55 protein-coding genes and 2 tRNA genes are annotated in these 53,550 nt (G+C 66.2%); 17 read left to right on the top strand and 40 right to left on the bottom strand.

Going from position 1 to position 53,550, the window contains the following annotated elements:
- The first annotated feature begins 128 nt into the window (after positions 1–128).
- The gene (locus NS355_RS06775) at positions 129–887 is read left to right on the top strand and encodes an NUDIX hydrolase (protein ID WP_058745012.1); all 759 of its coding nucleotides are present in this window, start codon (positions 129–131) and stop codon (positions 885–887) included.
- Positions 887–1,618: an extensin family protein gene (locus NS355_RS06770; RefSeq protein WP_058745011.1), complete on the top strand. Its 732-nt coding sequence runs from the start codon at positions 887–889 to the stop codon at positions 1,616–1,618. The genes NS355_RS06775 and NS355_RS06770 overlap by 1 nt, the downstream gene beginning before the upstream one ends.
- Positions 1,619–1,685: 67 nt before the next feature.
- Here the strand turns inward: NS355_RS06770 and NS355_RS06765 are convergent, their stop codons facing one another.
- From NS355_RS06765 to NS355_RS06750, 4 genes are all read right to left on the bottom strand, one after another.
- A complete protein-coding gene (locus tag NS355_RS06765; RefSeq protein WP_058745010.1) occupies positions 1,686–2,243 on the bottom strand; it encodes a hypothetical protein in 558 nt (185 codons plus the stop codon).
- Between the two features lie 272 nt (positions 2,244–2,515).
- Positions 2,516–2,791 (bottom strand): hypothetical protein, encoded by a 276-nt coding sequence (locus NS355_RS06760; protein WP_058745009.1) that lies wholly within the window; start codon positions 2,789–2,791, stop codon positions 2,516–2,518.
- 54 nt (positions 2,792–2,845) lie between these two features.
- Entirely contained in the window at positions 2,846–3,634 is a 789-nt protein-coding gene (locus NS355_RS06755; RefSeq protein WP_058745008.1) for a transglutaminase-like domain-containing protein, read from the bottom strand.
- Positions 3,635–3,710: 76 nt separating this feature from the next.
- Entirely contained in the window at positions 3,711–4,457 is a 747-nt protein-coding gene (locus tag NS355_RS06750) for a Bax inhibitor-1/YccA family protein (protein WP_058745007.1), read from the bottom strand.
- Between the two features lie 123 nt (positions 4,458–4,580).
- On the opposite strand from NS355_RS06750, the gene thpR reads away from it, so the two are divergent.
- Genes thpR through NS355_RS06735 form a run of 3 tightly spaced genes read left to right on the top strand, consistent with a single transcriptional unit; the run spans position 4,581 to position 6,380 of the window.
- Complete coding sequence (thpR, locus tag NS355_RS06745) at positions 4,581–5,132, top strand: RNA 2',3'-cyclic phosphodiesterase (RefSeq protein WP_058745006.1); 552 nt, start codon at positions 4,581–4,583, stop codon at positions 5,130–5,132.
- Positions 5,133–5,171: 39 nt separating this feature from the next.
- Complete coding sequence (locus NS355_RS06740; protein ID WP_058745005.1) at positions 5,172–5,708, top strand: superoxide dismutase family protein; 537 nt, start codon at positions 5,172–5,174, stop codon at positions 5,706–5,708.
- A gap of 9 nt (positions 5,709–5,717) precedes the next feature.
- Positions 5,718–6,380 carry an HAD-IA family hydrolase gene (locus NS355_RS06735; RefSeq protein WP_058745004.1) on the top strand — a complete coding sequence of 221 codons (663 nt, stop codon included), beginning with the start codon at positions 5,718–5,720 and terminating at the stop codon, positions 6,378–6,380.
- A 179-nt stretch (positions 6,381–6,559) separates the two neighbouring features.
- Here the strand turns inward: NS355_RS06735 and NS355_RS06730 are convergent, their stop codons facing one another.
- The 22 genes from NS355_RS06730 to NS355_RS06625 all read right to left on the bottom strand — a co-directional run bounded on the left by NS355_RS06730 (position 6,560) and on the right by NS355_RS06625 (position 26,229).
- Positions 6,560–6,913, bottom strand: coding sequence for a HesB/IscA family protein (locus tag NS355_RS06730; protein ID WP_058745003.1), 354 nt, complete (start codon positions 6,911–6,913; stop codon positions 6,560–6,562).
- 2 nt (positions 6,914–6,915) lie between these two features.
- Positions 6,916–7,374 (bottom strand): SUF system Fe-S cluster assembly protein, encoded by a 459-nt coding sequence (locus tag NS355_RS06725; protein WP_058745002.1) that lies wholly within the window; start codon positions 7,372–7,374, stop codon positions 6,916–6,918.
- Positions 7,371–8,576, bottom strand: coding sequence for an aminotransferase class V-fold PLP-dependent enzyme (locus tag NS355_RS06720; protein ID WP_058745001.1), 1,206 nt, complete (start codon positions 8,574–8,576; stop codon positions 7,371–7,373). Before NS355_RS06720 ends, NS355_RS06725 begins: the two co-directional genes overlap by 4 nt.
- Entirely contained in the window at positions 8,573–9,652 is a 1,080-nt protein-coding gene (locus NS355_RS06715; protein WP_058745000.1) for a SufB/SufD family protein, read from the bottom strand. The genes NS355_RS06720 and NS355_RS06715 overlap by 4 nt, the downstream gene beginning before the upstream one ends.
- Positions 9,649–10,401, bottom strand: a complete 753-nt coding sequence (sufC, locus tag NS355_RS06710) for a Fe-S cluster assembly ATPase SufC (RefSeq protein WP_058744999.1) — start codon at positions 10,399–10,401, stop codon at positions 9,649–9,651. Before sufC ends, NS355_RS06715 begins: the two co-directional genes overlap by 4 nt.
- Positions 10,388–10,888, bottom strand: coding sequence for an endonuclease domain-containing protein (locus NS355_RS06705; protein WP_345938799.1), 501 nt, complete (start codon positions 10,886–10,888; stop codon positions 10,388–10,390). Before NS355_RS06705 ends, sufC begins: the two co-directional genes overlap by 14 nt.
- Entirely contained in the window at positions 10,885–12,348 is a 1,464-nt protein-coding gene (gene sufB / locus NS355_RS06700; RefSeq protein WP_056430137.1) for a Fe-S cluster assembly protein SufB, read from the bottom strand. The genes NS355_RS06705 and sufB overlap by 4 nt, the downstream gene beginning before the upstream one ends.
- Positions 12,348–12,803, bottom strand: a complete 456-nt coding sequence (locus NS355_RS06695) for an SUF system Fe-S cluster assembly regulator (RefSeq protein ID WP_058718277.1) — start codon at positions 12,801–12,803, stop codon at positions 12,348–12,350. Before NS355_RS06695 ends, sufB begins: the two co-directional genes overlap by 1 nt.
- Positions 12,804–13,049: 246 nt before the next feature.
- A complete protein-coding gene (locus tag NS355_RS06690) occupies positions 13,050–14,096 on the bottom strand; it encodes a Glu/Leu/Phe/Val dehydrogenase family protein (RefSeq protein ID WP_058744997.1) in 1,047 nt (348 codons plus the stop codon).
- Between the two features lie 132 nt (positions 14,097–14,228).
- A tRNA-His gene (locus NS355_RS06685) sits at positions 14,229–14,305 on the bottom strand.
- A gap of 48 nt (positions 14,306–14,353) precedes the next feature.
- Entirely contained in the window at positions 14,354–15,064 is a 711-nt protein-coding gene (locus NS355_RS06680; RefSeq protein WP_244489579.1) for a type II secretion system protein N, read from the bottom strand.
- Between the two features lie 11 nt (positions 15,065–15,075).
- The gene (gene gspM / locus NS355_RS06675) at positions 15,076–15,549 is read right to left on the bottom strand and encodes a type II secretion system protein GspM (protein ID WP_058744996.1); all 474 of its coding nucleotides are present in this window, start codon (positions 15,547–15,549) and stop codon (positions 15,076–15,078) included.
- On the bottom strand, positions 15,546–16,628 hold the full coding sequence (gspL, locus tag NS355_RS06670; protein WP_058744995.1) for a type II secretion system protein GspL: 1,083 nt from the start codon (positions 16,626–16,628) through the stop codon (positions 15,546–15,548). Before gspL ends, gspM begins: the two co-directional genes overlap by 4 nt.
- Positions 16,628–17,617 (bottom strand): type II secretion system minor pseudopilin GspK, encoded by a 990-nt coding sequence (gspK, locus tag NS355_RS06665; protein WP_345938798.1) that lies wholly within the window; start codon positions 17,615–17,617, stop codon positions 16,628–16,630. The genes gspL and gspK overlap by 1 nt, the downstream gene beginning before the upstream one ends.
- Positions 17,610–18,257 carry a type II secretion system minor pseudopilin GspJ gene (gspJ, locus tag NS355_RS06660; RefSeq protein ID WP_275934712.1) on the bottom strand — a complete coding sequence of 216 codons (648 nt, stop codon included), beginning with the start codon at positions 18,255–18,257 and terminating at the stop codon, positions 17,610–17,612. The genes gspK and gspJ overlap by 8 nt, the downstream gene beginning before the upstream one ends.
- Before the next feature lie 113 nt (positions 18,258–18,370).
- Positions 18,371–18,823, bottom strand: coding sequence for a type II secretion system minor pseudopilin GspI (gene gspI / locus NS355_RS06655; protein ID WP_345938797.1), 453 nt, complete (start codon positions 18,821–18,823; stop codon positions 18,371–18,373).
- A gap of 61 nt (positions 18,824–18,884) precedes the next feature.
- Positions 18,885–19,460 (bottom strand): GspH/FimT family pseudopilin, encoded by a 576-nt coding sequence (locus tag NS355_RS06650; RefSeq protein ID WP_345938796.1) that lies wholly within the window; start codon positions 19,458–19,460, stop codon positions 18,885–18,887.
- Positions 19,457–19,912 (bottom strand): type II secretion system major pseudopilin GspG, encoded by a 456-nt coding sequence (gspG, locus tag NS355_RS06645; protein ID WP_084787620.1) that lies wholly within the window; start codon positions 19,910–19,912, stop codon positions 19,457–19,459. The genes NS355_RS06650 and gspG overlap by 4 nt, the downstream gene beginning before the upstream one ends.
- Positions 19,913–19,929: 17 nt before the next feature.
- The gene (gene gspF / locus NS355_RS06640; RefSeq protein ID WP_058744990.1) at positions 19,930–21,153 is read right to left on the bottom strand and encodes a type II secretion system inner membrane protein GspF; all 1,224 of its coding nucleotides are present in this window, start codon (positions 21,151–21,153) and stop codon (positions 19,930–19,932) included.
- A 411-nt stretch (positions 21,154–21,564) separates the two neighbouring features.
- On the bottom strand, positions 21,565–23,040 hold the full coding sequence (gene gspE / locus NS355_RS06635; protein ID WP_084787618.1) for a type II secretion system ATPase GspE: 1,476 nt from the start codon (positions 23,038–23,040) through the stop codon (positions 21,565–21,567).
- A 121-nt stretch (positions 23,041–23,161) separates the two neighbouring features.
- Positions 23,162–25,387, bottom strand: a complete 2,226-nt coding sequence (gspD, locus tag NS355_RS06630; protein ID WP_058744989.1) for a type II secretion system secretin GspD — start codon at positions 25,385–25,387, stop codon at positions 23,162–23,164.
- On the bottom strand, positions 25,384–26,229 hold the full coding sequence (locus NS355_RS06625; RefSeq protein ID WP_058744988.1) for a type II secretion system protein N: 846 nt from the start codon (positions 26,227–26,229) through the stop codon (positions 25,384–25,386). Before NS355_RS06625 ends, gspD begins: the two co-directional genes overlap by 4 nt.
- A gap of 131 nt (positions 26,230–26,360) precedes the next feature.
- Here NS355_RS06625 and NS355_RS06620 point away from each other — a divergent pair, with 131 nt between their 5' ends.
- Positions 26,361–27,032, top strand: coding sequence for a prolyl hydroxylase family protein (locus tag NS355_RS06620; RefSeq protein WP_058744987.1), 672 nt, complete (start codon positions 26,361–26,363; stop codon positions 27,030–27,032).
- 238 nt (positions 27,033–27,270) lie between these two features.
- Here the strand turns inward: NS355_RS06620 and NS355_RS06615 are convergent, their stop codons facing one another.
- The 4 genes from NS355_RS06615 to NS355_RS06605 all read right to left on the bottom strand — a co-directional run bounded on the left by NS355_RS06615 (position 27,271) and on the right by NS355_RS06605 (position 35,341).
- A complete protein-coding gene (locus NS355_RS06615; protein ID WP_058744986.1) occupies positions 27,271–30,111 on the bottom strand; it encodes a TonB-dependent receptor domain-containing protein in 2,841 nt (946 codons plus the stop codon).
- A gap of 108 nt (positions 30,112–30,219) precedes the next feature.
- Positions 30,220–31,866 (bottom strand): hypothetical protein, encoded by a 1,647-nt coding sequence (locus NS355_RS06610; protein ID WP_058744985.1) that lies wholly within the window; start codon positions 31,864–31,866, stop codon positions 30,220–30,222.
- 370 nt (positions 31,867–32,236) lie between these two features.
- On the bottom strand, positions 32,237–32,398 hold the full coding sequence (locus tag NS355_RS18950; RefSeq protein WP_167345417.1) for a hypothetical protein: 162 nt from the start codon (positions 32,396–32,398) through the stop codon (positions 32,237–32,239).
- Positions 32,399–32,935: 537 nt separating this feature from the next.
- Entirely contained in the window at positions 32,936–35,341 is a 2,406-nt protein-coding gene (locus tag NS355_RS06605; RefSeq protein WP_058744984.1) for a TonB-dependent receptor, read from the bottom strand.
- A gap of 187 nt (positions 35,342–35,528) precedes the next feature.
- Between NS355_RS06605 and NS355_RS06600 the strand changes: the two genes are divergently transcribed.
- Together NS355_RS06600 and NS355_RS06595 are read left to right on the top strand one after the other, a co-directional pair.
- Positions 35,529–37,301, top strand: coding sequence for an arylsulfatase (locus NS355_RS06600; RefSeq protein WP_058744983.1), 1,773 nt, complete (start codon positions 35,529–35,531; stop codon positions 37,299–37,301).
- On the top strand, positions 37,298–38,161 hold the full coding sequence (locus tag NS355_RS06595; protein WP_058744982.1) for an SUMF1/EgtB/PvdO family nonheme iron enzyme: 864 nt from the start codon (positions 37,298–37,300) through the stop codon (positions 38,159–38,161). The genes NS355_RS06600 and NS355_RS06595 overlap by 4 nt, the downstream gene beginning before the upstream one ends.
- Before the next feature lie 345 nt (positions 38,162–38,506).
- Here NS355_RS06595 and NS355_RS06590 read toward each other — a convergent pair whose 3' ends face one another.
- The 9 genes from NS355_RS06590 to NS355_RS18170 all read right to left on the bottom strand — a co-directional run bounded on the left by NS355_RS06590 (position 38,507) and on the right by NS355_RS18170 (position 44,975).
- On the bottom strand, positions 38,507–38,959 hold the full coding sequence (locus NS355_RS06590; protein WP_058744981.1) for a hypothetical protein: 453 nt from the start codon (positions 38,957–38,959) through the stop codon (positions 38,507–38,509).
- 109 nt (positions 38,960–39,068) lie between these two features.
- Complete coding sequence (locus NS355_RS06585) at positions 39,069–39,467, bottom strand: VOC family protein (RefSeq protein ID WP_058744980.1); 399 nt, start codon at positions 39,465–39,467, stop codon at positions 39,069–39,071.
- A gap of 108 nt (positions 39,468–39,575) precedes the next feature.
- A complete protein-coding gene (locus NS355_RS06580) occupies positions 39,576–40,127 on the bottom strand; it encodes a fasciclin domain-containing protein (protein WP_058744979.1) in 552 nt (183 codons plus the stop codon).
- 82 nt (positions 40,128–40,209) lie between these two features.
- The gene (locus NS355_RS06575; protein ID WP_058744978.1) at positions 40,210–40,881 is read right to left on the bottom strand and encodes an anti-sigma factor; all 672 of its coding nucleotides are present in this window, start codon (positions 40,879–40,881) and stop codon (positions 40,210–40,212) included.
- The gene (locus NS355_RS06570) at positions 40,871–41,527 is read right to left on the bottom strand and encodes a sigma-70 family RNA polymerase sigma factor (RefSeq protein ID WP_345938795.1); all 657 of its coding nucleotides are present in this window, start codon (positions 41,525–41,527) and stop codon (positions 40,871–40,873) included. The genes NS355_RS06575 and NS355_RS06570 overlap by 11 nt, the downstream gene beginning before the upstream one ends.
- 166 nt (positions 41,528–41,693) lie before the next feature.
- A complete protein-coding gene (locus NS355_RS06565; RefSeq protein WP_058744976.1) occupies positions 41,694–42,323 on the bottom strand; it encodes an SAM-dependent methyltransferase in 630 nt (209 codons plus the stop codon).
- The gene (locus NS355_RS06560; protein WP_058744975.1) at positions 42,320–42,973 is read right to left on the bottom strand and encodes a PIG-L deacetylase family protein; all 654 of its coding nucleotides are present in this window, start codon (positions 42,971–42,973) and stop codon (positions 42,320–42,322) included. The genes NS355_RS06565 and NS355_RS06560 overlap by 4 nt, the downstream gene beginning before the upstream one ends.
- On the bottom strand, positions 42,970–43,968 hold the full coding sequence (locus tag NS355_RS06555) for a hypothetical protein (protein WP_058744974.1): 999 nt from the start codon (positions 43,966–43,968) through the stop codon (positions 42,970–42,972). Before NS355_RS06555 ends, NS355_RS06560 begins: the two co-directional genes overlap by 4 nt.
- On the bottom strand, positions 43,965–44,975 hold the full coding sequence (locus NS355_RS18170; protein WP_167345416.1) for a glycosyltransferase: 1,011 nt from the start codon (positions 44,973–44,975) through the stop codon (positions 43,965–43,967). Before NS355_RS18170 ends, NS355_RS06555 begins: the two co-directional genes overlap by 4 nt.
- Before the next feature lie 188 nt (positions 44,976–45,163).
- On the opposite strand from NS355_RS18170, the gene NS355_RS06545 reads away from it, so the two are divergent.
- Entirely contained in the window at positions 45,164–47,344 is a 2,181-nt protein-coding gene (locus tag NS355_RS06545; protein ID WP_058744973.1) for a catalase, read from the top strand.
- Positions 47,345–47,627: 283 nt separating this feature from the next.
- Complete coding sequence (locus NS355_RS18945) at positions 47,628–47,792, top strand: hypothetical protein (protein ID WP_167345415.1); 165 nt, start codon at positions 47,628–47,630, stop codon at positions 47,790–47,792.
- Between the two features lie 169 nt (positions 47,793–47,961).
- Here NS355_RS18945 and NS355_RS06540 read toward each other — a convergent pair.
- A tRNA-Ser gene (locus tag NS355_RS06540) sits at positions 47,962–48,051 on the bottom strand.
- A 128-nt stretch (positions 48,052–48,179) separates the two neighbouring features.
- Here NS355_RS06540 and hspQ point away from each other — a divergent pair.
- From hspQ to obgE, 7 genes are all read left to right on the top strand, one after another.
- Positions 48,180–48,560: a heat shock protein HspQ gene (gene hspQ, locus NS355_RS06535; protein ID WP_058744972.1), complete on the top strand. Its 381-nt coding sequence runs from the start codon at positions 48,180–48,182 to the stop codon at positions 48,558–48,560.
- A 147-nt stretch (positions 48,561–48,707) separates the two neighbouring features.
- Positions 48,708–49,007 carry a 50S ribosomal protein L21 gene (gene rplU / locus NS355_RS06530; RefSeq protein WP_007405484.1) on the top strand — a complete coding sequence of 100 codons (300 nt, stop codon included), beginning with the start codon at positions 48,708–48,710 and terminating at the stop codon, positions 49,005–49,007.
- A 43-nt stretch (positions 49,008–49,050) separates the two neighbouring features.
- Entirely contained in the window at positions 49,051–49,317 is a 267-nt protein-coding gene (rpmA, locus tag NS355_RS06525) for a 50S ribosomal protein L27 (protein WP_042486007.1), read from the top strand.
- Positions 49,318–49,497: 180 nt separating this feature from the next.
- Entirely contained in the window at positions 49,498–50,046 is a 549-nt protein-coding gene (locus NS355_RS06520) for a GNAT family N-acetyltransferase (RefSeq protein WP_084787606.1), read from the top strand.
- A gap of 530 nt (positions 50,047–50,576) precedes the next feature.
- On the top strand, positions 50,577–51,029 hold the full coding sequence (locus NS355_RS06515) for a TadE/TadG family type IV pilus assembly protein (RefSeq protein ID WP_167345414.1): 453 nt from the start codon (positions 50,577–50,579) through the stop codon (positions 51,027–51,029).
- Entirely contained in the window at positions 51,029–52,630 is a 1,602-nt protein-coding gene (locus NS355_RS06510) for a pilus assembly protein TadG-related protein (RefSeq protein ID WP_058744969.1), read from the top strand. The genes NS355_RS06515 and NS355_RS06510 overlap by 1 nt, the downstream gene beginning before the upstream one ends.
- A 61-nt stretch (positions 52,631–52,691) precedes the next feature.
- On the top strand, positions 52,692–53,550 hold an 859-nt coding region (obgE, locus tag NS355_RS06505; RefSeq protein ID WP_058744968.1), incomplete at its 3' end, for a GTPase ObgE.

The following is a 53,550-nucleotide window of genomic DNA, read 5'->3' as shown; positions in this document are numbered from 1 at the left end:
TCGGAGATGTGTCTAAGATGCAGCAATCGCACTGCAGAGGTCAGGGGTTCGATTCCCCTCAGCTCCACCACCCCGCCTTCCCCTCCATCGCTGCCCCCCGCCGACGCCGTTGAAGCGTTGTCCGTGCGATGATGCCCGATCCCATTCCCGCCGCGACCCTGATCCTGATGCGCGAGGGGCCGCATGCCGATGCGCTTCCCGAAATCCTGATGGTCGAGCGGGGCGCGGCACTGGCCTTTCTCGGTGGCGCGATGGTGTTTCCGGGCGGGCGGGTCGATCCGGGAGATTACTCGCTCACCCCCGCCGATCACTCCGACCCGGAGGACGCCGCCGGACGCGTCGCCGCGATCCGCGAGACGATCGAGGAAGTGGGCCTGGGCGTGGGATTGTCGCCCTCCCCGGACGCCACGACGCTGGCCGGCTTGCGTATGACGATGGCGGCGGGAATGCCCTTTGCCGACGCGCTGGCCGCGCATGGCTTGGCGATCGATACACGCGCGCTGACGCCCTTTGCCCGCTGGTGTCCCGAACATGTGCCGGTCCGCCGGTTCGATGCGCGCTTCTATCTGGCATCGATCGCCCGCGAAGCGTCCAGTCCGGCGATCGACGGGGCGGAAACGGTCGGGGCGTGCTGGATGACCGCCCGTGACGCGCTGACCCAGGCGGACAGCGGTGCGATCCGCATCATTTTCCCCACGCGCCGCACCTTGGAACGATTGGCGCTCTATCGGGATTTTCGATCCGCCACCGCCGATGCGCGGGCTTGGCCGATTCGACGGATCATTCCCTTTCAGGTGGAGCGTGACGGCGTGCCATTTCTGTGCATCCCCGACGATCTGGGTTATCCGATCACGGCGGAACCCGTCGCCAGCGCGAAACGCGGCTGATGCGCGCGCTCCGGCGATGGACCACCATATTGGTCGTGGTCGCCGGACTGGTGATGCTCACCTTGCTGCTATGGGGCTGGGCACGGCGCAACCCGCAGGATGTGCTTTGGGCACCGCTCGATCTCGGCCAGCCGGTGGGCATGTTCACCGGACACAAGCTGACCGCGCTGACCCAGGACAGGGCACAGTGCCTGGGGCTGCTCGACAAGGCGGGTATCCGTTACACTGCGCTGCCCGCCCGGTCGGACCAAGCGCAATGCGGCTATGACGATGCGGTACGCTTCACGACGGGCGGAGCCAGGTCCATCGGCTATCGCCCCGCCACATTGGGCGTGTCGTGCCCGGTCGCAGCCTCGCTGGCCCTTTGGGAATGGGATGCGGTCCAGCCCGCCGCACGCGAACTGCTGGGCAGCGAGGTCGTCGCGATCGATCATCTGGGCAGCTATAATTGCCGTCGGATCAGCGGCCGCAGCACCAGCGACTGGAGCGAACATGCCCGCGCCAACGCGGTCGACATAGCAGGCTTTCGCCTGAAGGACGGGCGGCGGATCAGCGTGCTGCGGGATTGGATGGACCAAGGTGCGACCGGGCAGTTCCTGCGTCGCGTGCGGGACCGCGCCTGCGATCTGTTCGCGACGACGCTATCGCCCGATTACAATGCCGCGCACGCCGACCATTTCCACTTGGACCAGGCCTATCGCGGGCCGATGGGCTGGCGCGCGTGTCGTTGAGAATCCCTGCCTAGCGCCGGAGGAGTGGGCGCGATGGCGGAGCCCCCCGGCCCGCCACCGCACGCCATCAGTTGGCCAGCGACGTGCCGTTGGTGTCGACCTTCTCGACCCAGTGCGGGAAGAAGGCGGGCTGACGGCTCGACCAGCCCGCCGCCGTCGCCGCCGCTTCGCTGATCGACTGGAGAAGCTGGCGCCGCAATTCGGGGTGCAGATGCGGCAACGCCGCCGCCGCACAGAAGATCGAGGGTAGCCATGGGCGCACCTCGGCACCGATCAGCCGCTCATAGAGGAACCGGAAGGCCGAAAAGCTGGTCAGCCGCCCCTGCCCCAGATCGAAGGCCGCGATCGTGACGAACGGCGCCATGAACGGCTCCAGCGACTCCAGGCCGCTATCGACCGGGATCAGGTGTCGGATTTCCGGCAGGTTGCGATACAGCCGGGCCTGGGCGCGGATGCTCGCCGCCTCAACCACGTCGCGCGACCAGCGCGTCATCGCGTCCTCGCGGTCCAGCCCGATATCGAGCGACCGGCGGATATAACGCTGCGTCGCTGCGGCGAAACCTGCAAATTCCTTCATTTCCGCCAAGGTCATCGCGCCTTCGGCTGGTCTGCTCCTCGATCCCATACATCACCCCGCCCAATCGAAACTGACCCGATCATCATGCGCCCATTTGGTTAACGCAACGCTGAACGAGCTGGGACAGACGAACATGAAAAACGCCGCGCCGCAACATAGATTGCGACGAATGACTATCGTAGCAATCAATTTCCCGAATGACGCCCATCTCCGACACATTCGACAAGTTTGTTGCGATCGCGCAACGGCAGTCGAATTCCGTATGAAAGAAGTGGGGGCGAGAACCTTTTCGGCCCTCGCCCCCCGTCATGCAATGCGGATCAGCGATCCTCTTCGCTATAGCCCGACGATTCGGCCGGGCCGTCGCGGCCGGGCTGGGTGATCGAGGGTGGATCGCTGGCGTCCATCGATTCATCCAGGCTCTCGTCGAGCTGGGCGTCGACATCCTGCGGATTCTTCTGCAAATCCTGGGTGATGGCGGGATCCTGCCCGGCATCCTGTTCGGGGGGACGCGGGCGATTGCCCTGTTCGGCCTGCTCGCCGCCCGGCGCGACCGAGACGCTGTCCAGCGCGCGATCGTCGATGCTGTCGTTCATGTCACTTCCCCATCATAGTGGACAGGATCAACGAGCCAGATCGGACAAGCGTTCCTATGCCGATCCGTCCAACCGCCGCACCGTAACCCGTTGATCGCAAAGCTGCGCCTCGCCGAACACGGTCATGAAGGCGATGTCGGTCGCGTCGCGCCCGACGCACACCCGCGCGATTTCATCCGCCTGCGCCATGCCGGTCGCGTCGACCAGATGCCAGCCGCCCTCCAGCCACAGCTCGGCCACCGCGTGGAAATCGGGCGGGTCGACGCCGGGCGCATAGGCCGCGACGCAGCGCGCCGGAATTTCCGCCGCCCGCGCCAGCGCCACCAGCAAATGGGTATAGTCGCGACACACGCCACTGCGCGATCCGAAGGTATCCAGCGCGGTCGTGACGCCGCTCGATCCGCCCGATTGATAGATCATGCGAGTCGCCACCCAATCGGCCAGCGCCGCCGCCATCGCGCCGCCGGAAAGCCCCGCGAAACGCTGGCGGACAAAGCCCTCCAGCCGGTCCGATTCGCAGTAACGGCTGGGCAGCAGATAGGGAATGAGGTCGCCCGAGAGCCCCCTGGCCGGGGTCGCCGCCAGCCCCTCCAACCGGACGGCCGGGCGTTCGACCACGACGACCGCCTCATAACGCGCGAGCAGACCATGATCGGCACGTATCCAGCAGCGTTGCCCGATCCCGCCCTCGCCGCGCACGGCCGCCACCGGGTGATCGGACCAGATGGTCAGCGACTGATGCTCCAGCCGCTGGTCGGGCGTCGCCGCCGCCTCGATTTGGAGCAGGATATCGGCCGGTTGCTTCAGGACATAGTCGAGCGTCACGTCGATCGACAGGCGCATGGCCGCATCCCCTTCTCATGAAAAAAGGCCCGGCGGATATGCCGCCGGGCCCGTTGGATTGGCTCTGTCGATCCGATCAGTCGCGGCTGGAGCCGGTCAGACGCAGAAGGAACATGAACATGTTGATGAAGTCGAGATACAGGCTCAGCGCCGACATGATGACCACGCGGTCCTGCATGCTGGTGCCGCGCACCTCGTAGTAGAGCGACTTGGTGCGCTGCGTGTCATAGGCGGTCAGGCCTGCGAACAGCAGCACGCCGACGAAGCTGATCACCAGACCCATCGTCCCCGACTGGAGGAAGATGTTGATAATGCTGGCGACGATCAGGCCGACCAGACCGATGATCAGGAAGGTGCCGAACGCCGACAGGTCACGCTTGGTGGTGTAGCCGTAGAGGCTGAGCGCCGCGAAGCCCGCTGCGGTCGCGAAGAACGCCCCCGCGATCGAACCGCCGCTATAGACCAGGAAGATGGTCGACATCGACAGGCCCATGACGACCGCGAACGCCCAGAAGAGCAGCTGCATCGTCGAGGTCTTCATACGGTTCACGCCCATGCTCAGCGCGAACACGAAGCCCAGTGGCGCGAACATGATGACGTATTTCAGCGCGCCGCCGTTCAGGAAGACCTGCGCGGCCATGCTGTCGCGGCCACCCCATGCGAAGAGCAGCGCGACGATACCCGTCAGCAGCACGCCCGACGTCATGTAGTTGTAGACGGACAGCATGTACGAACGCAGACCCGCATCATAAGCGGTCGAGCCCGTGGTGGCTGTGGTACCGAACGGCGCGGCGCTCGGCCGTGGATCAGACCAGTTTGCCATGGTGAACTATTGCTCCTTTGCCCGGCCATATGCCGGTTAGGCGAAATATCGCTCTGTTGGGGACGCTTTTCAAGCGGGGGAGGTTCCCGTGGGCGCGACGGAATGCGATAGACATATTTTGTCATGGTCCGCCTGTTCGTCGCCCTCCGCCCGCCGCCCGCCATCCGCGACATGCTCGCCGATGCGATGGACGGCGTTCCCCAGGCTCGCTGGCAGGACGATGAGCAGCTGCACCTGACCCTGCGCTTCATCGGTGAGGTCGACCGCCCGGTGGCCGAGGACATCGCCGCCACGCTGGGCCAGGTTCACGCCCCCGCCCCCAGGTTGCGGATTTCGGGCGTCGGCACCTTCGATCGCAAGGGGCGGGTCGACACGCTCTGGGCGGGCGTCACGCCGCACGATGCGCTGGCCCATCTCCATCGCAAGGTCGATCAAGCCTGTGTCCGGGCGGGCCTCTCGCCCGAGTCGCGTGCGTATCTGCCGCACATCACGCTCGCCCGCCTGCCCGGCTCGGCAGGACGCGCGCCCGAGATTGAGGGGTGGCGCGCGGTCCATGCGGGCCTGTCGAGCGAGCCCTTCACTATGGCGCATCTGGTGCTCTACCAAAGCCATCTGGGGCATGGCGGCGCATCCTATGAACCCGTAATGCGTTGGCCGCTTGAAACCGGCGGGTAACACGCCGCAACAACGCATATCGAACAGGGAGCTTGCGTCATGAAATATCTCACGCTGTTGACCATCGGCACCGTCGCGCTGGGCCTGGGGGCCTGCGACCAGACGAAGATGGAGACGGGCTCCCCCACCCCGAACGGCGCCAGCGCGACCGCCAGCCTGCGGACCGGCACCGGCGCGGATGCGGGTCGCGCCACCGCGACCGAGGTCGCCGGGGGGCTGCGCATCACCCTCGACGCGATGAACGTGCCGGCGGGTATGCATGGCGTGCACGTCCACACGGTCGGCCGCTGCGACGCGCCGGACTTCACCACGGCGGGCGGCCATTGGAACCCGACGCAGCGTCAGCATGGCAGCATGAACCCGCAGGGGCCGCATGAGGGCGACATGCCCAACATGACCATCGGCAATGACGGACGCGGAACGCTGGGCGTCGTGTTGCCGGGCGCGACCATGGCGGGGCTGCTCGATGCGGACGGCTCGGCGATCGTCATCCATGCCGGGGCCGACGACCTGAAGACCGATCCCAGCGGCAATAGCGGCGGCCGCATCGCCTGCGGCGTGTTCCAGGCGAACTGACCTCAGCCGATGACCATAGCCCTGCCGACCCGTGCCTTTGGCGGCTTCCTGTTCGACATGGACGGGACGATCCTCAGCTCCATCGCGTCGGCCGAACGCGCCTGGACCGTTTGGGCCGAGCGGCAGGGGCTCGACGTCGCGGCGTTCCTGCCGACCATCCACGGGGTTCAGTCGGTAGAGACGATCCGGCGGCTGAACCTGCCGGGCGTCGATCCAGTCGCGGAGGCGCATGCGCTGACCGAGGCGGAGATGCTGGACGTGGGCGACGTGGTGCCGATCGGTGGCGCGGCCGCGTTCTTGGCCGCGCTGCCACCGGATCGCTGGGCCATCGTCACCTCTGCACCCAGGCGGCTGGCGGAGGTGCGGCTGAAGGCCGCGGGCTTGCCTTTACCGGGCGTGTTCGTGACGGCGGAGGATGCGGAGCGAAGCAAGCCCGCCCCCGATGGCTTCCTGCTCGGTGCCAGGCGGCTGGGCGTCGCGCCGGAGGATTGCCTGGCGTTCGAGGATGCGCCCGCCGGGATCGCGGCGGCCGAAGCAGCGGGGATGACGGTCGTGGTGATTACCGAAACCCACCGGGGCGCGATGGATACCGCCCATGCGACGGTGGCGGATTATCGCGATTTATCCGTGGAATGGGACGGAGCGAGTTTGAAGCTGGAACACCGGGTCTAATCCCACCCGTTCCCCGGCGAAGGCCGGGGCCCAGTTGCGGTGCACTCTCGACAGCGCGAGGCATTTGCCTCCCACGCGGCGATATCCCGCCATCTCAGCCTAATAGAAACTGGGCCCCGGCCTTCGCCGGGGAACGTCTATGGGAAAGAATGCTCGACCTGAGTGGCCGAACCCTCCCCTCAAACCGTAAAGCTCTCCCCGCACCCGCACGCACCCTTGGCGTTGGGATTCTGGAACACGAACCCGGCGGTGAAGTCGTCCTCGACCCAGTCCATGGTCGAGCCGATCAGGTACAGGATCGACCCGCCATCCACGAACAGCGTGCCGCCCGGCGTGTCGATCTTCTCGTCGAACGCCTTGGCCTCGGTGACATAATCGACCGAATAGGCCAGCCCCGAGCAGCCGCGACGCGGCGTCGACAGCTTCACCCCGATCGCGCCTTCCGGCGCGCGCGCCATCAGGTCGGCGATCCGCGCCTCGGCGGAGGGCGTCAGGTTCAACGCGGCGGGACGGGCACGCAAGGTGGTCGCCATGGTCAGAGCATCCCCAGTTCGAGCTTGGCGTCGTCCGACATCTTCTGCGGGTCCCATGGCGGGTCCCAGACGAGGTTGACGTCGGCGGTCGCGATCCCCGGCACCGCCGAGACGCGTAGTTCAACCTCGCCCGGCATCGACTCGGCGACCGGGCAATGCGGGGTGGTCAACGTCATAGTGACGACCGCATGGCCGCCCTCGGTCACTTCGACGCCGTAGATCAGCCCCAGGTCATAGATGTTGACCGGAATCTCGGGGTCGAAAATATCCTTCAACGCGTCGATGATCCCGTCATACAGCGCTCCGCCCGGCTGGGTCGGATCGTCGGCGGTCGGCTTTTGCGACAGGAAGCCCGACAGGTAATCGCGCTGACGCTCTGCGGGTGCCTCGACCACGTCCTGCACGCGCGCCTTGGGCGGCTGCGCCACGCTGTCGACCTCTTCGATCTTGTAATCGCTCATCCGAAAATCCTCGTGACCCGCCGGACGCCGTCCACCAGCGCCGCAACGTCATCGGGTCCGTTATATACGCCGAAGCTCGCCCGTGCGGTGGCGGGCAGGCCGAGCGCGTCCATCAGCGGCTGGGCGCAGTGGTGCCCTGCGCGGATCGCCACCCGGCTCTCGTCCAATATGGTGCCGATATCGTGGGGATGAACCCCCTCGATCGCGAAACTGACGATTCCCGCCGAGTCCTCAGGACCCAGCAGTCGCACCGAGTTGATCGCCGACAACCCTTCCCGCGCCTGCGCGACCAGCGCCGCCTCATGCCCATGGATCGCATCCAGCCCGATCGCCGAGACATAGTCGATCGCAGCATGGAGCCCCAGCGCGCCGACGATATGCGGCGTCCCCGCCTCGAACCGGCCGGGCGGCGGGGCGTAGGTGGTCTTCTCGAAGCTCACCCGGTCGATCATCGAGCCGCCACCCTGATAGGGCGGCATGGCGTCGAGCAGTTCGGGCCGCGCCCACAGCACGCCGATGCCGGTCGGGCCATAGAGCTTGTGGCCCGAAAAGACGTAGAAATCGCAGTCGAGCGCTTTCATATCGACCGCGATGCGCGGCACCGCCTGGCACCCGTCGAGCAGGATTTTCGCGCCGACGCCATGCGCCAGATCGGCCGCCTGCCGCGCGTCGAGCACCGAGCCCAGCACGTTCGACACATGGCCCAGCGACACCAGCTTGTGCGCGGGCGTCAGCATGTGTTCCATCGCGTCGAGGTCGATACGGTGGTCCACCGTCAGCGGCAGTACGTCGATCGCGACGCCCAGCCGCTCGGCGACCATCTGCCACGGCACGATGTTGGAGTGATGCTCCAGCATCGACAGCAAGATGCGATCACCCGCCTTGAGGTTGGTCGCGGCCCAACACTGCGCCACGAGGTTGATCCCCTCGGTCGCGCCGCGCGTAAAGACGATCTCGTTCGCCGACCCCGCGCCGATGAACCGTGCCGTCGCCTCGCGCGCCTTCTCATACGCCACCGTCATGTCGGCCGAGCGCTGATAGACGCCGCGATGCACGGTGGCATAGCTGGTGTCATAGGCCCGCGTAATCGCGTCGATCACGGCCTGCGGCTTCTGCGCGGTCGCGGCGGTATCGAGATAGGCCCAGCCGTCCGGGATCGCCGGAAAATCCGCCACCCGGTCGAGAGGCGTGGCGCTCGTCAAAGCGCCGCCTCCAGCCAGGCGTCGGCATCCGCCGCAAAGGCTTCGCGCACCACCTCGTTGCCGATCCGGTCGATCGCATCCGCCACGAAGGCGCGGGTCAGCAGCGCCTGCGCACGGGGCTTCGGGATGCCCCGGCTCTGCATGTAGAACAGCGCCTTGGCATCGAGTTCACCCACGGTCGCGCCGTGCGCGCACTTCACGTCGTCGGCGAAGATCTCCAGCTCAGGCTTCAGATTCACCGTTGCCGTCCGCTGGAGCAGCAGGCCGCGCAGCGACTGCTCGCCATCGGTCTTCTGCGCATCGCGCGCCACTTCGACCCGTGCGGCGAGGCTCGCCTGGCTGCGATCGGCGGCGACCGCGCGCCACAGCTGATGGCTCTGGCCGTTCAGCGCGGCATGGCGCAAGGCGACCGCGCATTCCTGCTTGAGTTCGCCCTTGGTCAGCAGCGCGCCGCCGAACTCGGCATAGGCGCCGTCGCCGATCTGGGTAATGCCGCCGTCGATCCGCGCGCCCATCGTTCCTGCCGCCAGGAAGGTCGCGGTCAGGCTCGCGCCCTCGCCCAGCTCGGCTTCCTCGCGCAGCGACACGAAGCCGTCATCCTGCAACAGCCGCACCGCCCGCATCAGCCGTGCCGACGCCGCCAGCTTCACCCGCGTCAGCCTATTGGTCCAGCCGCGCCCGACATAGGTCTCATAGACCTGCGCGGCCGCATCCTCGGCCAGTACGATCTCCGCGGGCAGGTGGTTGGCCGCGCCGCTGGCGACATGGACAATCTGCACCGGCTCGGCGACCGCATCGCGGTCCAGCCGCAGCGACCAGCCACGCCCCAGCGCCTGGCGCCCGAGCGGATGGTCGCTGGCGTCGATCTGGGTCAGTTGCACCGTCCCAAGGATGCTGGCGCTTTCATCCAGCACGCCGTCGACGAACAGCAGCCGCGCACCCGGCAAATCGAGGAAGCGGTCCGCCCCGGCGACCGGCACCGCCCGCTCGCTCTCCGCCGCGCGGCGAAGCGCGTCGATATCGGCCCAGCGCCAAGCCTCCTCGCGCGTGGAGGGAAGTTCCAGCGTGGTCGTCACGCCGCCGCTTCCTCGACGCCTGCATAGCCTTCACGCTCCAGCTCGAGCGCGAGTTCGGGGCCGCCCGAGCGCACGATGCGGCCGTCCGCCAGCACATGCACCCGGTCGGGCTGCACATAGTCGAGCAGGCGCTGATAGTGCGTGATCAGCAGCACCGCCTTGTCGGGGGCGCGCATGATCCGGTTGATGCCGTCGCCGACGATGCGCAGCGCGTCGATGTCGAGGCCGGAGTCCGTCTCGTCCAAGATCGCGAACTTGGGGTTCAGGATGCCCATCTGGACCATCTCGTTGCGCTTCTTCTCACCGCCCGAGAAGCCGACATTGACCGGACGCTTGAGCATGTCCTGGTTCAGCCCCAGCCCATCGGCCTGCGCACGGGCGAGCTTGAGGAATTCGCCACCCGAGAGCGGCTTTTCGTCACGCTGCCCGCGCTGGGCGTTCAGGCTCTCGCGCAGGAACTGGACGTTGGACACGCCGGGGATCTCGACCGGATACTGGAAACCCAGGAACAGGCCCGCAGCGGCGCGCTCGTTCGGCTCCAGCTCGAGCAGGTCGACGCCGTCGAACGTCACCGAACCCTCGGTCACTTCGTAACCGGGACGCCCGCCCAGCACATAGCCCAGCGTCGACTTGCCCGCGCCGTTCGGCCCCATGATCGCATGGACTTCGCCCGCATTGACCTCGAGCGTCAGGCCTTTGAGGATCGGCTTGCCGTCAATCTCGGCGTGGAGGTTTTCAATTTTCAGCATTGTCATACCCTTTTAGCCCCTCCCCTTCAGGGGAGGGGTTGGGGTGGGGCGCCCGCCGCACGGGCATCGCTTGCAGCGTGCCGAGCAGGTGCGCCAAAACACCCTCGATATTGTGCATCACATCGGTGTTGGCGATGTGAACGATCTTAAAACCCAATTCCGCCAGCGCCACGTCGCGTCGGTTGTCCCGACTGGCATCGGCATGCGTCTCGCCATCGACTTCGACGATCAGGCCCGTCGCCGGGCAGAAGAAGTCCGCGATGTAGTTGCCAATCACCGCCTGACGCCGGAACTTGAAGCCGCCCAGTTGCGACCGCGATAAGTGCGTCCAGAGCCGCTTTTCCGGTTCGGTCGGTTCGCGACGCATGATGCGAGCATGGCCCGACAAACGATCGAGCGCCCGTGCGGACACGCCCCACCCCCGGCCCCTCCCCTGAAGGGGAGGGGTGTCGAGGCGTCGAGCATCGTCGCGCGGGGTCAGCGTCACCCGACCGAACCCTCCAGCGAAATCCCCAGCAGCTTCTGCGCCTCGACCGCGAACTCCATCGGGAGCTGCTGCAGCACCTCCCGCGCGAAACCGTTGACGATCAGCGCCACCGCGGCTTCCTGGTCCAACCCACGGCTCATCGCGTAGAAGAGCTGGTCCTCGCTGATCTTGCTGGTCGTCGCCTCATGCTCGATCTGCGCGCTGGGGTTCTTCACCTCGATGTACGGCACGGTATGCGCGCCGCACTGGTCGCCCAGCAGCAGGCTGTCGCACTGGGTGAAGTTGCGGACATTCTCGGCGGTCGCCGCCACGCGGACGAGGCCGCGATAGGTGTTGTCCGACCGCCCGGCCGAAATCCCCTTGGACACGATGGTAGACCGCGTGTTCTTGCCGAGATGAATCATCTTGGTGCCGGTATCGGCCTGTTGACGATTGTTCGTCACCGCGACCGAGTAGAACTCGCCCACCGAACCATCGCCCGCCAGCACGCAGCTCGGGTATTTCCACGTGACCGCCGATCCGGTTTCGACCTGCGTCCACGACACCTTGCTGTTCTTGCCCTGGCAGAGCGCACGCTTGGTGACGAAGTTGTAGATGCCGCCGACGCCATTCTCGTCGCCCGGATACCAGTTCTGGACGGTCGAGTACTTGATCTCGGCATCGTCCAGCGCGACCAGCTCGACGACCGCCGCGTGCAGCTGGTTCTCATCGCGCATCGGCGCGGTGCAGCCTTCGAGGTAGGAGACGTACGCCCCCTTGTCCGCGACGATCAGCGTGCGCTCGAACTGGCCGGTATTTTCCGCGTTGATGCGGAAATAAGTCGACAGCTCCATCGGGCAGCGAACGCCCTCGGGAATGTAGACGAAGGTGCCGTCCGAGAAGACCGCCGAGTTGAGCGTCGCGAAATAGTTATCCCGCTGCGGCACGACCTTGCCCAACCATTTGCGGACCAGGTCGGGATATTCCTTGATCGCCTCGGAGATCGAGCGGAAGATGACGCCCGCCGCTTCCAGTTCCTTGCGGAAGGTCGTCGCGACCGAGACGCTGTCGAACACCGCGTCGACCGCGACCTTGCGCGCGCCCTCGACGCCCGCCAGCACTTCCTGCTCGGCGATCGGGATGCCCAGCTTTTCGTAGGTCCGGCGAATCTCGGGATCGAGCTCGTCCAGCGACGCGATCGTCTTCTTCTGCTTCGGCTCCGCGTAATAATACGCGTCCTGATAGTCGATCGGCGGGATGTTCAGCTTGGCCCAGTCCGGGCTCTCCAGCGTCTGCCACAGGCGAAACGCCTTCAGCCGCCAGTCGAGCATCCATTCCGGCTCGCCCTTCTTGGCCGAGATATAGCGGACCGTATCCTCGCTCAGCCCCTTGGGCGCGAAGTCCTGCTCGATCTCGGTGGCGAAGCCCCACTCATACTTCTTGTTGGCGGCGGCGAGCGCCTCTGCATTCTTCGTGGCCATCAGGCGAATACCCCCGGACGCGCATCAGCGCCCATCACTTGCGACTCAACAGGATCGGCGGCGAGCGTCGCGAGCGTCACCCCGGAAAAGGCGGCGCGTACCGCCTGATTGACGACATGCCAATGCGGCCGGACACGACATTGCATTTCGAGGCTGCAATCGTGCGCAGCGCCATCGACGCACGCGGTCAGCGCGATCGGGCCGTCCACCGCCTCGACGATATCGGCCAGGCTGATCGTGTCGGCGTCGCGGGCCAAGCGAATACCGCCGCCGGTGCCGCGCGTGCTTTCGATGAGCCCTGCGCCAGCCAACCGGCTGACCAGCTTCTGCGCAGTGGGCAGCGGCACGCCCGTCTGCCCGGCCAGCAGGGTCGCATTGCTCCGCCCGCCAGCGCCTTCGCGCGCGGCGGCGGTCATCATCACGACCGCATAATCGGCAAGGCTGGAAAGGCGCATGGTCTCCAATCGGATGGATTTGGTCCGATTGGCAAATGGGCGTGGAGGGGCGGTTCGTCAACCGGGTTTCGGTGTGGGAATTTCGATGGGTGTGAGTGAGGGGTTCCTCACTCTCTTCTTCTGAAGCCCCTCCCGTAAACGGGAGGGGTTTGGGGAGGGTAAGGCCACGGGCGATGGTCTCGGTGAGACTCCTTTACCCTCCCCCATCCCCTCCCGCTTGCGGGAGGGGCGTGAGTCCCATTCAGGTCAGCGCCCGATCAGCCCCTGCGCGATCTCGTCCGCGACATCCGACGCCGGATGGCCCGTTTCGGCCGAGCGCTGCCACACCTGCTCCAGACGCTCGGGGATCTTGGCGATGCGCGCCATGACCTCGGCTTCGTCGCCCTGGCCCAGATATTCCAGGCCGACATTGATGATGCCGCCCGCGTTGATGACGTAATCGGGGGCATAGAGGATGCCCGCTTCCGCCACGCGCGCGCCGTCCTCGCGGGTCGCCAGCTGGTTGTTGGCGCCGCCCGCGACGACCTTGGCCTTCAGCCGCTGGATCGAATCGGCGTTCAGCACCGCGCCCAGCGCGTTGGGGCTGACCAGATCGACATCGGCGAACAGGATTTCGTCGGCCGGGGCAACGCTCGCACCCAGTTCCGCCGCCATCTGTTCGGCACGCGCCTGGTTGACATCGGCGATGGTCAGAACCGCGCCGTCTTTCGCCAGCAGCTTGGCGAGGCCGCCACCGACCGAGCCGACGCCCTGGATCGCCACACGCACGCCCTTCATGTCGGTCGCGCCCAGCCCGCGCTTGGCCGCCGCCTTCACGCCCAGATAGACGCCGTGCGCGGTATAGGGGCCGGGGTCGCCGCCCGCCGCACCGCTCGCCACCGGCAGGCCGGAGACATAGCGGGTCTGGGTCGCGATGACCTTCATCCGCTCCTCGGACATGCCGACATCCTCGGCGGTCACATAGCGACCGCCGAGCGATTCGACCGCGCGGCCGAACGCTTCCAGCTGGGCGGTGGTGATGACGTCACCGGGCTTCGCCGCCAGGACCACGCCCTTGCCGCCGCCCAGCGCCAGACCCGCCATCGCGTTCTTGTAGCTCATGCCGCGCGACAGGCGCAGTGCGTCGGTGATGGCGAGCGCGGGCGTGGCATAGTGCCAGAAGCGCGCACCGCCCGCCGCCGGGCCGAGATGCGTCGAGTGCACGGCGATGACCGCCTGCAGCCCCGAAGCGGGATCGGTGAACAGGTGCACGCCTTCATGCGCGTCGAAATCGGGAAAGCCCCAGTCCGTCATGCTCGTCCTTCGGTCCGACAAAAGCGGAACCGGACCGAGTCTGACGACCCGGCCACCCTATCGGTGAGGATTGAGGGGGGACACGGGCGGGAGAAGGGCCGGTGCCGTGGCCAGGATATGGCCGGAGAAGAATGGGGCGACCGACGGGACTTGAACCCGCAACTTCCGGCATCACAAGCCGGCGCTCTAACCAATTGAACTACGGTCGCCGCGAAGGCTTGCGCCCCTAAACGGGATCACCCGGCTTCGTCAAGCGGTCAAAATCGCCCTTCTGCCGAAAGTCGGTATCCGCCGCCCGTCCCGGCGACGAAACCAAGTTGCTCCAGCTTCGCCGCTGCCGCCGGATCGCCGGGCGTCAGGACGAGGTCAGCGGTGTAGCGGCCATCGGGCCGGATGCGCAGATTCACGCCTTCCGTCCCGCCCTGCCCCGTCATGGGCAGGAGCAGCGCGCCCGCCTCGCATCGTGCGGTGCCCATCATCATCGGCGGCAGCGGCAGGCCCCCCGCCTCGCCCATCATGGTCGCGCGGACACGACCGCCCGCTTCCTCGCACACGCCGTCGCGGAAGCGGACCGTCACATCCTCCAGCGCCAGTGTCGTCACCGGCAGCGGGGCAAAGAGCGTGGCGGCGGGCAGGCTGGCGGTCACGCCGTCGATGCCCATCGCATGGCGGCCGATCGTCGCGGCCCCGGCGATCGGGCGACCATCGGCCCCGGCACCCTCGAATGCCAGCCTGGCGCGGCCGACCAGCAACGCCAGCGGCGACAGAGACACCCGCAGGTCGCCCAGTGCCACGTCGCCGAACCGCGCCTCGATCATGCTGCCGCCCCAGATCGTGCCGCCCACCCGACGCGCGCTCAGCCCCTGATCGGCGAGGCCGGTCGCGCCCAGCGCCAGCCGCATCGGCAGGAAGACGATCAGCGCCACGAACAGCATGGCGGCGAACAGCACCGAAGGCCGCGTGGTCATCCGCAACCGCATCAGGACACCCGCGTCCGCAGGAGAAGCGCGACGCCCACCGTCCGGTCGCCATTGTCGGTCAGGGTCGCCTGCTCGACCAGCACGCCGCCCCGCTCCAATCGCGCGAGCCACGGTGTCAGTGCGGCGGGTCTGGCCGAGGCGATTTGCGCCCGCACCCGGCCAGGCCCGTCCTCGGTCAGGGCGGACAGGCCGAAGCCCGCCTGCTCCGCCGACAGCCGCACCGTGTCGGCCAGCGTGCCCGACAAGGCAGGCGGACGGCGGCGGCGCTGGCTCAACTCGGCGGCAATCGCCTGTGCCTCGCCCAGACGGATCACCGCATCGGCATGGCGCTCGCGCGCACTCGACAGCCCGTCATCCAGCGGTCGCAATATCCCGCCCCATATGATCGTCACGACCAGCAGCGCGCCCATGACCAGCAGCAGCCGCTTCTCACGCAAGGAGCGGCCATCGAACCAGAGTTTCAGCGCCTTCATCGTGCGCGCACCGTGAATTCTCCCGTGATTCGGCCATTGGCCGCGACGAAGGTGCTGGGCTGGACGGTGAAGCCCTCCGCCTCGATCGCGCGCTTCAGATCGGTGGCCAGCGCCTCCCGGTCGACCGCGACACCCAGCCGGACGTCGCCGTTCGGCTGGAAATCGAGTGCGGTCAGCTCGGTCCCCGGCACCGCGCGCACCGCCGCGAACACCGCCGCCGCCGTCCGGCTGAACCCCTGGCCCGGCCCGCGCACCGCCGACAGCCGCTCGGTCAACTGACGATCGGCATCGACCAAGGTTTCGCCGCGCGGCAGGGCGGTGCGCGCGACCTGCTCGATCTTCGCCTCGGTCGCGTCGGCGGCGAAGCTGTATTTGGTCCAGCGCACGAAATCGATCGCCAGGGTGGCGATAACGATGGCGACGCCGAGCCACGCCAGTCGCCTGACCAGCCGCCAGTCGATCGAAAAACCCCGCCGCCGCGCGAACGGCCCCTGCCGCAGGTCGAGCGCGGGCGCGGCAGTCACCGTCCCCAGCGCGACCGCGACCGCCGCATCGTCCAGATCGTCGAGCGGCGCGTCGCCCGTGACGATCTCGGTAAAGCCGGGCTCGTCCGCAAAGCCCGAGGCCCGCCCGCGCACCACGCCCTGCCCGGCCAGATCGCCCCGGACATACCCCTCGTCGGGGCGCGGCAGCAGCAGCGGTGCGGGTACGACCGCGACCGGATCGACCCCCGCCGCGCCCAGCCGCGCGAGCCAGCCCGCCATCGCACCACGATTGACGATGCCGATCGGGCGGCTGCCTGCCTCGTCCTCGCCGACCGCGACGTGCAGTTCGTCCATCGGCGCGGCGCTCACCTCGGCGGCCAGTAGCCGCGCGGCGGCGGCGGCCTGCGCGGTCGAACGGGCGGGGATTTCGGCCCAATGCAGCGACACCGCATCGGCCGGTGCGACCGCAATGACGTCGCCATCCCCCTGCGGCAGGCCTTCTCCGGCGGCGGCGACGCGTTCTTCCTCGATCCGCATCCAGCGATAGTCGCCGCCCTCGCCCGGCGGCAGGAACAGGAGGTTGGTCGCACTCATCACTCTTCCCCCCAAATCCGCGCCACCAGCCGCGGCGGCTGTCGCGTGGCATCGACCAGCGCGCGCTCCTGCACCGTCACGCTGCCCAGACCGACATCGATCCGCAAGTTGAACCAGCGCGTCGTCGTCGCAACGCCGCCGCCTCCGCTCGCCCCCGGTATCTGTGCCCAAAAGGCACCCGCGTCCGCATAGCCCTGCGGCGGGCGGCGCAAAAGGGCCTGGGCGATGGCGCCGGGCGAAATCGTATCGACCTGCGCCATGGCGACCAGGGGCGCCTGTTCGGGGGCCAGCGTGTTGATGTTGACCGTCGTCGGCTTGGCCTCGGGCAAGGTGCAGAGCCAGGGGCGAAGCTGGGCATACAGCTCCGGCGTGACGCCGCTGACCATGCGCAGCTCGCTGACATCCGCCATCATCGCGCCGCCGGTCCGATAGGACGGATCGCGCGCCAGATAGATGGGATCCTCCGCGCCGCCGCCTTGCGGGTTCTGGTCGCTGTCGATCCAGTCGGACGCGGCGGTCGCGACCTGTTGCGCGACCTGGCCGGGCACGTTCAGCAGCCGCATCAGCTTGGCGAAATGCGCGACCTCGACCGCATTGCCGATCAGCGTGCCGGGCTGGCCGGGCAGGTCCTGCGCCAGCCCGTTCAGGTTGAAGCAGTTGCCCCCGTCCGTCACCCGCGCGACCGCACGCCCCCCGCCCGCGACCTCGCCCAGTGGCAGCGCAAAGGGCCGGTCGCTCCACCCGCCGAGCAGCGACACCTTGCCCTGGGCGCGCTCCAGCAGGTCGCCGATCCGGATGATCGCCAGCGCCTCGGCCGCATAGGCGAAGCCGCGCGCCTGCTCGATCGCCACCGCATTGCCGCCGAGCCGGGTCGACAGCCGCAGCTTTTCCAGCGCGGTCGCGGCCAGCACCGCGATGACGGCGACCAGGATCAGGACGGTCACCAGGGCGGCCCCCCGCTCGCGGGCTGGCGGTATCAGTCTAGCCATTGGGAGTCGGCGTGGGGCTGGGCGTCGGTGTTGGATTCGGCAGGTTCGGGACGCCGACATAGCCGGTGCCGACCAGGAACAGCTGGCGATAGATCATGCCGTCGTCGCGCACGATCGAGACCTCGGCCGCCTGCGGCAGGGCAACGCCCGGCTGCCCCTGCCACTGGTCGAGCCACGCGCCGTTGAAGCGATAGCGCAGATGCAGCTCGCGCACATGGTCCATCAGCGCCGCGGGCTCCATGGGGGCGGCTCCGTCGAGCAGCGGCCAGGCGACCCGCTCCAGCACGTCGCCGTTCAGGCGATAGGCGACCTTTTGCACCGACGGGCGCGCGGCATTGTCGAGATTGCTCCAGCCGCCGCGCACCAGCCGCATCGCATCCGGCCCGGCGACCATGGCGGGGGTCAGGACCCCGCCCTCGTCCCGCGTCGGCCGGTCGACCGCCTGAGCCAGATCGGCGGACAGGATCGCCGTCGTCCGACTGACAGCCGCCATCGCGTCGAGCTTCTGCCCCGTCACCCCCTGCGCCCGGACGCTGAGCGACAGGATCGCCACGGCGGCGGCGGCGAGCATCGAGAAGATCAGCAGCGCGACCATCACCTCGACCAGGGTGAAGCCACTCTGACCTGTTCCCCCGCGCAGGCGGGGGTCCAGTTCTTGCCCGGCCCGTAATGAGGAGCGGCGTTTGACGGCGCTAACGACAACAGAAGGAACTGGGCCCCCGCCTGCGCGGGGGAACAGGGCAGACGAGCCCGTCACGACGCCGACACCCCAACCGGCGGCGCGGCCATCGGCGGGCGGACCATCGTCATCCGCCCGGTGATCCGGCCCCCCGCATTCGCCACCACCACATCGATCCGCACCACCCGCGCGTCGCCCGTGCCGCTGACGATCCGGGTCCATTTCCAGCGGCGCCCGCCATTGACCTCCGCGCCTGTCGTCCGGCCGAGCGCAGGCGCCTGCGGATCGGTGACCGTCGCGATCGCGACATTGCGCGCCACCATCTGCGCCACGACGGTTTCGTCGAGGATCGCCGCGCCCCGGATCGTCGCGCTCTCCAGCCGGACCAGTGCCATCGCGGCGAGACTGAACACCGCCAGCGCGACCATGATCTCGATAAGGGTGAAGCCGTCCTCCCCGGCACGGGGAGGTGGCAGCGCGCAGCGCTGACGGAGGGGGGGCTTCCGACAGGCGGCCCCTTGCGGCACGCCCCCTCCACCATGCTGCGCATGGTCCCCCTCCCCTTGCAGGGGAGGAAGGGGGGTGCCCTCACCCATCGACACGCACCGTGCCGTCCGCACCGATCCGCACGATGCTGCTCGCGCGCTCGCGGGTCAGGCGCAGTTCGACCGGGCGGTCGGCGAGCCCCGTCACGTCGAAGGTGATCCGCACCCGGCCGCTCGCATCGGGGATCATCGCCTGGGTGCCGTCCTCCCACTGGGCGACGCGCAGGGGCTTGGCGGTCATCGGGGTCCAGGCACCGTCCGCCCGCCGATCGAAGCCATAGCCGCCGCGCGTGACCCAGATGCTGATCGGCGACGCCTCGACCACCGCCACGTCATGCGCGGCGCGGACGCGGGCGGCGAATTTCAGCGCCTCGTCGGTCACGCGGCCACGCCGGTCGGGCAGCGACAACGCCGCCACCGCCGAGGCCAGGCCGATCACGGTGATGACGATCATCAGTTCGACCAGGGTGAAGCCCCGCTCCCCCGCTCCGTTCGCACCGAGCGAAGTCGAAGTGCATGGGCTTCGCCTTCGCTCAGCCTGAACGGAGGTTGGAGAGAGTCCCTCAGGCAGGCCCCGCCCGCCGCCGTCCCCGGCATCCAGGCGCGCCCGAAACCTCACTTATCCCAGTTGCCGATATCCGCGTTGACGCCTTCGCCGCCTTCCTTGCCGTCGGCGCCGTACGTCCAGATATCCGCCTCGCCATGCTGGCCGGGAGAGGCATAGAGATACGGGCGACCCCAGGGATCGTCGGGCAGCTTCTTCAGATAGCCACCCTTTTGATAGCGCGACGGATCGGCAAGCCCGGCGGGCATCGACACCAGCGCGGGCAACCCCTGCGCCGTGGTCGGGAAAGTCAGGTTCTGGAGCTTGTACATCTCCAGCCCCGTCTCGATGTTCGCGATATCCGCCTTGGCCTTCTGAATCTTGGCCGTGTCGCCCGAGGGGAGCACGTTCAGCGCCACGATCGTCGCCAGCAGGCCGATGATGACGATGACGACCATGAGTTCCACGAGCGTGAAACCGTTCGCCGGGCGTTTGCGGCGAATCCGCCGTGGGGTGGGGGTACGCATCAACATGTCCTCTCGTCTCATTGACCCGCCAGCGTATTCAACTGGAGGATGGGCAGCAGGATGGATAGCACGATCGTCGCGACCACGCCGCCCATCACGACGATGATCGCGGGCTCCAGCAGCGACAGGGCGGTGGCGGTGAAGCGGTCGAACTCTCGCTCCAGATAATCGGCGGCGCGCTCCAGCATCTCGTCCAGCCGCCCCGCCGCCTCGCCGCTGGCGGCCAGATAGGTGAGCAGGGGCGGAAACACCCCGGCCCGCCGCATGGCGGCCGACAGGCTGCCGCCGCCCCGGATCGAATCGACGATGGCGTCGGACGCCACGCGCAGGCGGCGGTTGTGGATCGTCCCCGCCGTGAGCGTCAGCCCCTCCAGCAACGGCAACCGGCTCGCCACCATCGTCCCCAGCGTCCGCGCCATCCGCGCCGCGTGCAGATCGCGCAGCAACCGGCCCAGCAGCGGCAGCTTGAGCAGCCAGGTGTCGAAGGACAGCCGGATCGACGGCACCTTCAGCGCACGCCAGAAACCGACCCCCGCGATAACGACGATCCCCGCCATCAGCCACCACCAGCCGACCAGCAGGTCCGACACGGCGATGACCATGCGCGTCAGGAAGGGCAGCTCCTGCCCGACCGTATCGAACTGCTCGACCACCTGCGGCACGACGAACATCATCAGCGCGGTGACGACGCCCAGCGCGACGACCGCGAGGATCGTCGGATAGGCGAGTGCAGTGATCAGCTTGCCGCGAATCTCCGCCTGTCGTTCGAGCAAGGCCGCCAGCCGTTCGAGGATGGTCGGCAGCGTGCCCGAACTCTCGCCCGCCGCGACCATCGCGCGGTAGAGCGGCGGGAAGCTCTTCGGCTCGCGCGCCATCGCATCGGCCAGGCGACGGCCTTCGGTGACACCCTGATGCACCGTCGCGACGATCGCGCGCACCCGCTCTTGCTCGGTCTGGCGGGTGATGGTGCGCAGGGACTCCTCCAGCGGCGAGACGCGGTTGAGCGTAGCGAGCTGGCGGGTGAACAGCGTCAGCTGCTTGACCGACATGCGCGCGCGGCCCAGCTTCAGCCCGAAGAGCGGCCGCCGCTCGGCCGTGTCGCCGCTGCCCGGCTTGACCGAGACGACATAAAGCCGCTGCTTCTCCAGCGCGGCACGGGCGGCCTCGCCGGTCTCAGCCGGGATGAAGCCGCGCTTCTCCACACCCTTGGTATCGATGGCGACATAGTCGAACCCGGCCATGTCAGCGCCTTGCCCCATCAACGGGCACCACCCCGGCGAAGGCCGGGGTCCAGTCGCGATGCCGATTCATAAGCGGGGTATCGGAGGGAAAGTTTTTCTCACGCGGAGACGCGGAGACGCAGAGAAGAAGGGAGTGTTCGCGCAGAGGCGCGGAGGGCGCAGAGATGACTTGTGCGCGGCAGCGCACTGCATCTGTAACGGGCCAAGGCAAGAGGGCCGCTGGCGCGGCGGGTACGCCCCCTCTGCGTCCTCTGCGCCTCTGCGCGAACTCATTTTCTCTCCGCGTCTCCGCGTCTCCGCGTGAACTCATGACCTTCGGACGGCCGTCCATTCCCAACCACAAACGGCATGGCAACTGGCCCCTGTCCTTCGCCGGGGTGGTGCGGTATGTGGAGCGGGAACGCACCACCCTCACCCCGCGTCGGAGTCGCGGCGGGACACGCGGATGGCTTCCTCCGCCGTGGTCACGCCGTCCAGCACCAGCGTCCGCGCCACCGCCGCCAGCGGCTGTTGCTTGGCAAAGGCGTGCGCGGCGATCGCCTGTTCGTCGCCGCCTTCGTTGATCAGCCGCCGGATGGTGTCGTCGACGCGCACCGCTTCATAGACGCCGGTCCGCCCCTTATAGCCGCTGCCGTTGCATTGCGGACAGCCGACCGCCTCGTACACGGTGGCATGGACATCGATGCCGAGCAGCGGCGCGACGGTTTCCTTTGCCTCGACCGGGCGCCGGCACGCCGGGCACAGTCGCCGCACCAGCCGCTGCGCGATCACGGCGCGCAAGGTCGAGGCGAGCAGGAACGGCTCGACCTTCATGTCGCGCATCCGGGTGATCGCACCCACCGCGTCGTTGGTGTGGACGGTCGACAGCACGAGGTGCCCGGTCAGCGAGGCCTGCACCGCGATCTCGGCCGTTTCGCGGTCGCGGATTTCGCCGACCATCACCACGTCCGGGTCCTGGCGCAGGATCGCGCGCAAGCCCGCCGCGAAGGTCAGGCCGACCTTGGCGTTGACCTGGGTCTGTCCCACCCCCTCGACCGCATATTCGACCGGGTCCTCGACGGTCAGGATGTTGCGGCTGCCATCGTTCAGCAGGCGCAGCGCCGCGTACAGACTGGTCGTCTTGCCCGAACCGGTCGGCCCGGTGACCAGGATGATGCCGTTGGGTTCGCTCAGCGCCTCGCGCAGCAGCGCATACATCGCCGGGTTCATTCCCAGCGCGTCGAGGTCGATGCCCGCATTCTCCTTGTCGAGAATACGCAGCACCACGCGCTCCCCCGCCCGGCTGGGCAGCGTCGACACGCGGACGTCGAGCAGCTTGCCGCCCAGGGTCAGCGCCATGCGCCCGTCCTGCGGCACGCGCCGCTCGGCGATGTCGAGCCGGGCCATGACCTTGATACGGCTGACCACCACCGGCGCGACATGCGGCGGCATGCGCAGCGTCTCGCGCAGGACACCGTCGATGCGCATCCGAACGACGAGGCCCGTTTCATAGGGCTCGATGTGAATGTCCGACACGCCGTTGCGCGCGGCGTCGGCGATGATGCCGTTGATGAGCCGGATGGCGGGCGCATCATCGGCGGTGTCGAGCAGATCCTCAGCGGTCGGGATGCCGTCGGCCAGCATGTCCAGCTCGTCGCCCATGCCGACCGCCGCGATCGCGGTCGCCTGTCCGTCCATCGCATAGGCGTCGGACAGCAGACGGTCGAAGGCGGGGCCTTCCACGCGCGCGATGGCGAAGGGGCGGCCGATATGGCGGCGCAGCTCGATCAGCGCGCGCGGGTCCGCACCTTCGCGAAGCGCGATGGTCAGCGGGTCTGCGGTGTGGACGACCGTGCCGAACTTGCGGGCGAAGGCGTAGGGGATGGTCAGCGGAGCGACCAGTTCCAGCGCTTCGTCGGGCGTGGGGAGCGGGAGAGCGTGCGGCCCTCCCCCATCCCCTTCCGCCTGCGGGAGGGGCGTGCCCAGCGGCAGGGGGACGGTGTCGCCCGTGGGGAGGGGCTGCGCGTCGTCAGTCACGGCGCTTGATCGGTTCGACCGACTTGGCGACGGGGACGGCGATGCGCGGGTCCTCGATATTGCCGGGCATCGGTGCGTGCGGGATCGGCGGCGCCGCGTTCATGTAATCGCGGACCAGCTCGTCGATCGACGGCTCGACGCCGGGCTGGGCATAGCCCTGAAGCTGACGGAGATAGCCATAACGCTGTTCGGTGACGCGGCGGCTGTCCTCGGGCGTGCGCAGGATCGTCGGGCGGATGAAGACCATCAGGTTCGTCTTCGACCGGCTGCGCGCCTTGGAGCGGAACAGCGCGCCCAGACCCGGAATGTCGCCGAGCAGCGGAATCTTCTCGATCGTGCGGCGCTCGTTATCGTCGAGCAGACCGCCGATGACGGTGATCTGGCCGTCATCGGGGGTGAAGACATTCTCGAACGCGCGCTTGTTGAGGATCAACTCGCTGTTGTTGCTCGACACCGGCCCGGCGATCGAGCTGACCTCGAGGCGGACATAGAGTTTCAGCGAGCCGCCCGCATTGACCTGCGGCTTCACGTCCAGCTGGATGCCGACATTCTGGCGCTGCACGGTGCGGAAGGCATTGTCGAAATTGGGCGACAGTGCCTGGCCGGTCGTGATCGGGATTTCCTGGCCCACCAGGCTGTGCGCCTGCTGGTTGTCCAGCGTGATGATGTGCGGCACCTGGAGCAGGTTGGAGGTGGTGTCGCTCTTCACCGCGTTGATGATCGCGCCGAACACCGTGTCGCCGATCTTGCCACCCCAGCCCGCAAAGCCGCCCGTCGTGCCCAGGATCGACTGCACCGCCGACTGGGTGAGCTGGCTATAGGCCTGGTTGGGGACATTGGTCGTGGTGCGGGTGCCGTCGGGGGCGACGACGGTCGTCGTCGTGCCGCCGATCGTGTTCGCGCCCACCGCGCCCGCGATCTGCAGGATGTTGGGCGCGGTATTCCCATAGGTCGAGGCGGCGAACGCGCCCCCCGACAGGCTGCCGATCAGGAACTGCGCACCCAGCCGCCGAGCGGTCTGGTCGGAGACTTCGGCGACGATCGCCTCGATCAGCACCTGCTCACGGCGCACGTCGAGCTGGCGGATGACCTCGCCGATCTGGCGCTGGATATCCGCAGGCCCGGCGATGACGATCGCATTCGCACCGGTGAAGCGGGTGACGACCGCCGCGGTCCGGCCGCCTTGCGTGCTGATCGCGGGTTGCTGGCCGTTCTGGCCGCCCGCACCGGGTGCACTCGCAGCCTGGGGCTGGGCGACCGGCTGGATACGCTGGGCGATGGACGTGCCCGCAGCTGAGCCTGCCTGCGCATTGGTCTGGGTGAAGCTGCCGCGCGACAGGGTGGTTTCCTGCACCGGATCGGGCGTCTGCCCGACCAGCTGCTGAAGCACGGGCAGAAGCTGCTCGGCATCGGCGTTTTCGAGGAAAACGACGCGGATTTCGGTGCCGCTCTTCGCCTTGTTGTCCAGATCGATCGCGATCTGGGCAAAGCGCGCCACGCTCGACGGATCGCCGCGCAGTGCGATCGAATTGGAGCTGTCGATGGCGACGACCGATACGCCGGTCGATCCTTGCGCGGGGGCACCGCCCTGCCCCGCGCCGCCTCCGCCGCCCGCCAGCGTCTGCAGCGCGGTCGCGATCTCGCGCGCACCCGCATTGCGCAGCGCGATGACGCGGGTCGAGGCATTGTCGGCGTCGATCCGGCGGACGACCTCGCGGATGCGGCGGATATTGTCGGCGAAGTCGACCACGACCAGGCTGTTGCCCGCCCGGTTGGCCGTCACCGACCCTTGCGCGCTGACCAGCGGACGCACCGTTTCCAGTGCGCTGTTCGCGTCGATCGCGCGGAGGCGGATGATCTCGGTGACATAGGCGTTGCGGTTCGCGCCCGCCGATCCGATCCGGCTCGGCTGCGACGCGGCATTGTCCACCGGCTGCACCCGGAACGCCCCGCCCGAGGTCGGCACCGCGACCAGCCCGTTGGAGCGGAGCGTCGACAGGAAAATCTCGAAATATTCGGATCTGGACAGCGGCCGGTCGGTCACGACCGTCACCTTGCCGTTGACCCGGCTGTCGATGATGAAGGTGCGCCCCGTCACCTTGGCGGCATCGGCGATGAAGGCGCGGATATCGGCATCACGAACGTTGAGCGTGGTCTGGGCATGTGCGCCCGCCGCCAATGCCAGCGCCAGAACCGAACCGAGGACGAGCTTCTTCATGGCCGTGGTGCCGCAATCTGAAGGGAGAGCGGCAGCGTCTGATCGCCCCGCTCGACCGTGATGGAAAGAGAACCGCCCTGTGCGAAATCCGCCGCAAGACGGTCAAGATCGCCCGGCCCCGTCACCGGACGCCCGCCGAGCGCGGTGACGATATCGCCCTCGCGCAGGCCTGCCGCACGGAACGCCGCGCCCGAGCCCATCGGCCGGACGACCAGCCCCGAGACGCGCCCGCCGTCGAGCCGGGGAATGAAGCCGATGTCGCTGCGCAACTGGCCGATCGCCACGCCGCCGGCCGGAGGCACCGATCCGGGCGCTTGCACGGGCGGCGCGCCGGAAGCAGGTACGCCGGCGGCGGCGGCTGGCGGCGCATCGGACTGGTCGAGATACAGGTCCTCGGTCGCACCGCCGCGGTCGATGGTGATATGATCGAAGGCCACCGCCTTCAGCGTGACGCCGGGCTGGATCTCCTCCCCGACCGACACCGAGCGTTGCACCCCGTCCGGCCCGGCCAGGATCGCCGAGCCGCGCCCCGAAGCCTCGTCCAGCCGGGTGCCGAACAGCGTCAGTTGCAGCGTGGTGACGGCGGCGGGCGCGGCCTGCTGCCCCTGCAGGCGGAAGAACGGGTCGAAGCCTTCGAGGATCGCGGCGGGAGAGCCCGCGATGGCGGGGGCCAGCGGCCGCCATTCGCCCAGCGGCGAGACGGGGGTGACGATGACCCATAGCAGCCGTGCGCCCTGAACGGCGAGGACCGCCATCAGCGCCAGCTCGGCCACCGAATAGACATTCACGACCGGCAGGCGTCGCAACCAGCGACGTCCGCGCGCGTCGAGCCTCAACCGCATGAAACCCACCCCGTACGCATTTTCGGGCTCTAGGCATGGCATGTTACAGCACGGCGTCAAAGCCCTGAAACATGTTGGTCATATCGGTTTCACGCAGACGACAGGTTGGGGCGACAGGATGGGAGAGCCGGATGCAAGCCTTGAACGATGACGTGCCCGGGCTGGGCAATGGCCTGGATCAGACCCCGATCATCGCGCGGCTGACCGCGACTCCGGGTGTCCAGCGGCTGCCCAATCCAAAGCTGACGCTGTTCATGAAGCGCGACGTGCTGCCGCCCGAACTGTGCGCGGCGCTGATCGCGCGAATCGATGCGGTGCGCCGCCCCTCGACCATCGCCGATGCCAATGGCGACCATGCCTATCGCACCAGCGAGACGGGCGATCTGCCCGCCGACGATCCGGCGGTGATCGACACCGAACGCCGCATCGCGATTCTGACCGGCCTGTCGGGCGAATATGGCGAGCCGATCCAGGGGCAGCGTTATGCCGTCGGCCAGGAATTCAAGCAGCATACCGATTATTTCGAGCCCCGGGGGGTGGACTATCACCGCTATTGCGCGCTGTCGGGCAACCGGACCTGGACGGTGATGCTGTACCTGAACACGCCGGAAGCGGGCGGCGCGACGCGGTTCAAGGTGGTGGACAAGATGATCCAGCCCGAACCCGGCAAGATGGTCGCCTGGAGCAACCGGCGCGCGGACGGCTCGACCAATGCCGCCACCCTGCATCAGGCGATGAAGGTGCGGGCGGGCGTGAAATACGTCATCACCAAATGGTATCGGGAGTTGCCGTGGCGGGGGTGACTATCCCCTGTCTTCACCCCCCGTTCGCCCTGAGCGTAGTTGAAGGGCGCGCCACGCGCGCGGCAAGGGCACCCCTTGGCCTTCAACTTTGCTCAGGCTGAACGGAGGTGAGAGAGTATTCCCTTCAGCCGTTCAGGCTGAGCGAAGTCGAAGCCCACGCCCCCACCTCTCCCCAAAACGCAAAAAGGCCGCCGCCCGGCTCTTCCGGACGACGGCCCCTTCACAGTTTCGGCGGGGATCAGAAGGTCGTGCTGATCCCCAGCGAGAATATGCGGCCCAGATTATACCGGTTCAGATAGACGAACCGGCCATTCCCGAAGTCCTGCCGCTCGTTGTAGCGCGTGCGGGTCAGGTTGCGGGCCTCGGCCTTCAGCTCGAACTTGCCGCCCATCAGCTCGAAGCCCTGGCGCGCCACGAGGTCGAGGCGGATGCCCGGCACTTCGACGATGTCGGGCTGGAAGCCCGTGCCCGACAGGTTCGACGGACCGCGATTGGTCACGCGGTTGCTGGCATAGTTGAACAGCAGCGTGATCTGCGACAGTGCGGCCGTGTCCTCCATACCCAGTTGCAGATTGACCAGATGGTCCGACTGGCCGGTCAGCGACGCGCCGTCGCGGAACAGCAGCCGCGCCGGACCGAAGCCCGAGGCGCAGCCCGCCAGCCCCGGCGAGCCTTGCGCCGCCGCCGGGTTGGGCACGCAGGAGGCGTCCGCATTGATCTGCGACTTGGTGTAGGTGTAGTTCGCGATCGCGACGAGGCGGCGCGTGGCGAAGAAGTCGCCGCCGATCCCGGCCAGCGGCACGTACTTCTGCAACTCGACTTCCGCGCCATAGAGCGTCGCCGAGGGCAGATAGGTAAAGCCCGTCTGCAAGCGGTCGTCCGCGCCGGTGTAGAAGCCGACCTGCTCGATCGGGTTCTTGATCCGCTTGTAGAAGCCCGCCAGCGTGAAGCGCTGGTCGCGCGCGTAGAACCATTCGTAGCGCGCTTCGAGGTTCCACAGCTCACTGTCGCGCAGGTTCGGATTGCCGAAGAACAGGCGGTCCGAGTCCGGGTCGCGGAACTGCTGGGGCGCCAACTCGCGGAACTGCGGGCGTGAGATCGTCTTGGCGCCGCTCGCGCGCAGCTGCATGTCGGCGGCGAAATTCCAGGTCAGCGTGCCGGCGGGCAGGAAGTAATCGTTCTTCAGCCGCGTCGTCGCGCTCTGCACCGGCGTGACCGTCTCGACCGCCGTCTCGTAGCGGACACCCGCCACCGCGCGCAGGCCGTTGGCGACCTCCGCCTCGGCCTGGACGTAACCGGCATGGACGTTCAGCTTGGCGTCGTACGCATAGGCACCGGCTTGCGTCGAGAATTGCAGCTGGAGCGTACAGGCCCCCTGCCCGCGCAACGGACAGGCATTGTTGATGACGCCCGGGCTCAGCAGATAGTCGGGGCGGTACAGATTATAGGGGAAGCCCGGCGCGGTGCCCGCACCGTCGCTGGTCTGGTAGTTGAACTGGATACGGCTCGAATAGCGGTCCGTGCCCTGGTAGAAATAGCCGGTGCTCAACGTGATCGGGCGATCGCCGTCGATCTTGTAGGAAAGATCGGCCTGGCCGGTATATAGATTCTCGTTCAATTCCGAGAAGATGATCGAGGCGAAGGGGGTGAAGCGCTGCGTCACCTGATAGGCGCCGTTGCACTGAAACCCGCCCGCGCCGTTGCCGCCGTCATAGTTGATCGGCAGGCCCGTGGTGGTGCGGTTCGAGCAGAGATAGTCGAACTGACGCTCATAGGGCGCGTTGCGCTTCGAATTGGCGAAGGCGCCGCGCGCGTCGAACTTCAGCGCGTCGGTCAGCTTGAACTCACCGACCAGCTGGCTTTCGATCAGCTGACGCTCGAACCAGTTGGTGTTCTGCTGGAAACGCAGGCCGCTGGCATTGTTGTAGACCTCGGCCGCCGATCCGCGCCCTTGCTTCAGCGTGTCGTGGATATAGACATTGGTCCAGCGCACCGTGTTGTCGCCGAACTCATAGCCCAGGCCGACCAGCGCGTTGGCGACGATGCGGTTGTCGGTCAGCAGCGTGCGGAAATCGTTGCGGATCGTGCCGTCCGCCGACACCGAGTCCTGCTGGATCGCCGAGCGCGTGCGGAAGGTGTTGGACAGGCTGAGCGACGAGATCACGCCCAGGCGGTCGCTGCCGATGTCGAACACCGAACCCGCCGACAACTCGCCCGACAGATTGGCGGGCAGCTGATTGTTGCGCTGGAGCAGGGTGGTCGAGGCGTTGGACAGCCGGGCCACCTGCGCGGCGGGAACGATACCCGAACCCTTGCCCGCCTGCACGTCGCGAACGAACTGCGGCACGCCGCGCGTGCCGTCGTCGAAGCCCAGCCAGTCGGCCTTGCCGCCCGCATAGGTATAGCCCAGCTCGCTGGTCGTCGCATCGTCGGCCGCGACGGTGAAGCCGCCCGAGATGAAGTTCTTCGCCGGGATCGCCTTGGTCGTCAGGTTGATGACGCCGCCGCCGAACTCGCCGGGATAATTGACCGAATAGGTCTTCTGGACCAGCGCCGAGCCGACGATGGTGGTCGGGAAGATGTCGAGCGGAACCGAACGGCGCAGCGGCTCGGGGCTGGGCAAGGGCGAGCCGTTGAGCAGCGACGAGGAGTAACGGTCGCCTAGACCCCGGACATAGACGAACCCGCCGCCCACGACCGACAGGCCGGTCACGCGGGTCAGCGCGCCCGCAATGTCGCCCTCACCCGTGCGCGCGATGTCGGCGGCCGACAGGACCGAGACGATCTGCGGCGTGGCGCGGATGGTGTTGGGGATGTTGCGGCCAACCACGACGATCTCGTTGCCCGCCGTGGCATCCATGCCGGGGGCGGAGATTTCGACCGGCTCTTCCGCCGCCTGGCCGTCCTGGCCGGTCGGGGTCTGGCTCTGTGGGGTGGCCTGCCCGTCGGGGCTGGTCGCGGTGGTGCTGGTCTGCGCCGGAGCTGGTGTCGCCCCGCCCGCCGTCTGCGCCAGCAGGGCGGGCGCGACGAGTTGCGAGGTCAGCAGAAGGAGCGTGGCATAAGCGAGGCGTCGCTGCATGGCCGGGTCTTTCCGTATCAGATATGGAGGAAAGCCGGGGCGGCGATGTTCGCCACCCCGGCCTGCCGAGAGCGTCCGAACGGTGCCGGACGCATGGTCAGCGGGGCCTTAGCGGCCGTTGCAGCTGAAATAGACCGAGGTGAAGACCGGCGGGCCGGCTTCCTGCGGTCCGTTATTGTCCGTCGGGCCACGTCCCGCCGCGCGGATCGTGGTGCGATCCTCGCCCGAACCGGCACCCGCGACCAGGTTGACGCAGGCGACGTTCGTCGGCGCCTTCACGATGCCGTTGACGAAGGTCATGTCGGCACCGCCACGCAGACGGATCGCGGCGGGCGCCAGCGCGGTCTGGATGAAGGTGAAGTTGGCATAGCGACCGAAGGTACGCGGCAGCAGCTCTTCTGCGTTGTTCGAGTCGATCTCGGTCGAGAAGCTGTCGGCCGTCGCGCCGAGCGTGCGCTGCGCCGCGATCAGGAACTGCATGAAGCCGCGATAGCCATTGTCGATGTCGAAGCCGTCATCGTCCGCGCCGGTGATCGCGATATACTTCAGGTTCGACGTGCCGCCGAATATCTCGATGCCGTCATCGGCCGAATTGTGGCTCTGGATATGATCCAGGACCGTGCCCGAACCGGTGCCGCCCAGGGTGAGGCCCTGAAGCTCGTTGCCGTCCGAGATGGCGATGCCCGAATAGCGGATCTGGACATAGGACATCTGGCCCGACGAGTCGGTCGTGTTCGCACCGCCGTAGAAGCGCCCCGTGACGCCCTCGATCGCCAGCTGGCAGGTGGTCGAGGAACCGGCGGCGTTGTTCGGGCCGGTGCCGGTGGCGCAGACGGCGGTCGGCGCGCGGCCGAGCAGGATGATGCCGCCCCACTGGCCCTGGGTCGCGTCGGACACGCCGTTGCTCACCAGGTTCTGCTGCGAGGTGAAGATGATCGGCGCGTCGCGGGTGCCGACCGCCGAAATCTTCGAGCCGCGATTGACGAGCAGCAGGTCGTTGGTCGCCTCCGACGAGTCCGCCGCGATCACGACGCCCGGCGCGATGGTCAGCGTGACGCCCGCGCCGCCGGTCGAACCCAGGTCGGAGCCGACTTCGGTCTGGCCGCGCAGGCGGTACACGACGCCCGCGATCTTCGGCAGCGTCAGGTCGGCGGTGATGGTCTGCGGCAGGCGGCAGTAGCGGAGCGTCGGCGAGGACGAGCTGTTGGTGCCGTCATCGGTGGTGCCGGTCGGGCAGACCGAGGTCGCCGCGGCATAGGTGCCGATCGAGGGCACCGCGGTGCAGCGCGCGCCCGAACCGCCGAATTCGGCCGAGGTCGAGTTGCAGGTCCAGCCCTGGAAAGCGGTGTCCGAAGGACCGTTGAGCGCGCCGACATAGTTGGTCGAGGTGAAGAAGCTGTTCAGCGTCGACGGGTCGGTCGCGGTCACCAGCGAGGTGCTGCTGGTCGGGTAGATGCCGTTCAACGCGCCGCCGGTGCCGTTGACGTTGTTGTTCGTGCCTGCGTTGACGATCGCCAGCTGCTCATCGGCGGTGATCGACACGCCGTTGACCGTGGTGGTGGCGGCGAACTGCGCCGCGGTGATGTTGGCGGTCGGCGTCGGGGTCGGCGACGGGGCGGGCGTCGGCGTCGGCTGGACGATCACGATTTCGCCCGCGCCGGGCGAGGCGACGCTGTCGGCTCCGCCGCATGCGGAAAGGGCCGCACAGGCCGAGCTGGTCATGAGAATGAGGCCGAAGCGCTTGAAGCTGCCCATCGCCGAAAAACTCCCGATCTTATCGTTGCTAAGCCGGGCGAACGCCGCCCGATGACCGACGCAAAGACTAGTCCCCCTGCCGATCTCGTCCCGGGCGTTAGGCGCGTCTCATGACGCGAAGATGCATTTTGAAAGAAACTTCCGTGACATATTCGGGTCATTTTCATGACACCGGCACGCATCGGGCATGGTGGCCGTGATTCTTCCCGACGGCTTTATTTTTGCCCGGCGCAAAGGAAGGCGCAGCTTTTGTAACGAAAGCACGTTATTGGGCGTGCGAGGTCGAGCTTCCGCACGTCCTCGGCGCCCCGTTCAGGCACTGTGTCACTACGGAATGAGCGGGGCGTCCCTTTGCCCCGTTTTCGAGAATTCAGGTCAGCGACGATTTCCGCTTCGGCGCGTCCTGCCCCTCGGTGCTCGGCTGGCCGCGGTCGAGCGTATCGCGGGGACGCCGTGCATCCCCATCGCGCTGATGCTCGGTCGACAGATTGGGGTCACGGGTTTCGGTCGTCGGCTTGATCGGGTCGGCCATGATCGCTCTCCTATAAGAGAGCCAATGCGCGACGCGATATGCGTGTTCCGGGAAACCCCTGCCCTCAGCCCGCCAAGGGGCCGCCATGTGCGACACACGACGAAGCCGAGCCTATCCGGGGTCATCTACCGTTATGGGAAGACCTTGCCCCTTCTGTCGGGGCAATCGTCAGTCCGTGGCGGAGAGGGAGAGCTTACGCCGGCGCGCACCCAGCGAGATGCGGGCCGCTGCCCCGCCCGATACTCCAACTGATACGCTGCCATCTGCAGATACCCCTAGCGGCGATCCGCTTATGCCAAGCATGGGATAATTGACCCATAAAGCGACATTTGACGTCTGTTTCGCTTGCCCGAACTTCGGACATTCGTTCATCTCCGCATCAACGGTTTTGTCCAGCCGTCATAGGGCGGAAAGTGGGGCAAAGACGACTCTTCTGGCTAACACGCTTAACGAAGATTCGTACCAAGAGCCGATATTCGCCCACTTTTACGGGAACGCCTCGGGATTAGGATCGCAGGGCAGTGTATACAAGATTATCTACCATTTGGTTCGAAGGGTAAGTCCGTAGGTGCGGGGTTCACCCAGCGTGGCGGTGACAGCGCCCGTGTTGTTGGCGGCCAGGGACAGATAATATGCCGAGTTCGCTACGTTCCGCCCCCAGAACTGGATGTCGTATCGGCCATCATCGGCTCTGATACCGAACCGCAGGTTGACCAGCGCATAAGCCGGGATATCCGAATAGCGGCTGAGGCTGGCCGTGCTATTGGTCGCGGAGCGATAGCTATAGTCCGAGCCCGCATATACCTCGGCCTCATGCCCGAAATTGACGCCGAGAGGGGCGCGGAGAGGGGCGCGGACCTCACCCCCGGCCGAGGCGGCCCAGCGGGAGACGCCGGGCAGACGTTGCCCGCTCAGATCGCATAATGTCCGCCCCGTGATCTCGATCGGGCACGGTGCATTGGCATAGGAGATGTAGCGGGCATCGTCATAGGTGCCTGATCCATACACCGTCAGCCACCGTGTCGGCGCGGCGCGCAGGTCCGCCTCGATGCCGCGCGTACGTACCTTGGCGGCGTTGGTGAAGAAGCTCACGCCGTTGCGCTCCACATCGACGATCGTCGTCTGATAGTCTTTGACGTCGGTCCAGAAGGCCGCGACGTTCGCGGTGATCCGACCGTCCGCCCAGCTGGTCTTCGCGCCGACTTCATAACTGTCGATCGTCTCTGGACGGATGACGGGATTGGCGGCGAACTGGCCGGTGGTGGTGATGTTGGCCAGGTTCAGCCCGCCGAACTTGTTGCCCCGCGCATAAGTCGCATAGGCGAGCACAGGTGCTGCAACCCTCCAGGACAGCGTGGCTTGTCCTGACAGTCGCCCCGCCTCGGTGCGCGCGGTATAGAAATTCCTCACGCCATAACGCGCGCGAATCGCTTGGGCGGCCACCTGTTGCGCCGCCGTCAGCCCGGCCAGCGATGCGCCGGTGGCATCCTGATCGAAATAGCCGGACTTGGTTTCGTAGGTGTAGCGCAGGCCGGTCGTCAGATCGACGGCACCGGTGATATGCCAGATCGTCTGGGCGAAGGCGGCATAACTGTCGGTGACGGGGCGCGAATGGCTGACGACATTATAGTCGTTTAGAGCTGCGGCGCCGACGGCCGCGTTGGTGGTCGGGGGCAGAAACCAATCCGCCGCGCGACTGCCATAGCGATTGACCGCCTCCGCCTCGATCGACTGATAGAGATAATAGAGGCCTGCCACATAATCGACGCGGCGCGCGCCATTGGAGGCGATGCGCAGTTCCTGGCTGACCTGCCGCTGCTCGTTGCTCTGGTGGAAGTCAGCGCCTGCGTCGATGCTGGTGCCGTCGCCGTCATTATGGGGATACCAGTTCCAGGCGCGATAGGCCGTGACCGAGGTCAGCGTGGCGGGACCGATATCCCAGTCGGTGGTGACGTTCACCCCGTGCTGGTTCATCCGGTAGCGTGGATCGGCATCGGTGTCGGTCGTCCGCAGCGCCGGGTTCGCCGCGACCGGCGTATAGCCCAGCCGCGCGGATCGGTCGTAGTAATTGTTGGGGAACAGTGCGCCGTTGTCGTAATTCCGGATGGCCCCCAGCAGGATGCTACCGGCCGTGAAACTGTCCTGCCGCCCCCAATCGCCGATGATCCGCAGGGTCAGCCTGTCACTGGGCTTGTAGAGCAGCTGACCGCGCAGGTTCAGATCGTGAAAATCCTGGCCGTATCGTCCGTCGAAGCGATTGCGAGTAAAGCCGTCACGATCGGTCTTCGACACGAACAGCCGGGCCGCCAGTTGCTCGGTCAGTGGACCCGAGACATAGGCATGGAGCTGGCGGAAGTCGTAATTGCCCAGACTGGCATCCCCGCCCGCCTCCCAATCAAAGGTCGGTTGTCGCGTCGTGACCACCACCGCACCCGCCGAGGTGTTTTTGCCGAACAGCGTGCCCTGCGGCCCGCGCAGCACCTCGATGCGCTCCAGATCGGCAAGATCGAATACGGTCTGGCCCGGTCGCGCCAGATAGACGCCGTCCAGATAGACGCCCACCGCGGGCTCCAGTCCGTCATTGTAGACCGCGACATTGTTGCCCAGCCCGCGAATATTGATGCTGGTGTTACGGGGATTAGTGTTGGTGACGACCAGGCTCGGGGTCAGCTGTTGCAGGTCGCGCAGGTTGAAGGTCCGGGTCGACTCGATCTGCGCCGCGCCGAAGGCGTTGATGGCGATCGGCACGTCCTGGCTTTTTTCCGTCCGACGGCGTGCAGTGACCAGGACGTCCTCGCTCGCGCCGCTATCCGGGACCGAGGCAGCCGTTCCCCGGTCCTCTTCATTGGCTACCAGCGTCAGCTGCGCGGTGGCGGGCGCGGCCAGCATGACCGCCCCGGCGAGCCATAGAGCGCGGCGGCGGAGAGCTCTCGAAATTGGCATGGACATTCTTTCATGGCGGGGACGAACATGCGGCAGCGACCGCCCGCCTAGGGCTATGAAAGGACGTTCATGAAGCGAACGAAGTAATTCCTATCGATCCAGTAGGCAAATTATCATTGTCGCGACGCCGCCAACCTTTATCCCGAGCGTGCGACCGCGCGCATGGTCGTCGACAATGGGAGCAGACATGATCGGCGTGAGATTTCTGACGGTGGCCGCTTCGGCCCTGATCGCGGCCACTCCGGCTCTTGCGGCTCCGGCAACCCCGGCTTCCGCCGTAAGCGAACCGCAAAAGGCACCAAAGGATGCCCCGAATTTCCTGATCATCGTCGCCGACGATCTCGGTTGGTCGGACCTGGGCGCTTTCGGGGGCGAGATCGCGACACCCAATCTCGATGCCCTGGCCCTGTCGGGGGTCCGTTTCACCGGCTTTCACACGGCACCGACCTGTTCGCCGACCCGCTCGATGCTGATGAGCGGCGTGGACAATCACGAAGCGGGGCTCGGCACAATGGCAGAACTGCTGGGACCGGCGACGCGAGGTCAGCCGGGCTATGAGGGATATCTGAACGACCGCGTCGCCTCGATCGCCGAACTGCTGCACGCCGGTGGCTATGCGACCCTGATGGCTGGCAAATGGCATCTGGGCCTGACGCCCGAGCGAGAACCCGCCGCGCGCGGGTTCGAACACAGCTTCGCCTTGCTGCAGGGTCTGTCGAACCATTTCGGCACGGATCAGGACGAGGCCTGGACCAAGGCCGGGCTGGCGCCGAGCTATCGCGACGACGGCAAGCCAGCCGCCCTGCCCAAGGGGCAGTATTCGGCGGATTATTTTGCCGACCGGCTCATTGGCTATCTCGACGCATCGGCCAAGGTGGGGGATCGCCGCCCCTTCTTCGCCTATCTGCCCTTCACGACGCCGCACTGGCCGCTCCAGGCACCGGCGGAGACGATCGCCAAATATAAGGGCCGCTATGACGCAGGCTATGAGGCGCTGCGTGCCGAGCGGCTGGCCAAGCAGAAGGCGCTCGGCCTCGTACCAGCCGATGCGGTGCCGCACAGCCTGGAACTCGCCAAGCCTTGGGCGTCGCTTACCGCAGACGAACGCGCCGTCGAGGCGCGCAAGATGGAGGTCTATGCCGCCATGGTCGATCGCATGGACCAGAATGTCGGCCGCGTCATCGCCGCGCTGAAGGCACAAGGCCGCTACGACAACACGATCATCCTGTTCTTCGCCGATAACGGCCCGGAGGGGAATGTGATCGAAGCGCCCAGCCCCCGCTTCAAGGTTGGCTCGCCCGATGCTGCCCTGCCCCCGGCACAGGCGCTCGGCATCGACAACAGCCTGGACAATATCGGCAAGCCGACCAGCTATGTCGGCTATGGTCCGGGCTGGGCCCAGGCCAATTCGGTGCCGTCTTGGCTGGTGAAGGGCTATACGACCGAGGGGGGCATCCGGGTGAGCGCCTTTGCGGCGGGGCGTGGTGTGACCGGCGGCGGGCGGATCGCCAACGCCAATCTGGACGTCCGCGACGTCGCCCCGACCCTGCTCGACTATGCCGGACTGCGCCAACCCAGCCAATTCGCGGGGCATGCTATCCTGCCCTATGAGGGACACAGCCTGCGCCCGGTACTGAGCTCACGCACGGGGTTCGTCAGATCCGCCGACGAGAGTCTTGGCTATGAACTCTTCTTCCGCCGGGCGCTTCGCCAGGGCGATTGGAAGATCGTCTTCCTGCCCAAACCAACCAATCGCTACACGCGCGGCGGGGTCAGCACGGGGCGGTGGCAGTTGTTCAACGTCTCGAAAGACCCCGGCGAAACCAAGGATTTCGCGGCGGCGGAACCCGCGCGGCTGGCCAGCCTCGTGGCGGTCTATGACCGCTATGCCAAGGACAAAGGCGTCGTTCCGCTACCGGCCGACGCCGAGGCGACGCCCGCTCCGGCCGCACGGCCATGAAGATCGGGGCGTCACTCCTTCTGGCGCTGGCCGCGTCGGGCGAGCTAGGGGCGCGAGCGGCGCCACCTGAGAATCGCTGTCTCGCAAAGGACGCCATCGTCACCGTCGTCGAGGGCATCGTACTGCTCGGCGAGGATGGCACGGATCGCCCTGGACGGCCGGTCCGGGTGGCGGCATTCCGGATCGACGCGCATGAGGTGACCAACCGCCAGTTCGGGGCCTTCGTGGCGGCGACCGGATATCGGACACGGGCCGAACGCCTGGGTGCCTCGGCCCTGTTCGTCGCGCCGACTGAGCCGGTTTCCCTCGACAATGCCGCGCGCTGGTGGCGGTGGACGAAAGGTGCGGATTGGCGTCATCCCAAGGGACCCGGCAGTGACCTGACCGGCCGCGCGGACGAGCCGGTCGTCCATGTCGATCGCGACGATGCCGCCGCCTATGCCCGTTGGGCCGGCGGGGCGCTGCCCACCACCGAACAATGGGAGCGAGCGGCGCGCGGCGATCAGAATGCCACTCGCGACCCGGTTGACTGGGCATTCGATCACGGCAAGCCCAGAGCCAATGTCTGGGAAGGCGTCTTCCCCATGCGCGACACGGCCGAGGACGGCTATGCCGGGATCGCGCCGGTAGGATGCTTCGAGGCGAACGACCTGGGGCTTTACGACATGGTCGGAAATGTCTGGGAATGGGTCGCAGGCAATCAGGACGTCGGCTTGGTCAAGGGCGGCAGCTACCTTTGCGCTATGAATTACTGCGCCAACTTTCGACCGGCTGCCTATCAGGCACAGGAACACGACCTTTCAACTTCACATATTGGATTTCGCGTCGCTTATCCTATCAACGGCCCGCAGCGCAGATAGTCCTCGCGCTAATGCTCGACCCACGACCGGCCATTCGTACGAGTGCGACAGCCTCCCGGAAGCGGACGCTCGTTAATCATCGCCTGATAACGGCCGATGTTACCAAGCAGATCGTGCAACGCGACCAAGGGGAAGATCACACCAGCTTCAGCCCGCGTTTTGAGTTATAGAGCCTTGGGAAGCACGTCACTATGAACGGTAGCGATCAACGAACGTGACAGCGCTACGATCCCGTTATCGACGGTGTGGTAGTGGGCCGTCGCCAGTCCGACGGCAGCCGCGAGCGAAGCAAGATTTATCAAGTCGATGATCGGCCAATCGAAGCCGGATTCAAAGACCTCGAGATCAGTATTCGATACTGCCTGTCGACAAGGCAGTTTTGTAAAAGCATTCTGTTTCTGTTTTGACGCGATCGCTCAATCGGGCCAGGATCGAACTCGCAGCGGCGGAAAACCCCGACATATCGTCGGCGATACGGTTTTCGATCCAATGGTCCAGGAAATCACTCCAATCGGCCTTGAGCTGTAGAAGAGCGGCCTCACCCTCGACCCAGGTCTCTCGCCATGGATCGGGTAATATTTCCAGGCGTGTATGCTGGATGACATCGGACTCTTCACGCAGATGCTTGCGGATGACGATGGCCAGGGCATCGAGCTGTACTGAGATGTCGTGAGGCGATGCAGGCTCTTCCTTCAAATCGTTCAACAGGTTCGAGATGCTCGACTCGATATGAACATGGTCTTCGACCAGCCGGGCAAATCCAACGCGCTGCGAATTGGAATATCGCTTAGAAAACATCGGGCATGTTTCCACGTGTCATGGTGATTTCCTTGCCTGGGGAAAGGGAGGATCTGCTGGGACATGGGCTTGCCGTCGCCATTCGTGGCAAGCCCCATGCCCTATCGGGTCACCCCGGAAAATGAATGCCGCAAAGCTTGTTGCCGTCCGGATCACGGACATAGGCCAGTTCGATCGTTCCCATGGATGCGGTATGACGAGGTCCGGGCGGCGCTTCGATCGACGTACCCCCGGCTGCCACGGCGACGTCGTGGAATTTCCTGACCTGCTCGGGCGAGTCGCACTGGAAAGCGACCGTGCCACCGTTCGAAACGGTCGCCGGTTCATCATTGATCGGCTGCGTGACGATGAAGGCGGTTCCGCTTTCGCCCCGATAGATCAGGCGCGTGTGGCCGCTATCGGCCACGTTGCGCATCGGCTCCCCAATGCCGAGCGTTCCCAACAAAGTATCGTAAAAGCGCTTCGACCGTTCAATATCGTTCGAACCAATCATCGTGTGAAACAGCACGTATCGTCTCCTACCGGGGTACCAGGGGCCTGCGCGACAGGTTACCCCTCCATCGCGTGGATGGAGCGACCACCTGCCGCCCCATCCCATGTCATGATCCGCCGTCGTTTATGGCATCATCACCGTATCGATAACATGCACAACGCCGTTCGACTGCATGACATCGGCGGTGGTGATGCGGCCGGTATCGCCCTTGCCGTCCATGATGGCCCAGCCGCCCATCGCCTTCTTGAACATGATCGGCTCGCCCTGGACGGTGGTGTAGCTCGCCGTCCCGCCATTCGCCTTTGCCCTGGCGGCAATATCCCGGGCGGTGATCCGGCCGGGTATGACGTGATAGGTGAGGATCGACGTCAACTTATCCTTGTTCTCAGGCTGCACCAGAGTGTCGACGGTGCCAGCAGGCAGTTTTGCAAATGCCGCATTGGTCGGCGCGAACACGGTGAACGGGCCCGGGCCAGAAAGCGTGTCGACAAGGCCGGCCGCCTTCACTGCGGCGACCAAGGTGGTATGGTCCTTCGACTGCGACGCGTTCTCTACGATCGTCTTGGTGGGGTACATCGCCGCACCGCCGACCATCGGGTTGCGCGGGGCAGCACCGGCGACAGCGCCGACAGTGAGCGCGACAGCCATCATCGCACCACGGATCATCAGGGTCATCAGATCTCTCCAGCCGCATGGAGCGCGGCTTTCGGATTACGTCGCCAACAGCCCATTGGACGCAGCGACGCAACGCACCCCCTTAAATTTCGGCAAGCTTAACCGCAGCCACCACCGGCCCCGTCGGTGTCGATTTGGGCGATCCCCCTAGCGGCTCGATGGATATCGCCAAGGTAGTCCCGGGAACGACCGTGACCTGCGGAGCGATCTTCAGGGGAGCCCCGCCTTCATGACGGAGCAGACCTGCTGCGTGGGGAACGCCGTCGCCCCCGATCGCCCATAGCTGTGCGTCCTGCCCGTTCTTCACGGACGGCGCGTCACGCAGCTTCAACGTGCGGCTGGCAGGATCGAAGAATGCCGTGATCGGCGCGGCACGCTCGGGGGTGAGGACGGCGAAGAGCAAGGGAGCAGGCTTGGCGGCACGTGGTGCAACGGCTGGCATATCGGGACGGGTTACCACGACCGTCAGCAGGATCGCGGCCGCCAGACCGGCCAAACCGGCAATCGCTCGCCAGGGTGCCGTACGGTGATTGTCGTTGTCGCCGAACGCCAGGATCCGGCGTTCCAGATCCGCGCTCGGCGCGACCGGCTCGACCTCGATATACAAGGCAGCCAGATGCCGCCTCCACCAAGCGACGTTGCTCGCAAAAGCGGGATCGTCCAACACCCGGCCCATCGCAGCAGTGCGCTCGTCGCCATCGAGGACCCCAAGTGCCAGTTCGGCGGCAGTCAGATCGGTCTCGTCAGATGTCATCGTCGAGACACTCCTTGAGCCGTTCGAGGCCACGCCGAATCCGGCTCTTCATGGTGCTCGTCGGAACCCCGCGGACATCGGCGAGCTCGGCATAGGTAATGCCTTCGAAAAAGGCCGTCCGGATGGCGTCGCGCTGCGTTTCGCTCAGGCGGTCCATGCAGCCGTGAAGTTTGCGCTCCTCTTCGTCCAGCAGCATGCCTTCCAATGCCAGGCGCTCCGAAGCCGCGGGTTCGGCGACATTGTCCAGCGGCGCGGTCGGGCGCCGACCCAGGGCGCGGTGATAATCGATGGCCCGGTTGCGGGCTATCGTGGCCAGCCAGGCGAATGGACTGGTCTGCCCCGGCTCATAGGCACCGGCGCGCCGCCAGATGATCGCGTAGACCTCTTGCAGAACGTCCTCCGCCGCTTGCCGCTCGCGACATATACGAAGGCAGATCCCGAAAAGCTTCGCAGACGTTAGGGCATAAAGTTGACGAAAGGCGGCACGATCCTCACGCCCGGTGGCGATCAGGGCTTTGATAAGCTCCTGCCGAGCGTCAGGTTGGTTCATTGTCACCGTTGACGGGATACCGAAGCGCTCATCGGCACGCAACGGGGTGGGTCGGAACGGCGATGCGGTTCGGGGTTTGATCGTGCGCAACGTCATTCGCATTTGTGCTGACGCCTGTCGACGCCAAACCAAAACGCCGCGTATCCCAGCCGGTCGGGTAGCAGAATGACCCAATTACGCCCATTTCATACCGCTATTCTAAATTGCTGCCCCCTGCCGTCAGTTCATGGGAGCTATCGGCCGATCCCTTGAATTTGTGTTGCTAAATTGCGGAAGAATGGGAGTCATAGGTAGGTTGGCCACCGGGCCTGTCTCCGCAAATCGAACGCGCGACCATCACATGCCACCTTCTTGTGCGACGCATCGTACTCATCCGCCAGGATCGGCCGGTCAGATCGAGAAAGCGTTGCTGTATCCCGGCTGCGTGCTGCACGAAGTCGTAATAGTCGACCTGATGATGGGCGAGCACCAGTCGTCCGCCGGGGCGTAGCGCTTGGGCGACGCACTTGGCGACGTGCCTCATCGCTTGCGGGGGTAGATAATAAAGCAGTTCCGCGATCACGATCGCATCATACTCTCTCTGCGGGAGTCGCGCAGGCAAAGCCAAGCGGATGGCACGCGCGCGAGGCCAGTCCGCGACCGCTCGGGCAGTCAGCGCCGTACCTTCGGGCGTTCCCTCTGTCGCATGAAGACGCAAGGCACGAGCGGCCATGGCTCGGCTATTCGATCCGTTGCCGCTTCCCAGTTCCAGAACGCGGCCAAGGGGGCCTGGCCCCAAGGCATGCAGGATCGCCGCACGCTTCACGGCTTCGTCCCGGTCGGAATAGGTCCGCCAAGGGTCATCATTCGCCGCGAATTTCTCGGCAAAATCGGTGAGGTCGATAGGCCTCATCGCCCGTCCTGGGCGAACTGTTCGACCGGATGCGCGAAGACCGTGAGTTCATGGCGTGCGATCGCAAAGCCATGAGGATCGTCGGTGATCGCGCCCAATTGGGTGCGATGCATCCGGATCAGCGATCGCTTCGCCGCCGCCCCGCCCGCCAGCGAAACGGTTCGGCATCGGGCAACCCTCGCACGATGTGGCGGCCAGACCTGATAGGTCATGCGTCGTCCGGCGAACCGAATATCCCGAAGCGCCGCCGCGACGGCCCGGTGATCGGGATGTGCGTCGGTCATGGCGGGGCCCACGAGCATATTCAAACCACGGCACTGACGGATCGTCCGGCCCAGCCGCTGACGACATAGCACCGCTCGAGCGGAAAGGCCGCCATCGGGCAGGCCCAGAAAGGTCACGTGATGACGCGACACGCCCAGACGACGGAGCGCTAACAGGCTTTCCTGCTGGCGCGCGGCAATCAGCCGTTCGGGGGGCCATGCCCCACTGTTCGGATGCGAGGCAGCACCATTGCTGACCACGATGATCCGGACCGCGCTGCCCTGCCTTCGCAGGGCCTGTATCAGGCCAGCGGCACCAATGATCTCGTCATCGGGATGGGGCGCTACGACGACCGCGCGGCGAACCGTTTTAATATCCAATTTCACAAGCCGGGCACCAACAAACCCTGTCGAACCGCATGACCGACGCGCAGCCTTTGGGCATCGGGGGCGGGCTGGCGGAGATAGACCGCCAGATCGCTGAGCATGGCCGAGAGAGGATGGCTGTGGAACTGGCCAGCCAGCCCCACCGCCTCGCGCGCGACGACCATCGCTCGTTCCGCCGCATCGGCCACCGCCAATCGGGCCCCCGCCACCCGTGACAGGCGCGGCTCGTCCCCTCCTTTGGCATCCTCGAACCACAGCCGCGCCGTTCGCCGTACGATGGCGGCCGCGCCATCGGCCAATGCGAACAATTCGGTCATTCGGGCGGCCTGGAAGGGATCGTCGGCCCGCCCCGTCTTCACCAGATGATCGCGGCAGAGGTCGCAGATGCCCGCCACGCCGCCTGCATGAACCGCCACGAAACGCAGCGCGCCGCCGCTGAAAAAGGGTTCACGTGCATAGCTGCCGGGCTGGCCGATCCGATCGGCGTCGGTGACGGGGGCATGATCCCAGCGCACCTGATGCGTTTCGGATCGCTGCATGCCGATCACCCGCCACCAATCGGTGTCGATCATCGGCGGCACGCGGGAAAGGTCGAGGAGGAGCAGTTGCAGGCCCGCGGACGTATCCGCCGTGACCAGCGCATGGCTCAGCACACCCGCCCCCGAGGCATAGCTCTTGCCGCCGCTCAGCCGCCCGCCGTCCAGCCGCAGCGCCTCGCCCGGCAGCCCGGCATTCCACACCCCCAGCGTCGCCCCGCGTGCCAAGCCAAGGCGCAGAAAGTCGACCTGCGCGGCCGAGCCATAGCGCCGAACGATCTGCACGGCGTCGACATGCCCCTCGACCAGGCGGGCAAGCGGCAGGTCGCGGCGGCCGATCGCGTATAGACCCGCCAACAATACGATCAGTTCGTCCGCCGTCTGCGGATCGCCCGGAGGATCATCGGCCCAACCCAGACCAGCGGTCGCGCCTTTCAGTTGATCGGCCATCATCGTCATGCCGCGACCTCGCACCACTGGCTTTCGAGCTCACATAAAATATCTTCCGCTGCCGCCAGCGACACCAAGACGGCATGGGTCATGGGTGCGGGGACGATACGCATGGCGAACGCCTCGCCATTGGGACAATCGCGCGCAACGCCAAGCACATGGTCCGCCGTCAAACCCAGACTTCGCCCCAGCGTCATGCGAACATCGCGCTGATCTATCATCGCGAAGCTGCGTCGCGCAGCCGCCTGTGCGTGCCATTGCCATGCCGATCCGCGCGGATCGGCCATGGATGGCAATTCGCCTTGATCCAGCGCCCGCAACACATCGGCCAGGCCCCCGGCGGCCCGTCCGTCGCGCCGAGAGGATGTGTCGACCGCCATCGCACCGTCGCGGCGGACGCGAAAACCGGCCCGCGCCGCGTCATCGAGAAACCGGGCATCTTCGCCGGACGGCAGCGGCAGGAACCCGCCGATCGCGCGATAGGCAGAGGCGTGGACCGCGATGTTGGCGCCACCGCCGAAATGATGCGTATCCCGCGCCTCCCATGGCACCCGGTCGACAAGGCGTCGATATTGGTGGAGCCGATCGTAATAGCGCTCGATGCGGCACTGCCGGGGATCGCGGGCGGCATCGAGGCGAAGGATACGCCCAGCCACCACATCTGCCTCTTGCAGGGCCCGGCGTCCCGCCGCGATCCAATCCCGATGCGGCATGCTGTCGGCATCGGTCGTGAAAAGCAGCCCCTCGCCGCCCGCCAGACGCTCCAGGCTCATGGCCAGCGCCGCCCGGCGGGCCGCGCCCGCGTTGGGCTCGGTATCCATGGGGCCCTGCGACAGGGTCAGTCCGAACGGCAAAGCGGCGCGCATTCCGTCGAGCATAGCCATGCTGCCGTCCCGGCAGTCATCGAGATAGAGACACAGGTGCAGACCATTTCCGTCGACCGATTGTTTGGCGATCGCCGACAGCAACCGGGGCAACAAGGCCGCCTCGTTTCGTGCCGGAACACAGATGATCACGGGGATATCCTCGTCCAGAATCAATCTCCCATGTGTGCGGCCTGCCACGACCGATCCAGATCAATTACACATGCGTACGACAGGCGCGTCTAATAAGCCTTGATTAATATCAACCATTTAGCAGGCGGACTATTGCGTGGCCCGTGCGTTGGGAGGGCTGACATCCCTCAACGACGGAAGGCAGCATCATGGCCAACAAGACCAAATCCCGCGCCGGGCAGACAAAGGGAGAGACGCCTGCCAACGCCGCTGCTCTTCCTGCCGGATCGGACGCGCCGACCCATTATGCCGAGCCCCAGGGCCATGGCGGCGAAACCCACCAGACCACCCAGGATGCCGACCGCACGATGACGACCCAACAGGGCGTCCCGATTGCCGATGACCAGAACAGCCTTCGCGCGGGCGAGCGCGGTCCGACGCTGCTGGAAGACTTCATCCTGCGCGAGAAAATCTTCCATTTCGACCATGAGCGCATTCCCGAGCGGGTGGTCCATGCGCGCGGCTATGGCGCGCATGGCGTGTTCGAGCTGACGGACAGTCTGGCCGACTATACCCGAGCCGACGTCCTCAGCGAGGTCGGACAACAGACCGAGGTATTCGTCCGCTTCTCGACGGTGGCGGGCAACAAGGGGTCGATGGATTTGGCACGCGACGTGCGCGGCTTCGCGGTCAAATTCTATACCAAGCAGGGCAATTGGGACATTGTCGGCAACAACATTCCCGTCTTCTTCATCCAGAACCCGATCAAGTTCCCCGATCTGGTTCATGCCGTAAAGCAGGAACCCGACCGCGCCTTTCCCCAGGCCCAGTCGGCGCACGACAATTACTGGGACTTCGCGTCCTTAAGCCCCGAAGCATGGCACATGGTCATGTGGCAGATGTCCGACCGGACGATCCCGCGATCGTTCCGCACCATGGAGGGTTTCGGCGTCCACAGTTTCCGGCTGGTCAATGCCGAAGGCAAGTCGACCTTCGTCAAATTCCACTGGAAGCCGCGCCAGGGCCTGCAATCGGTACTGTGGAACGAGGCGGTCAAGATCAACGGCGCCGATCCCGATTTCCACCGCCGCGACCTGTGGACCGCAATTGAGGGCGGCGACTTTCCGCAATGGGATCTGGGTGTCCAGCTGTTCGACCAGGAAACCGCCGATCGCCTGCCCTTCGACCATCTCGATTCGACCAAGCTGATCCCCGAGGAAGAGGTGCCGGTCCGTATCATCGGTACGCTGACCCTCAACCGCAATGTCGACAATTTCTTCGCCGCCACCGAACAGGTCGCCTTCTGCACCCAGAATGTCGTGCCCGGCATCGACTTCTCCGACGACCCGCTGCTCCACGGGCGCAACTTCTCGTATCTGGATACGCAGTTGAAGCGATTGGGCGGGCCGAACTTCACCCATATCCCGGTCAATGCGCCGCGCTGCCCGGTGATGAATTTCCAGCAGGACGGCCATATGGCGATGCGCAACCCCAAGGGGCGTGCCAATTACGAGCCGAACAGCTGGGGTCCCGATGGCGGTCCGCGCGAGAACCCGACCATCGGCTATCGCAGCTTCCCTGCCGAGGTGCAGGGCACCAAGCAGCGGATCCGCGCGGAAACCTTCGCCGATCATTACAGCCAGGCGCGGCAATTCTTCATCAGCCAGCAGCCCATCGAGCAGAAACATATCGGCGACGCGCTGGTGTTCGAACTGTCAAAGGTCGAGCGGGTCGACATCCGCGCGCGCGCCGTCTCGCATCTGCGTCTGATCGACGAAGGGCTTGCCGCGACGGTCGCGGATGGGCTGGGCCTAGACCTGCCGAAACCGGCAAAGGCCGCAAAGCCGACGCTCGACCTCCCGCCCTCGGTCAGGCTGAGCATCCTGTCCAACGGCCCAAAGGACTTCAAGGGGCGCAAAATGGGCATCCTGCTGACGGACGGCAGCAGTGCCGATCTGTTCGCCGCCCTGACGAAAGCGCTTGAGGCGGAGGGAGCGCTTTGGGAAGTCGTCGCCCCCAAGATCGGCGGGGTGACGCTCGACGACGGCACGAAGGTCGCCGCCCGACAGAAGATCGATGGCGGCCCCTCGGTGCTATATGATGCGGTGGCGGTCCTGCCATCCGAGAAGGGCGTGGCCATGCTCGCCAAAGATGCGACAGCCAAGGACTTCGTCGCCGATGCCTTCGCCCATTGCAAGTTCATCGGCCACAGTGACGCCGCCAACGACCTGTTCCACGCCGCCGGGGTGACGGATCGGGACGAAGGGTTTATCAGCCTCGCCAAGGCCAAGGATGCCAAGACCTTCGTTAGTCAATGCCGCGCGCTACGCGTCTGGTCGCGAGAGCTAAACGTGGATCTAGATGCAGCCTCGCGTCAGTCATCGTTATAGCATTGCGGGAATGAGATGGCCCCCTTACCCCCCGCCGCACTCCGCCTGACACCGGAGGCGACGGCGGCGGGCCGCCTCGAGCTCGACCGGGTTGCCGATCTGCTGCCACTGTCACCGGCCGCTCGCCCGGCGGCTGGCGCCCTGGTCCGCTCGACAATTATTGGCCGACCCACGCCAACGGCATGGGCCCCGAGCAGATAGTGCGTATCAAGTCTCGCAACTTCTATTGACCTGTCGCTCCACATCCTGCGCGGTCGGCCAGGGCAAGGTTGACAGCATCAAGATGCGCCTCGTGCTGCGCTGCCTGATCGCCCGCTGCCCAGAACGCTGGCCGCTTGATATGGTCTGGAACTCCGCCGCGACCGATCATGACATCGGGCGCGCCCAAGGCTGCACCACAGCGCTGAATGGAATGGTAGGACAGCTTGAATTGAACGCAGCAGTGTGAAGCCGCGGTCAACACGCATCCGCATAAGGAAAGCAGATAGACCTCAGAATCACGCAACGCACGCTTCGCCAGCGCACACTTTCGGCGGCAGAGAACCACATCAAAAGTGGGCATGAATGTGGGCACGAGATCTTCGTTTTGGATTTTACGTTGTAAAATCAACGAGATCTGGCGGAGAGGGAGGGATTCGAACCCTCGGTACCGTTGCCGGTACGCCGCATTTCGAGTGCGGTGCATTCGACCACTCTGCCACCTCTCCGCGAGGACGATCCGGGCGGTGGGAAACCGCCGGGGCTGATCGATTGGAGGCGCGCTGTTAGATCAGCTTTTTGCGCATTGCAAGCGCCTAAACTTGTGCGGCGCGACAAAGACATTAAATCATGAGGCATGGACCTGACCGACACCCTCCCCCTCACCTCGCGCCTGGACGTGGAGGCTCCGACGATCGCAACCGCGCGGTTCGCGATTGGGGATGTCGTGCGGCATCGCATGTTCGATATTCGCGGCGTCATCTTCGACGTCGATCCCGTCTTCGCCAATAGCGACGAATGGTATGACGCGATCCCCGAACAGATTCGCCCAGCCAAGGACCAGCCCTTCTACCACCTGCTCGCCGAGAACGCCGAATCGAGCTATGTCGCCTATGTCAGCCAGCAGAATCTGCTGCACGACGACAGCGACGAACCGATCGAGCACCCCGCCATTGCGGGCCTGTTTACCGGCTATGCCGATGGCCGTTATCTGCTGAAGCGCGAACACCGGCACTAAGGGCTTCCGGACGTGCCGACGGGGCCGGTCCACGGCCCGAAAATGCGAATCCCCGGTTGACAATCCGGCCACCTTTGCCTAGCTGGCCGTTCTTTCCCGACGGGCATTCCCGCGCGGGAGCCATGTATTTGGGAAGTGATAACAGCCATGTTCGCAGTCGTGCGCACGGGCGGCAAGCAGTATCGCGTCGCCGCCGGAGATAAGATCGTCGTCGAAAAGATCGAGGGCGAAGCCGGCGCGTCGGTGACGCTGGGTGACGTTCTGCTGGCGGGCGAAGGCTCGGAGCTGAAGGCCGTCGACGGCATCACCGTTGCCGCCGAGATCATCGCTCAGGCGAAGGCCGACAAGGTCATCGTCTTTAAGAAGCGCCGTCGCCACAACTATCGTCGTCGCAACGGCCATCGTCAGCAGCACACGATCCTGAAGATCGTGTCGGTCGGCGCCTGAATTTCAGCCGCGCCACCCCAACGAAATCCAGGAGTAGTTCGCAATGGCACATAAGAAAGCAGGCGGTTCGTCGCGTAACGGTCGTGATTCGGCCGGCCGTCGCCTTGGCGTGAAGAAGTTCGGTGGCCAGGAAGCCATCGCCGGCAACATCCTTGTGCGTCAGCGCGGGACGAAGTTCTATCCGGGTCGCAACGTGGGCATGGGCAAGGACCATACCCTGTTCGCGCTCGTCGATGGCCGCGTCGCGTTCCACGAGGGCAAGCTCGGCCGTAAATTCTGCTCGGTCGAACTGGCCGCAGCGGCCGAATAATCGGGCAACCGCGCCGGGTTGCCCACCAGGGTGACCCGGGTTCCGCGCAGGAACCAGCAAAAAAGGGAGACGGGTCACCCCGGCTCCCTTTTTTCATGCTCCCTCCACCGTTTGGGCCAATGTCGCCGTCCCGTCATGGGCGTGTGGCAAGCGCCCGACGCGACGAGGAGTTGTCGAGTGATGTTCGCGCGGACCCCAAGATTGTTGTTACGGCCAGCCTGGCCGGAAGATGCCGCCGCCCTGGCCCAGGCCATCGGCCATGAAGCCGTCGCCCGGATGGCGGCGCGTGTCCCCTATCCCTATACGATCGGCGATGCCGAACAGTGGCTCGCCCGGCCATGCGGCCCGACCGAGCCGCGGTTGCTGATCACCGCACTCGATCGCGGCGGCGCCCCAGAACTGATCGGCGGGATCGCGATCATCACGGGCGATACGGGCCATGAGCTTGGCTATTGGCTGACGCCGGCGGCCTGGGGTCGCGGCTATGCGACCGAAGCGGGTCAGGCGGTCATCGCCATGGCGCGCCATGCCCTACCCATCGCACGACTCGGGGCTTGGCACTTCGCCGACAACCCCGCATCGGGCCGCGTGCTGACCAAGCTCGGCTTCCGTCCCACCGGCCAGCGCATGGCCCGTGCCTCGGCCGGGCGCGAGACGCTGTCGGCCAGTCTCCATTATGCGCTGGACCTGGAAGACGAGCGAAATCCCGCGATGCCGCTCGCGGCCTGAATGACGCGATGCCCGAGTCCCTGCCCATGGAGGGAGGGATTCGGGCGGGGGAGCACCAACCGAATCGTTCCGCCAGTGCGGCGCACCATGCCGTGCGCCCAATGATTTGCGCCTGTCCTGACATGTGCGACGAAGCCGCCCCCCCCCCTTCACGGGCGAAGGCGAATGAACAAAGGATCAGGCGCCGAAATATCGAGGGGGCATCGCCCGGCTCGGGCAAGGCGGACGACGACCGATAGCCGCCAGCAGCGCCCGCCCCCTCACGTTGTTGATACAGATTAGTTTTGGAAGAATTCGAACGCCATGGTTATTCGCGACGATTCGTGGCTCCACGAATTTCGTTGCGCAGTCGTTATGCCCAAATCGGATAAGGCCAAATCTATGGACCGCATCCGGTGCTCCACTTTGGACACTGATCCACATCATGATAGCGAAATCGACATGCAATACGGTATAGTAATAGACCGATAAGGAATTCGGCACTCTACTTCGGAAGAACTTCGAATCTACCGCAGGGAGGGAAGCCTTCGGTGTTTTGTTCCATCGCCCGACTCGTGTCGCGTCGTTGCCGCACACCCCGCCCTCCACTCCTGCGTGACCGGCGGGGCGCGGCGCTGATCGAATTCGCGCTGGTCCTTCCGATCCTGCTCACGATGCTGATGGGGATCGTCAGCTTCGGCGAATATTTCCTGACCGCGCATCTGGTGCAGCAGGCCGCGAACGACGCCGCCCGGGCCGCCTTGGCGGGGATGAGCGCCACCGAGCGCAAGGGCATCGCCGTCGACACCGCCAAACGCATGATCGATTCGACCGGCATCCTGCGCAGCAGCCGGGGGCAGGTGGATGCGGTCGAAGTCGACAATATGATCACCGTGTCGATCCGCTACGATGCCACGTCCGATCCGCTGCTCAACCTGCCCTTCGTTCCCACCCCGGGCCGCACCATGACCGCCAGGGGTATCGCGATGATCGGCGGGCTGTGATGCGCAGGCTGCGGGGGGATCGGCGCGGCGCGGTGAGCATCCTGACCGCGATCATGACCATGGCGTTGATCGGCTTTGCCGCATTGGGGGTCGACGTCGGGATGCTGACCCTGTCGCAGCGCCGGTTGCAGGGCATCGCCGATCAGGCGGCCTTGGCGGCGGCCGCCTCCAGCCCCGATCGGCGCGACGAGGCGATTCGCCGCCTGCTCACCGCCAATGGGCTGGGCGACGTCACCAGCACCATCACGCCGGGTCGCTACCGCGCGGACGCCGCGATTGCGCCACAGGACCGGTTCGAGCCAGGTGCCGATGCCGGAGCCTTGCGTGTCGCGCTCAGCCGCCCGGTGCCGCTGTTCTTCGGACGGGTGCTCACCGGGCGCAATACCGCGCCCGTCTCCGCCAGGGCGGTGGCGCGGCGGATCGACATGGCTGCCTTTTCGCTCGGCACCCGATTGGTCGATGTGTCCGGCGGATTGCCCGGTGCACTGCTCAACGGACTGGCGGGCAGCGACCTTTCGCTGTCGATCGGCGATTATCAGGCACTGGTGGGCGCGCAGATCGACCTGCTGCCCATGATTCAGGGGCTGGGCACGAAGATCGGCCTGACCGGCGCGAGTTTCGACACGATTCTGGCCGCCGACGTCACGCTGCCGCAGTTGCTGGGCGCCATGGCCGATGCGACCGGCAAGCCGGATGCGGCCGGTATATTGCGCCGGATGGCGCTGCGCGTACCGGGGTCGAAGGTCCCGCTGACACGGCTGATCGATCTGGGGCCGCTGGGAAATGCGACCAAGGTGCCATCGCGCGATCTGATCGGCGTCGACGCCTATACGATCCTGCGCGAGTCGCTGTCGATCGCCAACGGGCAGCGGCAGGTCGCCCTGAACCTGGGCGGTTCGATCAAGGGGCTGTTGTCGACCAGGGTCCTGGTCGCGATCGGCGAGCGCCCGGCCAGCTCGCCGTGGCTGACGGTGGCGCAGGACGGCTCGACCATCGTGCGGACCGCGCAGCAGCGGTTCCTGATCGACTCCGAGATCGGCGTCCCCGTGCTCGCCAATATCCACCTGCCGATCTTCGTCGAGACTGCGGCGGCCCAGGCCCGGCTGAATAGCGTCGCCTGCGCCGGCTCCATGCAGACGGTGACGATCGACACCCTGCCCTCCCCCGGCACGCTGGCCATCGCCCAGGTCGACCAGAGCCGCTTCGACGATATGAGCCGTTCGCCCATCACCGGCCAGACCGTGCTGCTCCAGCTGCTGGCGCGGGTCTGGGGCTATGCCAAGCTCGATCTGGCGAGCGACAGCGCGTGGCAACAGGTCCGTTTCAATCAGGATGACATCAGCCAGCGGACGACCAGGACCGTCACCGCCAATTCGGCGGTGCGCGGGATCGCCGCGTCGCTGATCCGGCAGGTGACGTTGCGGCTGGAAGGGCTCGACCTGTCGGGACTGACCGGGATCGTCGGAGCGGCGCTGACGCCGGTCGCCCCGATACTCGACACGCTGATCGGCGATCTGACCGAGCTACTGGGCCTGCATGTCGGCCAGGCGGATGTGACGGTCAACGGCGTGCGATGCGGCGCGGCCACGCTGGTCGCCTGATCGTCCCCGCCATAAAAGGCCGGGCTGGTCAGTCGGCGCGGTCAGCGGTAAAGGCGGCGTCATGCATTTTCTCGATCAGGCCAAGATTTTCGTCCGTTCCGGCGCGGGCGGCCCCGGCGCCGTATCCTTCCGCCGTGAAAAGTTCATCGAATATGGCGGCCCCGACGGCGGCAACGGCGGCAAGGGCGGCGACATCGTCTTCGAGGCAGTGGCGGGCCTGAACACCCTGATCGACTTCCGCTACACACAGCATTTCCGGGCACCGCGCGGCCATGGCGGATCGGGCTCGAACCGCACCGGCGGCGGCGGCGAGGATCTGGTCATCAAGGTCCCGGTCGGCACCCAGGTCCTGTCCGAGGACAAGGAAGAGGTGCTGCTGGACTTCACTAAGGTCGGCCAGCGTGAAGTGTTCCTGCGCGGCGGCGACGGCGGGCGCGGCAACGCCACCTACAAGACCTCGACCAACCGCGCGCCGCGGCAGCACGGCACCGGCTGGCCCAGCGAAGAGGCCTGGGTCTGGTTGCGCCTGAAGCTGCTCGCCGATGCGGGTCTTGTCGGCCTTCCCAATGCCGGCAAGTCGACCTTCATCAACGCGGTGACCAACGCGCAGGCCAAGGTCGGCGCCTATGCCTTCACCACCACCCGGCCGCAGCTGGGCGTGGTGCGGCATCGCGAGCGCGAGTTCGTGGTCGCCGACATTCCCGGCTTGATCGAGGGGGCCGCGGACGGCGCCGGGATCGGCGACCGCTTCCTGGGGCATATCGAGCGGTGCCGCGTGCTGCTTCATCTGGTCGACGCCAATGACGCGGACGTGGCCGAAAGCTATCGCATCGTCCGCGACGAGCTGGAGGCTTATGGCGCGGGCCTGATCGACAAGCCGCACATCATCGCGCTCAACAAGATCGACACGCTGGACGACG

This window comes from Sphingomonas yabuuchiae, assembly GCF_001477495.1.
In the GTDB taxonomy this organism is placed as follows: domain Bacteria; phylum Pseudomonadota; class Alphaproteobacteria; order Sphingomonadales; family Sphingomonadaceae; genus Sphingomonas; species Sphingomonas yabuuchiae_A.
The sequence above is the reverse complement of the archived record's forward strand: the minus strand, read 5'-3'. Positions and strand labels throughout refer to the sequence as shown.

Excerpts from the sequence above, each read along its gene's own strand:
- NS355_RS06565 (WP_058744976.1), bottom strand. The coding sequence starts at position 42,323 with ATGAGGCCTATCGACCTCACCGATTTTGCCGAGAAATTCGCGGCGAAT.
- NS355_RS06570 (WP_345938795.1), bottom strand. The coding sequence starts at position 41,527 with ATGACGTTGCGCACGATCAAACCCCGAACCGCATCGCCGTTCCGACCC.
- NS355_RS06725 (WP_058745002.1), bottom strand. The coding sequence starts at position 7,374 with ATGAGCGATTACAAGATCGAAGAGGTCGACAGCGTGGCGCAGCCGCCC.
- NS355_RS06770 (WP_058745011.1), top strand. The coding sequence starts at position 887 with ATGCGCGCGCTCCGGCGATGGACCACCATATTGGTCGTGGTCGCCGGA.
- NS355_RS06625 (WP_058744988.1), bottom strand. The coding sequence starts at position 26,229 with ATGCGGTTGAGGCTCGACGCGCGCGGACGTCGCTGGTTGCGACGCCTG.
- NS355_RS06760 (WP_058745009.1), bottom strand. The coding sequence starts at position 2,791 with ATGAACGACAGCATCGACGATCGCGCGCTGGACAGCGTCTCGGTCGCG.
- NS355_RS06730 (WP_058745003.1), bottom strand. The coding sequence starts at position 6,913 with ATGGCGACCACCTTGCGTGCCCGTCCCGCCGCGTTGAACCTGACGCCC.
- NS355_RS18950 (WP_167345417.1), bottom strand. The coding sequence starts at position 32,398 with ATGGCCGACCCGATCAAGCCGACGACCGAAACCCGTGACCCCAATCTG.
- NS355_RS06740 (WP_058745005.1), top strand. The coding sequence starts at position 5,172 with ATGAAATATCTCACGCTGTTGACCATCGGCACCGTCGCGCTGGGCCTG.
- gspD (WP_058744989.1), bottom strand. The coding sequence starts at position 25,387 with ATGAAGAAGCTCGTCCTCGGTTCGGTTCTGGCGCTGGCATTGGCGGCG.
- NS355_RS06600 (WP_058744983.1), top strand. The coding sequence starts at position 35,529 with ATGATCGGCGTGAGATTTCTGACGGTGGCCGCTTCGGCCCTGATCGCG.
- NS355_RS06510 (WP_058744969.1), top strand. The coding sequence starts at position 51,029 with ATGCGCAGGCTGCGGGGGGATCGGCGCGGCGCGGTGAGCATCCTGACC.
- NS355_RS06775 (WP_058745012.1), top strand. The coding sequence starts at position 129 with ATGATGCCCGATCCCATTCCCGCCGCGACCCTGATCCTGATGCGCGAG.
- NS355_RS06735 (WP_058745004.1), top strand. The coding sequence starts at position 5,718 with ATGACCATAGCCCTGCCGACCCGTGCCTTTGGCGGCTTCCTGTTCGAC.
- NS355_RS06580 (WP_058744979.1), bottom strand. The coding sequence starts at position 40,127 with ATGACCCTGATGATCCGTGGTGCGATGATGGCTGTCGCGCTCACTGTC.
- rplU (WP_007405484.1), top strand. The coding sequence starts at position 48,708 with ATGTTCGCAGTCGTGCGCACGGGCGGCAAGCAGTATCGCGTCGCCGCC.
- NS355_RS06750 (WP_058745007.1), bottom strand. The coding sequence starts at position 4,457 with ATGGCAAACTGGTCTGATCCACGGCCGAGCGCCGCGCCGTTCGGTACC.
- NS355_RS06520 (WP_084787606.1), top strand. The coding sequence starts at position 49,498 with ATGTTCGCGCGGACCCCAAGATTGTTGTTACGGCCAGCCTGGCCGGAA.
- rpmA (WP_042486007.1), top strand. The coding sequence starts at position 49,051 with ATGGCACATAAGAAAGCAGGCGGTTCGTCGCGTAACGGTCGTGATTCG.
- NS355_RS06590 (WP_058744981.1), bottom strand. The coding sequence starts at position 38,959 with ATGTTTTCTAAGCGATATTCCAATTCGCAGCGCGTTGGATTTGCCCGG.
- sufC (WP_058744999.1), bottom strand. The coding sequence starts at position 10,401 with ATGCTGAAAATTGAAAACCTCCACGCCGAGATTGACGGCAAGCCGATC.
- NS355_RS06690 (WP_058744997.1), bottom strand. The coding sequence starts at position 14,096 with ATGACGGACTGGGGCTTTCCCGATTTCGACGCGCATGAAGGCGTGCAC.
- NS355_RS06545 (WP_058744973.1), top strand. The coding sequence starts at position 45,164 with ATGGCCAACAAGACCAAATCCCGCGCCGGGCAGACAAAGGGAGAGACG.
- NS355_RS06605 (WP_058744984.1), bottom strand. The coding sequence starts at position 35,341 with ATGCCAATTTCGAGAGCTCTCCGCCGCCGCGCTCTATGGCTCGCCGGG.
- NS355_RS06610 (WP_058744985.1), bottom strand. The coding sequence starts at position 31,866 with ATGGGCAGCTTCAAGCGCTTCGGCCTCATTCTCATGACCAGCTCGGCC.
- NS355_RS06755 (WP_058745008.1), bottom strand. The coding sequence starts at position 3,634 with ATGCGCCTGTCGATCGACGTGACGCTCGACTATGTCCTGAAGCAACCG.
- NS355_RS06765 (WP_058745010.1), bottom strand. The coding sequence starts at position 2,243 with ATGGGATCGAGGAGCAGACCAGCCGAAGGCGCGATGACCTTGGCGGAA.
- NS355_RS06555 (WP_058744974.1), bottom strand. The coding sequence starts at position 43,968 with ATGACGATGATGGCCGATCAACTGAAAGGCGCGACCGCTGGTCTGGGT.
- gspF (WP_058744990.1), bottom strand. The coding sequence starts at position 21,153 with ATGGCCGGGTTCGACTATGTCGCCATCGATACCAAGGGTGTGGAGAAG.
- NS355_RS06620 (WP_058744987.1), top strand. The coding sequence starts at position 26,361 with ATGCAAGCCTTGAACGATGACGTGCCCGGGCTGGGCAATGGCCTGGAT.
- gspG (WP_084787620.1), bottom strand. The coding sequence starts at position 19,912 with ATGCGTACCCCCACCCCACGGCGGATTCGCCGCAAACGCCCGGCGAAC.
- NS355_RS06695 (WP_058718277.1), bottom strand. The coding sequence starts at position 12,803 with ATGCGCCTTTCCAGCCTTGCCGATTATGCGGTCGTGATGATGACCGCC.
- NS355_RS06680 (WP_244489579.1), bottom strand. The coding sequence starts at position 15,064 with ATGACCACGCGGCCTTCGGTGCTGTTCGCCGCCATGCTGTTCGTGGCG.
- NS355_RS06615 (WP_058744986.1), bottom strand. The coding sequence starts at position 30,111 with ATGCAGCGACGCCTCGCTTATGCCACGCTCCTTCTGCTGACCTCGCAA.
- NS355_RS18945 (WP_167345415.1), top strand. The coding sequence starts at position 47,628 with ATGCGCCTCGTGCTGCGCTGCCTGATCGCCCGCTGCCCAGAACGCTGG.
- gspK (WP_345938798.1), bottom strand. The coding sequence starts at position 17,617 with ATGGCTAGACTGATACCGCCAGCCCGCGAGCGGGGGGCCGCCCTGGTG.
- sufB (WP_056430137.1), bottom strand. The coding sequence starts at position 12,348 with ATGGCCACGAAGAATGCAGAGGCGCTCGCCGCCGCCAACAAGAAGTAT.
- gspM (WP_058744996.1), bottom strand. The coding sequence starts at position 15,549 with ATGAAGGCGCTGAAACTCTGGTTCGATGGCCGCTCCTTGCGTGAGAAG.
- gspL (WP_058744995.1), bottom strand. The coding sequence starts at position 16,628 with ATGAGTGCGACCAACCTCCTGTTCCTGCCGCCGGGCGAGGGCGGCGAC.
- NS355_RS06575 (WP_058744978.1), bottom strand. The coding sequence starts at position 40,881 with ATGACATCTGACGAGACCGATCTGACTGCCGCCGAACTGGCACTTGGG.
- hspQ (WP_058744972.1), top strand. The coding sequence starts at position 48,180 with ATGGACCTGACCGACACCCTCCCCCTCACCTCGCGCCTGGACGTGGAG.
- thpR (WP_058745006.1), top strand. The coding sequence starts at position 4,581 with ATGGTCCGCCTGTTCGTCGCCCTCCGCCCGCCGCCCGCCATCCGCGAC.
- NS355_RS06595 (WP_058744982.1), top strand. The coding sequence starts at position 37,298 with ATGAAGATCGGGGCGTCACTCCTTCTGGCGCTGGCCGCGTCGGGCGAG.